At 64.3% G+C, this 56,475-nt stretch carries 55 protein-coding genes and 1 pseudogene; 34 read left to right on the top strand and 22 right to left on the bottom strand.

Features of this window, described 5'->3' with window-relative positions; translation table 11 throughout:
* Positions 1 to 26 precede the first annotated feature (26 nt).
* The 5 genes from F0A17_RS17415 (at position 27) to F0A17_RS17395 (ending at position 5,108) form a co-directional block, all read left to right on the top strand.
* Entirely contained in the window at positions 27 to 869 is an 843-nt protein-coding gene (locus F0A17_RS17415; RefSeq protein ID WP_149329633.1) for an ABC transporter substrate-binding protein, read from the top strand.
* 62 nt (positions 870 to 931) lie between these two features.
* A complete protein-coding gene (locus F0A17_RS20970; RefSeq protein WP_149329632.1) occupies positions 932 to 2,479 on the top strand; it encodes an amino acid ABC transporter permease/ATP-binding protein in 1,548 nt (515 codons plus the stop codon).
* 51 nt (positions 2,480 to 2,530) lie between these two features.
* Positions 2,531 to 3,202, top strand: coding sequence for a GntR family transcriptional regulator (locus F0A17_RS17405; RefSeq protein ID WP_187774728.1), 672 nt, complete (start codon positions 2,531 to 2,533; stop codon positions 3,200 to 3,202).
* Between the two features lie 92 nt (positions 3,203 to 3,294).
* Complete coding sequence (locus F0A17_RS17400; protein ID WP_149329630.1) at positions 3,295 to 4,167, top strand: urea carboxylase-associated family protein; 873 nt, start codon at positions 3,295 to 3,297, stop codon at positions 4,165 to 4,167.
* A gap of 26 nt (positions 4,168 to 4,193) precedes the next feature.
* Positions 4,194 to 5,108 (top strand): DMT family transporter, encoded by a 915-nt coding sequence (locus F0A17_RS17395; protein ID WP_149329629.1) that lies wholly within the window; start codon positions 4,194 to 4,196, stop codon positions 5,106 to 5,108.
* Here F0A17_RS17395 and F0A17_RS17390 read toward each other — a convergent pair whose 3' ends face one another.
* Complete coding sequence (locus F0A17_RS17390; protein WP_149329628.1) at positions 5,109 to 6,371, bottom strand: amino acid deaminase; 1,263 nt, start codon at positions 6,369 to 6,371, stop codon at positions 5,109 to 5,111.
* A 117-nt stretch (positions 6,372 to 6,488) separates the two neighbouring features.
* Here F0A17_RS17390 and F0A17_RS17385 point away from each other — a divergent pair, with 117 nt between their 5' ends.
* A complete protein-coding gene (locus F0A17_RS17385) occupies positions 6,489 to 7,280 on the top strand; it encodes an enoyl-CoA hydratase (protein WP_149329627.1) in 792 nt (263 codons plus the stop codon).
* 119 nt (positions 7,281 to 7,399) lie between these two features.
* Entirely contained in the window at positions 7,400 to 8,245 is an 846-nt protein-coding gene (locus F0A17_RS17380) for an IclR family transcriptional regulator (protein ID WP_149329626.1), read from the top strand.
* 174 nt (positions 8,246 to 8,419) lie between these two features.
* Here the strand turns inward: F0A17_RS17380 and F0A17_RS17375 are convergent, their stop codons facing one another.
* From F0A17_RS17375 to F0A17_RS17360, 4 genes are read right to left on the bottom strand one after another with little or no spacing between them, the layout of a single operon-like run.
* A complete protein-coding gene (locus F0A17_RS17375) occupies positions 8,420 to 8,929 on the bottom strand; it encodes a MarR family winged helix-turn-helix transcriptional regulator (RefSeq protein WP_149329625.1) in 510 nt (169 codons plus the stop codon).
* Between the two features lie 21 nt (positions 8,930 to 8,950).
* Entirely contained in the window at positions 8,951 to 10,246 is a 1,296-nt protein-coding gene (locus tag F0A17_RS17370) for a TRAP transporter large permease (RefSeq protein ID WP_149329624.1), read from the bottom strand.
* Positions 10,243 to 10,794, bottom strand: a complete 552-nt coding sequence (locus tag F0A17_RS17365) for a TRAP transporter small permease (protein WP_149329623.1) — start codon at positions 10,792 to 10,794, stop codon at positions 10,243 to 10,245. The genes F0A17_RS17370 and F0A17_RS17365 overlap by 4 nt, the downstream gene beginning before the upstream one ends.
* Positions 10,795 to 10,811: 17 nt before the next feature.
* Positions 10,812 to 11,867, bottom strand: coding sequence for a TRAP transporter substrate-binding protein (locus tag F0A17_RS17360; protein ID WP_149329622.1), 1,056 nt, complete (start codon positions 11,865 to 11,867; stop codon positions 10,812 to 10,814).
* 385 nt (positions 11,868 to 12,252) lie between these two features.
* Here F0A17_RS17360 and F0A17_RS17355 point away from each other — a divergent pair, with 385 nt between their 5' ends.
* The 10 genes from F0A17_RS17355 to F0A17_RS17310 all read left to right on the top strand — a co-directional run bounded on the left by F0A17_RS17355 (position 12,253) and on the right by F0A17_RS17310 (position 22,994).
* Positions 12,253 to 13,221: an MBL fold metallo-hydrolase gene (locus tag F0A17_RS17355; protein ID WP_149329621.1), complete on the top strand. Its 969-nt coding sequence runs from the start codon at positions 12,253 to 12,255 to the stop codon at positions 13,219 to 13,221.
* Between the two features lie 93 nt (positions 13,222 to 13,314).
* Positions 13,315 to 15,027 carry an FAD-dependent oxidoreductase gene (locus F0A17_RS17350; RefSeq protein ID WP_149329620.1) on the top strand — a complete coding sequence of 571 codons (1,713 nt, stop codon included), beginning with the start codon at positions 13,315 to 13,317 and terminating at the stop codon, positions 15,025 to 15,027.
* Complete coding sequence (locus F0A17_RS17345; RefSeq protein WP_149329619.1) at positions 15,014 to 15,244, top strand: DUF2783 domain-containing protein; 231 nt, start codon at positions 15,014 to 15,016, stop codon at positions 15,242 to 15,244. Before F0A17_RS17350 ends, F0A17_RS17345 begins: the two co-directional genes overlap by 14 nt.
* Positions 15,245 to 15,259: 15 nt before the next feature.
* A complete protein-coding gene (gene hmgA / locus F0A17_RS17340) occupies positions 15,260 to 16,567 on the top strand; it encodes a homogentisate 1,2-dioxygenase (RefSeq protein ID WP_149329865.1) in 1,308 nt (435 codons plus the stop codon).
* A 72-nt stretch (positions 16,568 to 16,639) separates the two neighbouring features.
* Positions 16,640 to 17,659 (top strand): fumarylacetoacetate hydrolase family protein, encoded by a 1,020-nt coding sequence (locus tag F0A17_RS17335; protein ID WP_149329618.1) that lies wholly within the window; start codon positions 16,640 to 16,642, stop codon positions 17,657 to 17,659.
* 19 nt (positions 17,660 to 17,678) lie between these two features.
* Positions 17,679 to 18,323, top strand: coding sequence for a maleylacetoacetate isomerase (gene maiA, locus F0A17_RS17330; RefSeq protein WP_149329617.1), 645 nt, complete (start codon positions 17,679 to 17,681; stop codon positions 18,321 to 18,323).
* Between the two features lie 314 nt (positions 18,324 to 18,637).
* The gene (locus F0A17_RS17325; RefSeq protein ID WP_149329616.1) at positions 18,638 to 19,423 is read left to right on the top strand and encodes a hypothetical protein; all 786 of its coding nucleotides are present in this window, start codon (positions 18,638 to 18,640) and stop codon (positions 19,421 to 19,423) included.
* Positions 19,424 to 19,493: 70 nt separating this feature from the next.
* On the top strand, positions 19,494 to 20,273 hold the full coding sequence (locus F0A17_RS17320; protein ID WP_149329615.1) for a hypothetical protein: 780 nt from the start codon (positions 19,494 to 19,496) through the stop codon (positions 20,271 to 20,273).
* 298 nt (positions 20,274 to 20,571) lie between these two features.
* Entirely contained in the window at positions 20,572 to 21,786 is a 1,215-nt protein-coding gene (locus F0A17_RS17315) for a multidrug effflux MFS transporter (protein WP_149329614.1), read from the top strand.
* Between the two features lie 2 nt (positions 21,787 to 21,788).
* Positions 21,789 to 22,994, top strand: a complete 1,206-nt coding sequence (locus F0A17_RS17310; protein ID WP_149329613.1) for an MFS transporter — start codon at positions 21,789 to 21,791, stop codon at positions 22,992 to 22,994.
* Here F0A17_RS17310 and F0A17_RS17305 read toward each other — a convergent pair.
* Entirely contained in the window at positions 22,989 to 23,384 is a 396-nt protein-coding gene (locus tag F0A17_RS17305; protein WP_187774727.1) for a SpoIIAA family protein, read from the bottom strand. The two genes, F0A17_RS17310 and F0A17_RS17305, sit on opposite strands and share 6 nt — an antisense overlap.
* An 86-nt stretch (positions 23,385 to 23,470) precedes the next feature.
* Positions 23,471 to 23,635, bottom strand: coding sequence for a DUF1127 domain-containing protein (locus F0A17_RS17300; protein ID WP_149329611.1), 165 nt, complete (start codon positions 23,633 to 23,635; stop codon positions 23,471 to 23,473).
* 170 nt (positions 23,636 to 23,805) lie between these two features.
* Between F0A17_RS17300 and F0A17_RS17295 the strand changes: the two genes are divergently transcribed.
* Positions 23,806 to 25,248 carry an aminotransferase-like domain-containing protein gene (locus F0A17_RS17295; RefSeq protein ID WP_149329610.1) on the top strand — a complete coding sequence of 481 codons (1,443 nt, stop codon included), beginning with the start codon at positions 23,806 to 23,808 and terminating at the stop codon, positions 25,246 to 25,248.
* Positions 25,190 to 25,408 (top strand): MerR family transcriptional regulator, encoded by a 219-nt coding sequence (locus F0A17_RS17290; RefSeq protein ID WP_149329609.1) that lies wholly within the window; start codon positions 25,190 to 25,192, stop codon positions 25,406 to 25,408. The genes F0A17_RS17295 and F0A17_RS17290 overlap by 59 nt, the downstream gene beginning before the upstream one ends.
* Before the next feature lie 9 nt (positions 25,409 to 25,417).
* Here the strand turns inward: F0A17_RS17290 and F0A17_RS17285 are convergent, their stop codons facing one another.
* Both F0A17_RS17285 and F0A17_RS17280 read right to left on the bottom strand, forming a co-directional pair.
* Positions 25,418 to 25,621: a DUF2783 domain-containing protein gene (locus tag F0A17_RS17285; protein ID WP_149329608.1), complete on the bottom strand. Its 204-nt coding sequence runs from the start codon at positions 25,619 to 25,621 to the stop codon at positions 25,418 to 25,420.
* Position 25,622: 1 nt separating this feature from the next.
* A complete protein-coding gene (locus tag F0A17_RS17280; RefSeq protein WP_149329607.1) occupies positions 25,623 to 27,302 on the bottom strand; it encodes an FAD-dependent monooxygenase in 1,680 nt (559 codons plus the stop codon).
* 107 nt (positions 27,303 to 27,409) lie between these two features.
* On the opposite strand from F0A17_RS17280, the gene F0A17_RS17275 reads away from it, so the two are divergent.
* Positions 27,410 to 28,189, top strand: a complete 780-nt coding sequence (locus tag F0A17_RS17275; protein ID WP_149329606.1) for a helix-turn-helix transcriptional regulator — start codon at positions 27,410 to 27,412, stop codon at positions 28,187 to 28,189.
* A 153-nt stretch (positions 28,190 to 28,342) separates the two neighbouring features.
* Here the strand turns inward: F0A17_RS17275 and nhaC are convergent, their stop codons facing one another.
* From nhaC to amaB, 3 genes are all read right to left on the bottom strand, one after another.
* On the bottom strand, positions 28,343 to 29,869 hold the full coding sequence (nhaC, locus tag F0A17_RS17270) for a Na+/H+ antiporter NhaC (protein ID WP_149329605.1): 1,527 nt from the start codon (positions 29,867 to 29,869) through the stop codon (positions 28,343 to 28,345).
* A 97-nt stretch (positions 29,870 to 29,966) separates the two neighbouring features.
* Positions 29,967 to 31,247, bottom strand: coding sequence for an L-pipecolate oxidase (gene amaA / locus F0A17_RS17265; RefSeq protein WP_149329604.1), 1,281 nt, complete (start codon positions 31,245 to 31,247; stop codon positions 29,967 to 29,969).
* Between the two features lie 43 nt (positions 31,248 to 31,290).
* Positions 31,291 to 32,784, bottom strand: coding sequence for an L-piperidine-6-carboxylate dehydrogenase (gene amaB / locus F0A17_RS17260; RefSeq protein ID WP_149329603.1), 1,494 nt, complete (start codon positions 32,782 to 32,784; stop codon positions 31,291 to 31,293).
* Between the two features lie 117 nt (positions 32,785 to 32,901).
* Between amaB and gcvA the strand changes: the two genes are divergently transcribed.
* From gcvA to hglS, 3 genes are all read left to right on the top strand, one after another.
* Positions 32,902 to 33,870, top strand: a complete 969-nt coding sequence (gcvA, locus tag F0A17_RS17255) for a transcriptional regulator GcvA (RefSeq protein WP_149329602.1) — start codon at positions 32,902 to 32,904, stop codon at positions 33,868 to 33,870.
* Positions 33,871 to 33,948: 78 nt separating this feature from the next.
* On the top strand, positions 33,949 to 35,202 hold the full coding sequence (locus F0A17_RS17250) for a 2-aminoadipate transaminase (protein WP_149329601.1): 1,254 nt from the start codon (positions 33,949 to 33,951) through the stop codon (positions 35,200 to 35,202).
* A gap of 101 nt (positions 35,203 to 35,303) precedes the next feature.
* The gene (hglS, locus tag F0A17_RS17245) at positions 35,304 to 36,665 is read left to right on the top strand and encodes a 2-oxoadipate dioxygenase/decarboxylase HglS (protein WP_149329600.1); all 1,362 of its coding nucleotides are present in this window, start codon (positions 35,304 to 35,306) and stop codon (positions 36,663 to 36,665) included.
* A gap of 117 nt (positions 36,666 to 36,782) precedes the next feature.
* On the opposite strand, the gene F0A17_RS17240 is transcribed toward hglS, so the two are convergent.
* The 3 genes from F0A17_RS17240 to F0A17_RS17230 form a co-directional block, all read right to left on the bottom strand.
* Positions 36,783 to 37,217, bottom strand: coding sequence for a hypothetical protein (locus F0A17_RS17240; protein ID WP_149329599.1), 435 nt, complete (start codon positions 37,215 to 37,217; stop codon positions 36,783 to 36,785).
* Between the two features lie 163 nt (positions 37,218 to 37,380).
* Positions 37,381 to 38,436 (bottom strand): TRAP transporter substrate-binding protein, encoded by a 1,056-nt coding sequence (locus F0A17_RS17235; RefSeq protein ID WP_149329864.1) that lies wholly within the window; start codon positions 38,434 to 38,436, stop codon positions 37,381 to 37,383.
* Positions 38,437 to 38,505: 69 nt separating this feature from the next.
* Positions 38,506 to 40,845, bottom strand: a complete 2,340-nt coding sequence (locus F0A17_RS17230) for a cytochrome P450/oxidoreductase (RefSeq protein ID WP_149329598.1) — start codon at positions 40,843 to 40,845, stop codon at positions 38,506 to 38,508.
* Positions 40,846 to 41,044: 199 nt separating this feature from the next.
* On the opposite strand from F0A17_RS17230, the gene F0A17_RS17225 reads away from it, so the two are divergent.
* From F0A17_RS17225 to F0A17_RS17205, 5 genes are all read left to right on the top strand, one after another.
* Complete coding sequence (locus F0A17_RS17225; protein ID WP_149329597.1) at positions 41,045 to 41,722, top strand: IclR family transcriptional regulator; 678 nt, start codon at positions 41,045 to 41,047, stop codon at positions 41,720 to 41,722.
* Positions 41,723 to 41,743: 21 nt separating this feature from the next.
* Positions 41,744 to 42,838 (top strand): aspartate carbamoyltransferase, encoded by a 1,095-nt coding sequence (locus F0A17_RS17220; protein WP_228716949.1) that lies wholly within the window; start codon positions 41,744 to 41,746, stop codon positions 42,836 to 42,838.
* 168 nt (positions 42,839 to 43,006) lie between these two features.
* Positions 43,007 to 43,654: a hypothetical protein gene (locus F0A17_RS17215; protein ID WP_149329595.1), complete on the top strand. Its 648-nt coding sequence runs from the start codon at positions 43,007 to 43,009 to the stop codon at positions 43,652 to 43,654.
* 242 nt (positions 43,655 to 43,896) lie between these two features.
* Positions 43,897 to 44,652 carry an ABC transporter ATP-binding protein gene (locus F0A17_RS17210; protein WP_149329594.1) on the top strand — a complete coding sequence of 252 codons (756 nt, stop codon included), beginning with the start codon at positions 43,897 to 43,899 and terminating at the stop codon, positions 44,650 to 44,652.
* The gene (locus tag F0A17_RS17205) at positions 44,645 to 45,373 is read left to right on the top strand and encodes an ABC transporter ATP-binding protein (protein ID WP_149329593.1); all 729 of its coding nucleotides are present in this window, start codon (positions 44,645 to 44,647) and stop codon (positions 45,371 to 45,373) included. Before F0A17_RS17210 ends, F0A17_RS17205 begins: the two co-directional genes overlap by 8 nt.
* A gap of 8 nt (positions 45,374 to 45,381) precedes the next feature.
* Here the strand turns inward: F0A17_RS17205 and F0A17_RS17200 are convergent, their stop codons facing one another.
* Positions 45,382 to 46,227, bottom strand: a complete 846-nt coding sequence (locus F0A17_RS17200) for a helix-turn-helix transcriptional regulator (RefSeq protein ID WP_149329592.1) — start codon at positions 46,225 to 46,227, stop codon at positions 45,382 to 45,384.
* A 109-nt stretch (positions 46,228 to 46,336) separates the two neighbouring features.
* Here F0A17_RS17200 and F0A17_RS17195 point away from each other — a divergent pair, with 109 nt between their 5' ends.
* The 6 genes from F0A17_RS17195 to F0A17_RS17170 all read left to right on the top strand — a co-directional run bounded on the left by F0A17_RS17195 (position 46,337) and on the right by F0A17_RS17170 (position 52,098).
* On the top strand, positions 46,337 to 47,566 hold the full coding sequence (locus F0A17_RS17195; protein ID WP_149329591.1) for an ABC transporter substrate-binding protein: 1,230 nt from the start codon (positions 46,337 to 46,339) through the stop codon (positions 47,564 to 47,566).
* 71 nt (positions 47,567 to 47,637) lie between these two features.
* Complete coding sequence (locus tag F0A17_RS17190; protein ID WP_149329590.1) at positions 47,638 to 48,525, top strand: branched-chain amino acid ABC transporter permease; 888 nt, start codon at positions 47,638 to 47,640, stop codon at positions 48,523 to 48,525.
* A gap of 2 nt (positions 48,526 to 48,527) precedes the next feature.
* The gene (locus tag F0A17_RS17185) at positions 48,528 to 49,511 is read left to right on the top strand and encodes a branched-chain amino acid ABC transporter permease (RefSeq protein WP_149329589.1); all 984 of its coding nucleotides are present in this window, start codon (positions 48,528 to 48,530) and stop codon (positions 49,509 to 49,511) included.
* Between the two features lie 28 nt (positions 49,512 to 49,539).
* Positions 49,540 to 50,367, top strand: coding sequence for a phosphoenolpyruvate hydrolase family protein (locus F0A17_RS17180; protein WP_149329588.1), 828 nt, complete (start codon positions 49,540 to 49,542; stop codon positions 50,365 to 50,367).
* Between the two features lie 18 nt (positions 50,368 to 50,385).
* A complete protein-coding gene (locus F0A17_RS17175; protein WP_149329587.1) occupies positions 50,386 to 50,823 on the top strand; it encodes an SRPBCC family protein in 438 nt (145 codons plus the stop codon).
* A 54-nt stretch (positions 50,824 to 50,877) separates the two neighbouring features.
* A complete protein-coding gene (locus F0A17_RS17170) occupies positions 50,878 to 52,098 on the top strand; it encodes a Tm-1-like ATP-binding domain-containing protein (RefSeq protein ID WP_149329586.1) in 1,221 nt (406 codons plus the stop codon).
* Between the two features lie 21 nt (positions 52,099 to 52,119).
* Here the strand turns inward: F0A17_RS17170 and ruvX are convergent, their stop codons facing one another.
* The 6 genes and pseudogenes from ruvX to F0A17_RS17140 all read right to left on the bottom strand — a co-directional run.
* On the bottom strand, positions 52,120 to 52,575 hold the full coding sequence (gene ruvX, locus F0A17_RS17165) for a Holliday junction resolvase RuvX (protein WP_149329585.1): 456 nt from the start codon (positions 52,573 to 52,575) through the stop codon (positions 52,120 to 52,122).
* Positions 52,575 to 53,147, bottom strand: a complete 573-nt coding sequence (locus F0A17_RS17160; RefSeq protein ID WP_149329584.1) for a YqgE/AlgH family protein — start codon at positions 53,145 to 53,147, stop codon at positions 52,575 to 52,577. The genes ruvX and F0A17_RS17160 overlap by 1 nt, the downstream gene beginning before the upstream one ends.
* A gap of 22 nt (positions 53,148 to 53,169) precedes the next feature.
* Positions 53,170 to 54,069 (bottom strand): energy transducer TonB, encoded by a 900-nt coding sequence (locus F0A17_RS17155; RefSeq protein WP_149329583.1) that lies wholly within the window; start codon positions 54,067 to 54,069, stop codon positions 53,170 to 53,172.
* A gap of 36 nt (positions 54,070 to 54,105) precedes the next feature.
* A complete protein-coding gene (gene gshB, locus F0A17_RS17150; protein WP_149329582.1) occupies positions 54,106 to 55,083 on the bottom strand; it encodes a glutathione synthase in 978 nt (325 codons plus the stop codon).
* Between the two features lie 169 nt (positions 55,084 to 55,252).
* Positions 55,253 to 55,948, bottom strand: coding sequence for a CvfB family protein (locus F0A17_RS17145; RefSeq protein WP_228716956.1), 696 nt, complete (start codon positions 55,946 to 55,948; stop codon positions 55,253 to 55,255).
* A 144-nt stretch (positions 55,949 to 56,092) separates the two neighbouring features.
* Positions 56,093 to 56,475: pseudogene (locus F0A17_RS17140) on the bottom strand (aldehyde dehydrogenase (NADP(+))); the annotation flags it as partial.

Genomic DNA, 56,475 nt, shown 5'->3' with positions numbered 1-56,475 from the left:
GACAAACACGACAAAGGTGATTAATCATGCTTTATAAACAATCACTTAAATCAAAATTTTTCGCTGCCGGCATAGCACTGGCCGCCTGCCTTGTTCAACAATCATCTGCATTAGCTGCCGACACCATCGAACCCGATACCTTGCTTATCGGGTCTGACATGACCTACCCACCCTATATCTATCTGGAAGACGAGCAGCCAGCCGGCTTTGAAGTGGAGTTCATGAATGCTCTGTCCCGACATATGGGACTCGAGCCGGAATATGTGGATACTCGTTTCGCCCAGCTGATCGTGGGGCTGCGCTCGAATCGCTACGATGTCATTGCCTCTCTCCTCTACATCACCCCCGAACGCGCCGAGGTAATCGACTACGTGCCGCATACCCAAACCGGCTCCTCGATCCTCACCGCCAGCACTTTTGAGGACGACCCCAGCGAACCCGAGGAGCTCTGTGGCTTGCGTGTCAGCTCCATCCAAGGCGCCTCATGGATACCCAAGTTGGAGAAGGTCTCGGAGGAACATTGCGAGCCCAATGATCTCGGCGCAATCGATATCCGTGAATTCGCCACCGCACCGGAGGCGACCCAAGCCATTCTTTCCGGGTCCGTAGAGGCTCAGTTCGCCGATGCTGCCGTGGCACAGCTAGCCGTCGAGAATACCGAAGGCGCCCTCAAGATCACTTCTCAGGAGCTGATCTATCCCATTCCTGTGGGGCTAGGGGTAAACAGCAACAAGCCTGAGCTCAAGGAGGAGATTGCCACCGCCATCGAGCAAATGAAGGAAAGCGGTGAATATGACGAGATTCTGTCGAAGTACAACCTGAGTGCTCCCGATCAAGATGCCGTGGAAGCCGCACTCTCCGAAAGCTGAGTTGACACACGGCATCGCCCCGAAGCCTGCGGCTTCGGGGCGACATAATAAAGGGGCTGAGAATGAGCTTCGATTGGGAATATGCATTAAGCCTGTTTGGATATGCACCGCTATGGCGAGCCACCCTCGTCGTTATCGTACTGAGCCTGCTCTCCTGGACCATTGCCGCTTCGCTGGGCTTTCTGCTGGCTTTGGCCAAGTTGTCGTCCTATCCGATCCTTAAGCTGCCGGTAGCCGCCTATATCTGGTTCTTCAGAAGCTTGCCTCTACTTGTGCTGCTGATTTTCGTCTACAACCTTCCCCAGGTATTGCCCTGGACCAGCCCCTACCTTTCCAGTCCATTCTTCGCCGGGCTACTGGGCCTGGTGCTGAGCGAGACGGCCTACATGGCCGAGATTCATCGTGGAGGACTGCTGGCGGTACCTAATGGCCAACGCGAAGCCGGAAAGGCGCTAGGCATCAGTTATTCAGGGATTCAACAGCTGATAGTGATTCCCCAGGCGATTCGCGTTGCGCTCCCAACGCTTTCCAACCAGTTCATCACCATCGTCAAGCTGACTTCTCTTGTGTCAGTCATCTCCTTGGCGGAGATCCTGCTGGTCGGCCAGCGGCTGTATACGCAGAACTTCAAGGTTCTGGAGACCATGCTCATGGTCGCGCTCTTCTATGTACTGATCGTCACGGTGTTCGACAATCTGCTCAAACTGGGCGAGAGAAAGATGGACGTCACACGCCGAAAGGGTTCCGCGGGCCAGGCCGAGCTACGGGCCTTCCGAGAAAGCCGCTCGACTCCGGACGCTCCAAAGCCAGGTCAGCTCAGCGAACCGCGTCGGACCATCGACGAGAATGCGGTTGTGGTTGCCGCCAGCGACATAAACAAGAGCTTCGATGAAGTCCAGGTACTTAAGAATGTCTCGCTGACCGTGAGCAGGGGCGAAACCGTCTCCATCATTGGCCCTTCGGGCTCCGGCAAGACGACGTTCATCCGTACTCTTAACGGTCTCGAAATCCCGGACTCAGGGCATATCACCCTCAACGGAGAGGTCTCGTTTCACAGGAGTCCAAACCAGCAGAGTGACAAGGGGCAATTACCAAGGGCCGATCAGATCAAGAACATCGGCATGGTTTTCCAGCAGTTCAATCTCTTTCCGCACAAGACGGTCCTGCAAAATGTGACGCTGGGGCCGCAATACCATGGCTTTGGCAGCGCGAAACAGCTAGAGCTGGAGGCCTTGGCTGTACTCGATAAGGTCGGTATGGCCGATCACGCCTACAAGTATCCGCACCAGCTCTCCGGCGGCCAGCAGCAGCGAGTGGCCATCGCCCGGGCATTGGCCATGAAACCTTCCATCATGCTATTCGACGAACCCACCTCGGCACTCGATCCCGAGCTGGTCGGCGAAGTCCTCAGAAACATCGAAGATCTCGCTCGCGAGGGCATGACCATGATTATCGTCACCCACGAGATGGCCTTCTCGCGGCGCATTTCCGATCGGGTGGTCTTCATGGAGGAAGGAGCCATCGTACACTCCGGCTCCCCGGTCGAAATCTTCGAGCACTGCGATGAGCCTCGCGTGACTCGGTTCCTGAAGGATTTCAAGATCAACTGACCAAGACTTGAGCGTGTCCGGCCAAACGTCGAAATGATGTGGAGCAATGGAGTGGAACTAAGCAATGACGCCCCCTTATCCGACCTGATTGCCCTCAGGTTGAAGAACGCCATCATTACCGGAGATATTGCGCCAGGCACGCCGCTGGTAGAGTCCGGGTTATGCAAGCAGTACCAGGCTTCGCGAAACACCATCCGCGAAGCGCTGCGCCAGCTGCGCTATGAAGGCTTGATCATCTATGCGCTGAACAAAGGAGCCCAGGTCAAGGTCCTGACGCTCTCCGATGTGCGTGACATCTACAAGATCAGGCATACCTTGGAACTCTCCGCCATCAAACACAGCCAGTACGTCAGTGAGCGCCATTTCGAAACTATCGACAACATACTCTGCGATGGCGAGAAGGCCGCCACGGAAAACCGCTGGAATTCGGTGGGCACCAGCAGCCTGTTCTTTCATCATGCCGTTGTGGGGCTGCTGGAGAGTGAGCGCTTGAGCAGCTACTTCAGCACCATTCTCGCCCAGTTGCGATTGATCTTCTCGATGTCCATCAACGAGAAACGGTTTCAGGTCGGCTGGCTCGAGAAGGATCGCAGTATCTACAGGCATCTCGTTGCGGGCCGGCAGGAGGAAGCCTCGGAGATGATGAAGCTATACCTGTATGAGTCTGAAGCCTACGTCAGCGACATCGTTCTGGCGCACCAGTCCGATAGGCGTAGAGGTTAAACGAGCCGTTTCTCGCGCCACAGCGGGCCTTTGCGTCAGGTCACTCTATTCGGCGCTGCGCTGCTCATCACAAGGACCAAGGAGTTTTCTATATGCCCAGCAACGTACCCGCCGCGTATCAGGCCAGCCGCGGCTCGATCCTGGACGTCGACAAGGCCTTCTACGACAGCCTGACCGAAGCCCACGCACCGCGCCAGCTAGTTGCCCAGCATACCGTGCCACTGCGTGACGGTCTGGCCTGGAGCGTCCCGGCGGGGCATGTCTTTCGCATCAAAATCATCGAGGGTTCCCAGGTCGGTGACTTCAACATGTGGAATTTGCACAACCCCCGAGAACGCATGTGGGCCTCACGCACCCGTCAGCTACAGCGGGCGCATGTCAGCACCTATGATAGGCTGTGGTCGACGCTTCCCTACCTGCGCCCCATGGCGACCATCATCGACGATACGCTGGCCGACTACGGCATGGATGAGCAAGGGGGGCGCGTTCATGACCTGCTTGGCACCCGCTGCGATCCGTATGTGAACCGTCTTCTGACGGGAGAGGACTTCGACTTCCACTGTCATTCCAACCTGGTTCGCGCTGTCGAGCCCTGGGGGTTGACCGAGTTGGATGTGCACGACGTGCTGAATATTTTCCAATGTACCGGTTTGAACGATGATGATCGGTACTTCATGAAGGCCTCTCCGGCACGCGAGGGCGATTACTTGGAATTTTTCGCCGAAATCGATCTGCTGTGCGCGCTGTCCTGCTGCCCCGGAGGCGATTTGTCAGTTGATTTGTGGGGCCCCGACGCAAGCGACCCTTTAGCCACATGCCATCCGTTAGGCGTGGAGGTCTTTGCGCTGGAGGAGGATCGTCTCGCAGGCTGGCAGCCGCCAGAGCCGGCGCCTTATCGAGGCCGTCATGGACGTCAGGCGCCATCCGTCGATTGGGCCGGGATCAAGCGTCAGCGTTGCGGCTGACTCCATTCATTACCAAGGAAGGGCATATGCCGACCGCTCCCGCCTATCTGATCGTGGTTCTGGTATGGGCCACGACGCCATTGGCCATCAAATGGAGCGCCGAAGCCGGCGCGCCGGTAGGCAGCGTGATGCTGCGCATGCTGATCGCCTTTCTGGCGGGGCTGGCGGTATTGCTGCTGATGCGTCGAGGCCTGCGCCGCGACGGCCGCGCGCTGAAGAGCTATGCGGCGGCGGTTCCCGGGGTCTTCGGCGCCATGGCGCTGAGCTATCACGCCTCGATGACGCTGCCTTCGGGCATGATGTCGGTGATTTTCGGCATGGCCCCGCTGATATCGGGGCTGATCTTGCAGTCGATGCCTGGCGCCGTGAAGCTCAAACGCTGGCACTGGATCGGCTGCCTGCTGGGGGTGGTGGGCCTCGGCGTGGTGTTCGCCGACAGCCTGGTACTAGGCAACGACCAGTTGCCGGCGCTACTGATGATGCTGCTTGCCGTGACCTTGTTCAGCGGCAGCGGCATCGCCGTCCAGCGCGCCGCCGCCGGACTCGGGCCACTGGAGCAGACCCTGGGCGCCCTCGGCCTGAGCCTGCCGTGTTTCTTCGTGCTGTGGTTGGCCAGCGGCGAGCCGCTGACGGTGCCGCTGAGCCCGCGCGGACTGTGGGCGGTCCTCTACCTGGCGCTGTTCGGTTCGCTGCTTGGCTTTCTCTGCTATTACCTGATTCTGTCGCGCCTTCCCGCCGCCACCGTGGCACTGGTCACGCTGATCACGCCGGTGCTCGCCCTGGGCCTGGGCATGACGCTCAACCAGGAGCAGCCCTCCTCATCGATGCTGGTCGGCGCGATACTGATTCTGGTGGCGCTCGGCGCTTATCTCTTCGGAGACCGCCTGGCCCGGCTCAAGGCCGCCCGCGAGCGAACGACCGAGCTCGAGCGGCACTCCTAGTCAGAAGCAAGTCTCCAGCACCTCGACCACTTCGAGTCGCTCGTTCACGCGACACAGGCGCCGCCACTTGTCCAAGGTCAGGCAGGGATGGGAGGCGCCGAAGGCGACGATATCACCCACCCGCACCCTGGCGCGCCCCACCTCGGGTTCCTCCTCTCGAGGGAGTTCGATGAAGGCGTGCTGATCCATCAGCCTGGTCACTCGCCAGCCTGCCACCGACAGAGGGCGCAGCCGCTCGTCCCCTTCGCGATAACGCCGCAGCGGCTCGGGCAATAAGTCGTGGCCGATGTCGCGCTTGCCCAGGCCGACGATGGCGAGCCCCGGCTCAGGCAGCGATACCACCTGGGCGAAGACTTCCAGCGCCGGTTCGAGGCCACGCGTCAGTGCCGGCTGCCGCTCCAACACCTCGCGCTGTGCCTGGCGGTAGATGCCGTGGTCGTGTACGACGTAGCAACCGGGGCGCAGCACCGGCACGAACCGGGAGCCCAGCCGCGCCTCGTGGAACACTCCGGCCATCAGGTCGTACCAGGCCGAGCCGGAAGCAGTGATCAGCGGTTCGGGGCTCTCGATCAGGGCATCGCGCTCCAGCGCCTGGGCGGCTTCCACCAACTGCCAGGCATAGGCGCGCACAGCCCGCTCCGGCTCGTCCGCATGTACCACCCCTTCGTAGCCCTCGAGGCCGGAAAGCACCAGCGCCCGCTCGCCGTCGATCCGCTCGGCCAGCGCCAGCACCTCGTCGCTATCGCGACAGCCACAGCGCCCGCCGGGCATGCCCAGTTCGATCAATACCTTCAGGCGCAGGTCGCGGGCGGTGAAGTAGCGTGCCAGTTGGTCGACGTTCGCGGCGCTGTCGACCACGCAGTAGAAGTCGGCGCCGCCCTCGATCAACTCGGCCACGATCGCCATGTTGGCTTCGCCGACGAGCTGGTTGGCCATCAGCATCCGTGTGATGCCGTGGGCGAAGGCAGCACGGCACTGGGGCGCCGTGGCCAACGTGATGCCCCAGGCACCGGCGGCGAGCTGGCGGTGGAAGAGCTGCGGGCTCATGGTGGTCTTGCCATGCGGGGCTAACCGGGCACCGTGAGCATCGCAGAAAGCCTGCATCCAGGCCAGGTTGTGCGCCAGCGCCGCTTCGTGAATCACGGCCGCGGGCAGGCTGACGTCGGCCAGCAGACGGTTGCCGGTCTGCGGCACACCCTTGTGCGGACTCTCGGCTGACGCTGGCGTGGGAGTGGGAGTGGGAGTGGGAGTGGAATCGTTCATGCTTCGCTCTCGCAGGGGGAGGGCCCGCTTCCTTCGCATCGCCTTTGGTCGCATGGCTGACGAATAAGGCCTTCAACGAGCTAGGCTGGAGGCGGGCAGTTTCTACAGGATACGACAATGAACACAATCGTCGATGAGCGCGCGGTCCTTCGGCACGATGCGGATGGCACCGCCACGCTGACGCTGAACCGGCCGCGCCAGTTCAACGCGCTATCGGAGGAGATGCTCGAGGCGCTGGCGGGCGAGTTCGACCGGCTCGCTGAAGACGCGTCGGTGCGCTGCGTGGTGATCGCCGCCGAGGGGCGCGCCTTCTGTGCCGGCCACGATCTCAAGCAGATGCGCGCCAACTCCGACAAGGCGTACTATCAGGCGCTGTTCGCTCGCTGCGGCGAGGTCATGCAGCGTATCGTCAATCTGCCGGTCCCGGTGATCGCTCGCGTGCAGGGGCTGGCCACCGCCGCGGGTTGCCAGCTAGTGGCCACCTGCGATCTGGCAGTGGCGGCACGTTCGGCGCGCTTCGCGGTATCGGGCATCAACGTCGGGCTGTTCTGCTCCACCCCGGCGGTGGCGCTATCACGCAGCGTGGGTCGCAAGCGCGCGCTGGAAATGCTCTTTACCGGCGAATTCATCAATGCCGACCAGGCGCTCGAATGGGGGCTGGTCAACCGCGTGGCCGACGACACGGCGCTTGACGAGGCACTGGGGGAACTGACCTCGAGCATCTGCGCCAAGAGCGCCGTGGCGTTGCGCATCGGCAAGGCGATGTTCCAGCGGCAACTGCAGATGCCGCTGAGCGAGGCCTACGACTTCGCCGGCGAAGCGATGGCCTGCAATATGCTGGCCGAAGACGTGGCCGAAGGCATCGACGCCTTCATCGAGAAGCGTCACCCCCACTGGCGGCACCGCTGAATACGCCTCGGCTAACGTGGAACGCATTTCCGCAGCCGCGACAAATGGCCCCTGAACGGGTATCCTGTCGGCGGCTTCCACGCGAGGCCAGCCAGGTCGATAAGCAAAAGGTGACGCAGGTGAGTGAAGTCAAACGCAGAACGGCGGGGCGCCCGCCAGGCCCCGGCAAGAGCGCCAGCGGCCACAGCCAGTCATTGGTACGCGGACTCAATCTGCTGGAGCGGCTGGCGGCGACGCCGGGCGGCCTGTCCTTGTCGGAACTGGCCGAGATGGTCGATCTGGCGCCTTCCACCACCCATCGCCTGCTGCAGGCGCTGCAGGGCCAAGGCTACATTACGCAGGACGCCGAGCTCGGGGTATGGAAGATTGACGTCAAGACGTTTCGCATCGGCAACAGCTTCCTCGAAGCGCGCGACTTCGTCGCCACCAGCCGCCCTTTCCTGCGCCGGTTGACCGCACAGACCGGTGAGACTGCCAACCTGGGCATTCGTGATGGTGCCACGGCGGTTTTCCTCGCCCAGAGTGAATCGCCGCAGATGATGCGCATGATTACCCGGCTCGGCTCGCGCGCGCCGCTGCATGCCTCGGGGGTGGGAAAGGCGTTGATGGCCTGGCTGCCCGACGACGAGTTCGACCGGGTGCTGGCCGAACGCGGCCTGGCGCGGGTCACCGAGAACACGCTTCACTCACCCGAGACGCTACGCGCCAACCTCGCCCAGGTGCGCCGTCAAGGCTTCGCCTGCGACCGCGAGGAGCATGCCATCGGCCTGCACTGCGTAGCCGCCTGTCTGCACGACGAGCACGGCACGCCGCTGGCGGCGATCTCCGTCTCCGGCCCTGTGGCGCGAATTCCCGAGTCGCGCCTGATGGAGCTGGGCGAACTGGTACGCGAAACCGCCGCCGAGATCACCACCCGCCTCGGCGGCCATGTGCCTGCCACCCCGGAGCCCGTAGCGGAAGCATGAATGATTCGGCGCTTGCCATCCTGACGCTGGCCCTCGGCACGTTCGGCCCAAGCTTCGCCGGCAAGCATTTCCGCTTCCAGCAGAGTGGGTATCAAGGATATCGCCAAGGAGTTCGAGTGGATGCGCCACAGCCTGCGCCCGGCCTTCGCGGCGGGCACTGCCGCGGCGAGGCGCTTAACCAATCCGCTCCAACTGCCGTTCGAGCTTGCGCATCACATTGAGCAGGTCGCGATATTCCCCAGCGGTAAGAGTCGCTACCAACCCCGCCTCCCAGGCCTGGGCTTCGGGAACGAGTTCAGCGAGCAGAGCCTGCCCCGCCGAGGTGAGATGCAAGTCGTGCAAACGCTGATCCCTGGGTGACGGCGTGCGGTGGATCAGACCGCGATCCTCCAGCGCCTGGATTGCCCGCGACACGCGGGCCTTGTCCATGTTGGTGTAGGTGCAGACCTTCTTGGCGGTCAGCTCGTCGCAGTGGCTGAGCCAGGCGAGCACCCGCCACTGCGCGATATTGAGCTGGTAACGCTCCTCGTAAAGCTGCGCCAGGGCCTGGCTGATGCGGTCGGCCAGACTGTTGAGCCGATAGGGCAGAAATTGGTTCAAATCCAGCTCGGGCTTCGCCGGCGGAGCATCCCGCTCGTCATCGCCACCGATGGCGAAGCCGGCCCGGCCCTCTTCCCTGTTCATCACGGCACTCCTCGGCTCGAATCAATACAGCAACTGCGGCAGGAACAGCACGATACTCGGGACCAGCAGTACCAGCAACGCACGCACCATGCCCGCCACCCAGAACGGCGTCACGCCGCGGAAGATCGTGCCCGTGGAGACGTCCGGCAGCACCGCCCGCAGCACGAACACGTTCATCCCCACCGGCGGCGTGATCAGGCTGATCTCGATCACGATCACCACCAGAATACCGAACCACACCAGGTCGTAGCCCAGCCCCGCCACCACCGGGAAGAATACCGGCACGGTGAGCAACAGCATCGACATGCTCTCGAACACGCAGCCCAGCAGTACGTAGATGGCGAGTATCACCAGGATCACCAGGAACGGTGCGATGTCGAGCCCGTTGACGAAGGCCAGCAGGTCGCTCGGCAGCCCCGCCCGATTGATGAAGTTGGCAAAGATCAACGCAGTGAGCACCACGGCGAACAGCATGGCGGTGGTGCGCACGGTGTCCATCAGCACGTTCATCAGGACCTGCACCGTCAGCGCACGCCGCAGCAGGGCGATCAGGAAGGCGCCCATGGCACCGATGCCCGCCGCCTCGGTGGGGGTGAACACGCCGAGATAGATACCGCCGATCACCAGCACGAATAGCGCCAGGGTGTCGCCCACGCTCTTCAGCGCCTTGATACGCTCGGGCCACTCGACCTTCTCACCGGCCGGGCCGGCGTCGGGGTCGCGCCACATCACCCATTTCACCGCCACCAGGTAGAGCACGATACCCAGCATGCCGGGAATGAAACCGGCGGCGAACAGCTCGCGTATGCTGGTCTCGGTGAGGATGCCGTAGATCACCAGCATCACGCTGGGCGGAATCAGGATGCCCAACGTGCCGCCAGCGGCGATGGAGGCCGAGGCCAGGGTGTCCTTGTAGCCGTACTTACGCATCTGCGGCATCGCCACCCGACCCATGGTGGCGGCGGTGGCAAGACTCGAGCCGCAGATGGCGCTGAAGCCGCCGCAAGCGACGATGGTGGCCATGGCCTGGCCGCCCTTGCGATGACCGAGAAAGCCATTGGAGGCACGAAACAGCGCATCGGACAGCCCAGCGTGCGACACCAGGTTGCCCATCAGGATGAACAGCGGGATCACCGATAGGCCATAATCCATGGCCGTGTCGATCACCCGCCGCGCGGCCATCGACTCGGCGGCGCTCCAGTTGCCGGTAAGAAAGTAGAAGCCCAGGAAACCGACGATCCCCATGGCGAAGGCCAGCGGTACCCGCAGAAACGCCAGCAGCAGCAGGGCGGCGAACCCGTAGAGTGCTTCGATCACTTATCACCTCCCGGGGCTTTCTCGGGACTGAGGGGACCGCCCCGTTCGACCATCCCGATGCCCTCGAGCAGGTAACGCACCGCACGCAGCAGGGTCAACAGGGCGGAAACGGCCAGCATGGCGGCCATCAGGTAGATCAGGTAGCCGACCGGGATGCGCAGGAATTCGGTCACGTCTCCCCATTCGAAGGCCCGCGCGCCCAGGGCCCAGACGCGGCTGGCCATCACCCACAATGCCGCGGTGACGATCAGATTGACCAGGACCTGGCGAATCCAGATCAGCCGCGAAGGGAAGATCGTGTCGAGCAGGTCCACGCTGACGTGCTCCTCGCGCCAGCACACCACCGGCAGCGATAGGAACACCACCGCCGCCAGCATCAGTTGGGTCAGCTCGACGGTGCCGAGAATCGGCGAGTTGAAGAAGAAACGGCCGGCGACGTCCGCCGTGGTCAGCAGCATCATGGCAAAGAGAGTGGCGCCCGCCACTCCCTCCAGCCCCAGCTGCATGACCCGACCGACACGCTGCCAACGGGTCGACAGGCTGGTCATGATTGGCTCCTGATGGGTTACTGCTGTACCACGCGAGACGCGATGCTCTCTTCCCCGGCCGCCACGCCGAGCTGGTCGCGGAAGAAGCTCAAGGCCTCGCGAGCGTCGAGGTCGCCGCGACTGACCTTGTCGGCCCATGCCTCGATCAGCTCGTCACTGACCTCGCGGAGCATGGCAATGTCGTCCTCGGAGGCCTGGGTGAAGGTATTGCCGAGCTCCTTGGCGAACTCGACACCACGCTCGTCCGACACATCCATCATGTAGCCGAACAGGCGTGACAGCTGTTCGCCCGACACCCTCTCGATGGCCTCGCGATCTTCCGCCGACACACGATCCCACACCATGGGACTCATGATGATGGCGAAGCTGCCGCGGTAGAAACCGCCATCCACCGTCAGCGTATTCGGCAGTACCTCGGCCACGCGGAAACTGCGAAGCCCCTCGAGGGTCAGCATGGCGCCGTCGATGACACCCTGGGAAGCGGCCTCGTAAACACCGGTGGGCGGCAGCGCCACGCCGGTCACGCCGATGGCATCCGCCAGTTCACTCATCAGGCCACCGCCCGTGCGCAGCCGCTTGCCTTCCAACTGATCAACGGTTTCGACCAGCTCGGCGGAGAAGATCTGACCCGGCCCGTGAACGCCGACAGCCATGACCTCCAAGCCGCGGTGCTCGTTGCCCTGGGCGAGATGCTCCTGGTAAGTCGTCCAGTAAGCGGACGACGCGGCTTCGGACGAAAACGCCTCGAAGGTGGGAAATTCCGGCAGCTTGGTCAGCTCGAAGCGACCCGGCATGTGGCCGTGAAAGATCCAACTGGCATCCGCGACCCCGTCGGCTACCAATGCCATCTGCGCGTTGGGCGGACCGAGGTCCTCGTTGACCTGTAGCGTTACCCGGCCCTCGGTCGCTTCCTCGATCCAGGCCTTCCAGGTGGGCCAGACAATGGTATTGATGCCGTGGTTCGGCCCACCCCAGCTGCTGACGTTGATGGTGGTCTCGGCCAAGACCGGCGTGCCGAAGCCAAGGCTCAGCGCCGCCACGGCGCCGATCATGAGGCGATTGGAGTTTGTCATTGCGTGCTCCTGGTCGTCGCGGGAGGCGTACTCGCGCCACGTGTGTCTATCTGCGTTGTTGTATTGCGACTGAGCGCTGGCCAGCAGTGAGGCCTGCGTACGACAGCCTGTTCTTATTCCCGCTGTCACCATGCCGCCAGTTACTCTCCCCTGCAACTAATTTGGCTTTCAGCGGCATTAGACTTAGGTCGCAAAAGCACGCAAAACACATGATCTAGGACAATATTTCGCCTTTCTTGCCGCACTTGCTTCGCGGGCTGGTACGTGGTCTGCTGGACATATAGTTTCATTAACAACTATGCTGGCAGCCATGCCCATCCCACACGGCCATGATCCGGCCTGCACGTCGCCCCGCCGCGGCGCCCCTGACGATATTGGAGGAACCATGAGCAAGACATTCGCCTCGCATGCCGATACCGAAGAGAAGCAGGTCAGCTTCACCCAGCTGGCGGAGGGCCTGTATGCCTATACGGCCGAGGGCGATCCCAATACCGGTGTCGTCATCGGCGACGACAGCGTCATGGTGATCGACACCCAGGCCACGCCGATCATGGCTCAGGACGTGATCCGCCGCATTCGCGAGGTGACCGACCTGCCGATCAAGCACGTGGTGTTGACCCATTACCACGCCGTACGCGTACTCGGCGCCTCGGCCTATGAGGCCGAGAACCTCTACGCCAGCCAGAACACCTTTGATCTGATCGTCGAGCGCGGCCAGCAGGACTACGAGTCCGAGGTCGGCCGCTTCCCGCGCCTGTTCAAGGGCGTCGACTCGGTGCCCGGCCTGACCTGGCCCAACATCGTGTTCCAGAAGGAGCTGACGGTGTTCATGGGCAAGCGTGAGGTGCGCATCCTTCATCTGGGTCGCGGCCACACCAAAGGCGATACCGTCGTCTGGCTGCCCGAGGAAAAGGTGATGTTTTCCGGCGATCTGGTCGAATACGGCGCCACCCCCTACACCGGCGACGCCTACCACGAGGACTGGCCGGCGACCCTCGACCGCCTGCAGGCCATGGCCCCGCAGAAACTGGTACCGGGCCGCGGCGAGGCGCTGCAGTCGCCCGAGCAGTGCCAGGAAGCGATCCAGGGCACCCGTGACTTCCTTGCCGACATGTACGAAAGCGTCAAGGCGGGCAAAGCCGCCGGCAAGTCGCTCTCCGAGTGCTACTCCGAAACCTACGCCAAGCTCAAGCCGAAGTACGGTCACTGGGTGATCTTCGACCACTGCCTGCCGTTCGACATCACCCGCTGCTTTGATGAGGCCGGCGGCGAATATCCCGACCCACGCATCTGGACCGCCGAGCGCGACACGCAGATGTGGCACTCGCTGCAGGAAGCCGTCGAGAACCAGTAAGCCGTCATCAACAAGCCTCGCCAGAGCCACGGCCTGGTGAGCGATGCCGGGGCAAGGCGAAACGAAGGTCCGTCAGTCCCGGCCGGAGGAAGCATGCCTACGACTTACAATAATCCCGTCTACCCGTATCGACGCCCGCCGGAACTCGACCACCATGTCGTACGCCACTGCCCCGTGGTGATCGTCGGTGCCGGCCCCACCGGCCTGGCCATGGCCATCGACCTGGCACAGCAGGGCGTCGAGAGCGTCGTGCTCGATGACAATAACACCGTCAGCGTCGGCTCACGGGCGATCTGCTTCGCCAAGCGCACATTGGAGATCCTCGACCGCCTGGGTTGCGCCCAACCGATGGTCGACAAGGGCGTGACCTGGCAGCGCGGCCGCGTCTTCTTCCAGGAGCGCGAGGTCTACCACTTCGATCTGCTGCCGGAGGAGGGCCACCGCATGCCGGCCTTTATCAACCTGCAGCAGTACTACTTCGAGGAGTACCTGGTTAACCGCGTCGACGCGCTCACCGACCGCATCGACTTGCGCTGGAAGCACAAGGTCACCGAGGTCATCAGCCAAGCCGAACGCAGCGAGGTACAGGTCAATACCGAGGATGGCGACTACCGCCTCACCTGCGACTACCTGCTGGTGGCCGACGGGGCCAACAGCAAGATCCGCGACATGCTGGGCCTGGAGAGCCGAGGCCAGGTCTTCCAGGACCGCTTCCTGATCGCCGACGTGATCATGAAGGCGAGTTTCCCCACCGAGCGCTGGTTCTGGTTCGACCCGCCCTTCCACCCCAATCAGTCGGTGCTGCTGCATCGCCAGCCGGACAACGTCTGGCGCATCGACTTCCAGTTGGGTTGGGATGCCGACCCGGAAGAGGAGAAGAAGGAGGCGAACATCCGCCCCCGGGTACAGGCGATGCTCGGCGAGGACGTGGAGTTCGAGCTCGAGTGGGCCAGCGTCTACACCTTCCGCTGTCGCAAGATGGATGATTATATTCACCACCGCGTGTTCTTCATGGGCGATGCGGCCCACCAAGTCTCGCCCTTCGGCGCCCGCGGCGCCAACGGCGCGCTGCAGAGTACCGAGAATCTGGCGTGGAAACTGGCTCGCGTGCTCAAGGGCCGCGCTCCCGAGGCGCTGCTGGCGACCTACAATGACGAGCGTCAGCACGGCGCCGCCGAGAACATCCTCAACTCGACCCGCGCCACCGACTTCATCTCGCCCAAGAGCCGCGTCAGCCGGCTGTTTCGCGACACCACCCTGGAGCTGGCCGAGCACTATCCTTTCGCCCGCCGCCTGGTCAATAGCGGCCGCCTGTCGATGCCGTGCCACTACGACGGTTCGCCGCTCAACGGCCACGAGACCGAGGGTCTGCCCCATGGGCTGCGCCCCGGCAGCCCGACCAAGGATGCTCCGGTACGGGTGGCGGGCCGCCCGGCTTGGCTGCTCAACCAATTGGGCAACCGTTTCGTGCTGCTGCTGGATGGGCGCGTCGACAGCGCCCGGGCCGAGGCGCTCAAGGCCGAGCTCGCGACGCTGCTCGCGCGTCGCGACGATCTCGCTCTGCTGATCGTCGGCCCCACGTCCCATGCGCTCGCCGAGCTGCCGCGCAGCACGCTGATCGAGGATGCCGAGGCGCTGGTAGGAGAACGCTACGGTCTCACCGGCGGCACCGCCTACCTGATTCGCCCCGACCAGCACGTCACCGCCCGCTGGCGCGAGGTATCGGCCGGTGCCGTCGATAAGGCGCTGGATCGCGCCCTGGGCCGTCACCTTGATGCCGAGGAGGTGCGCCATGCCACGGCTTGAACTGACCCCCAATTTCACCGACCCGGACGCCTTCTACGCCGCGCTGACCGAGGTGCATCGCGAGCGTAGCGAGGCCGAGAGCGAGCGCATCAACGCGCGGCTGATCCTGCTGCTGGCCAACCACATCGGCGATCAGCAGGTGCTCGAGGAGGCCTTGGCCATTGCCGGCCAAGCTGCCGGTGCGGCATCCCCAGACAAGCCAACAGACAACGAGTGAGAGGGATCCCCCATGATGAACGAGACATTGGCCTACCAGAGCGGTTTTCGCAATCACTTCGCCAGCGAGGCGCTGCCCGGCGCCCTACCGGTGGGTCAGAACTCGCCTCAAAAGTGCGCCTACGGTCTCTACGCCGAGCAGCTCACCGGCTCGGCCTTTACCGCACCACGCCACGAGAACCTGCGCAGCTGGCTCTACCGCATCCGTCCCTCGGTGGTGCAGAGTGCGTATCGCCCGCTGGGCGAGAACCGCGTGGCCACCTCGCCGCTGGCCAAGCCCGCCGCCGACCCCAACCAGATGCGCTGGGATCCGCTGCCGATTCCCGCCGAGCCCACCGACTTCATCGATGGGCTGCTGACCCTCGCCGTCAACGGCGACGCCGGTAGCCAAGCCGGCTGTGGCGTACACGTCTACGCCTTCAACCAGGACATGACCGAACGCTTCTTCTACGATGCCGACGGCGAGCTTCTGATCGTGCCGCAGCAGGGCAGCCTGCGCCTGCGCACCGAACTCGGCGAACTCGAGGTCAAGGGCGGCGAGATCGCCGTGATTCCCCGCGGGATGAAGTTCCAGGTGCGCCTGGCCCAAGGCAGTGACGCCGCCCGCGGCTACATCTGCGAGAACTACGGCAGCCCCCTGGAGCTGCCCGGCCTCGGCCCCATCGGCGCCAACGGCCTGGCCAACCCGCGTGACTTCGAGAGTCCGGTGGCCGCTTACGAGGATCTCTCCGGCGACTTCGAGCTGGTGGCCAAGTTCTCCGGACGCTTCTGGGCCACGAAGCTCGACCACTCGCCGCTGGACGTGGTGGCCTGGCACGGCAACTATGCCCCCTACAAGTACGACCTGGCGCGCTTCAATACCATCAACACGGTGAGCTTCGATCATCCCGACCCCTCGATCTTCACCGTGCTGACCTCGGCCTCCGATACGCCGGGAATGGCCAACATCGACTTCGTGATCTTCCCGCCGCGCTGGATGGTGGCGGAGAGCACCTTCCGCCCGCCCTACTTCCATCGCAATCTGATGAGCGAATTCATGGGTTTGATCCACGGCGAATACGACGCCAAGGCCGAGGGCTTTTTGCCCGGCGGCGCCAGCCTGCACAACTGCATGTCGCCCCACGGCCCCGACGCCGACACCTTCGAGAAGGCCTCGAACGCCGAGCTGACTCCACAGCGCCTGGATGCCACGCTGGCCTTCATGTTCGAGAGCCGCTACGTCTACCATCCCACCGAGGCAGCGCTGAATGCGGACTTCCGCCAGCGCGACTATGTCGATGTGTGGTCGACGCTGCGCTCGCATTTCGACTCGCAGCAGCCCTGACAGCCTGAGCGACGAATCGCTGAACCGGACGGGGCCGACGAGCCCCGCCCCTGACGAAAGGATTGAGACAAGATGAAACTCGCTACCCTGAAGAACGGCCGCGACGGCGAACTGCTCGTGGTTTCCCGCGACCTGGGTCAGGCCGTTTCCGCCAGCGACATTGCTGCCACCCTGCAGCAGGCGATCGAGAACTGGGACGCCGTGAGCCCCAAACTGGAAGCGCGCTACGCCGAGCTCAACGACGGTAGCGCCGAGGGCGCCTTCACGCTGGACCAGAGCAAACTGCACTCGCCGCTGCCGCGCAGTTTCCACTGGGCCGACGGCTCCGCCTACCTCAACCACGTCAAGCTGGTGCGCCAGGCGCGCGGCGCCGAGCTGCCCGAGAGCTTCTGGAACGACCCACTGATGTACCAGGGCGGCGGCGATCGCTTTCTCGCCCCCACCGAGGACATCGAGGCGGTCAGCGAGGAGCACGGCATCGACTTCGAGGGCGAGATCGCGGTGATCACGGACGATGTGCCCATGGCGGTGACCCCGGAGCAGGCCACCGGTCACATCAAGCTGCTCATGCTGGTCAACGACGTCAGCCTGCGCGGACTGATTCCTGGCGAACTGGCCAAGGGTTTCGGCTTTTTCCAGGCCAAGCCGGCCTCGAGCTTCTCGCCCATCTGTGTCACTCCCGACGAACTGGGTGACGCCTGGCAGGAGGGCAAGGTGCACCTGCCGTTGACGGTACACCTGAACGGCGAGAAGTTCGGCGAGCCGGAAGCCGGGCCGGACATGATCTTCAGCTTCCCGGAGTTGGTCGCCCACGCCGCACGCACCCGCTACCTGGGCGCCGGTGCCATCGTCGGCTCGGGCACCGTCTCCAACCCCGACGCCAACGGCGGCCCGGGCAAGCCGATCGCCGACGGCGGCGTGGGCTACAGCTGCCTGGCCGAAGTGCGCATGGTCGAGAAGATTCTCTACGACGAGGTCAAGACGCCTTTCATGCGCTTCGGCGACCGGGTGCGCATCGAGATGTTCGATCGACAGGGCAAGAGCATCTTCGGCGCCATCGACCAGCAGGTGGTGAAGTACCAGCCCAAGTGAACGGCCAGGGAGAGGCAACATGATCACGTTGTACGGCTATTTCCGCTCCTCGGCGGCATATCGGGTGCGCATCGCGCTCAACCTCAAGGGTCTGGCCTATGAGCAGGCCCCGGTGAACCTGGTCAAGGGTGAGCAGCGCTCTGAGGACAACCTTGCCCGCAATCCCCAAGGGCTAGTGCCGGTGCTCGTAACCGACGACAGCACGCAGCTGACCCAGTCGCTGGCGATCTGCGAGTACCTCGACGAGCACCACCCCGAGCCGCCACTGCTACCGGCCGACGCCGAGGGCCGCGCCCGGGTGCGCTCGTTGGCCCAGCTCATCGCTTGCGAGATCCACCCGCTCAATAACCTCAAGGTACTTAAGTACCTGGTGCGCGAACTGAAGGTGGACGACGATGCCAAGCTGGCCTGGTACCGTCATTGGATCGCCGAGGGCTTCAGCGCCCTTGAGGCGCGGCTCGCCAACGAGCCCGGCACCGGCACCTTCTGCCACGGCGATACCCCGACGCTGGCAGACATCTGCCTAGTGCCTCAGGTGTTCAACGCCGAACGCTTCGAGTGTGATCTCTCCGCCTACCCGACTCTACAGCGCATCACCAAGCGCTGCCGCGAGTTGGAAGCCTTCGCCAGGGCCGCCCCAGGCGAGCAGCCGGATGCAGGGTAGTTTCCCTTTTCGACAATAGCTCAATCGTCAGTAAACCGTTTTGCCTCCATCGTCCGATCGATGGGGGCGCTTTTCATTTAGAAATCAAAAATACTAGATTTTACCAATACGCAAACATTAGAGATTTACCGTCCATCGCTTAACTCTCTCGCCGCACATTGATATATAAAAAATAAAACAAAAAAGCACTTCCGACACTCCATTAATTACAAAGTTGGCAGCTAGCTTTACTGACATGGCCTGTTTCGTGACGTCGAAATTCGGCGCAGGCAAATGGCCTAGCTTAAATTTAAACAAATCTAAAGGAGTTAGACATGTTTAAAAAGCTGCTTATGACAACGGCAATTTCAACCGCGCTGGCCATGACGGGATCCGCCGTGGCCCAGCAATCGGATCAAGGTAGCCAGTGGAGCGACAACAACCGTTTCTCACAGCAAGGCCAAGACAATCGATGGCGCGACCAGGATCGCAACCGCTATGACCCGAGCGGGCAGAACCGGCAGTGGCAGGACCAGGACCGCAACCGCTACGACCCGAGCGGGCAGAACCAGCAGTGGCAGGACCAGGACCGCAACCGCTACGACCCGAGCGGGCAGAACCAGCAGTGGCAGGACCAGGACCGCAACCGCTACGACCAGGGCGGCATGGACCAGCGGTGGCGCGACCAGGATCGCAATCGCTACGACCAGGGCGGCATGGACCAACGATGGCGCGACCAGGATCACCGCCGCAGCGGGCAGAACCAGCGGTGGCAGGACCAGGACCGCAATCGCTACGACCAGGGCGACATGGACCAACGGTGGCGCGACCAGGACCGCCACCGCTACGACCCGAGCGGGCAGGACCAGCGGTGGCAGGACCAGGACCGCCACCGCTACGACCAGGGCGGCATGGACCAGCCGTGGCGCGACCAGGACCGCAACCGCTACGACCCGAGCGGGCAGAACCAGCAGTGGCAGGACCAGGACCGCAACCGCTACGACCCGAGCGGGCAGAACCAGCAGTGGCAGGACCAGGACCGCCACCGCTACGACCAGGGCGGCATGGACCAGCGGTGGCGCGACCAGGACCGCAATCGCTACGACCCATACGGCAATTAACCACCTGCATCGCCAGCCGTTCATCAACTGAGTTGTGACTCAACGCACACCCGAGTTCATCGGAGGAACCATGTTTAAAAGAATGCTAATTGTCACTGCGGTATCGACCGCGCTGGCCTCGACCAGCGCTTTGGCGCAACCGCAGGAGAGCCGTGACGGTTACCGTTACGATAACCAACCCCGTGGCAGTCAGCCGTGGAACGACAGTGACGGTCAGCAGCGAGGTGGGAGCTACGATTACGACAGGCAGCGACATCAAGGCGGCCCGTCATGGGACGACAGGGCGTCCCAACCATACCGGAGCGATAGCCAGAGGAGCTCGCAGCAGAACCCACCCTGGGACGATCAGACCCGCGAATCGTACAGGGACGACAGCTACGGTGATGATCGCAACCAGGGAAACCAGTGGGATGATCGCAACCGCCCCCAGTATCGCGGGGACCGCTATGACGGCGGCAGCCAGGGAAGCCAATGGGACAGTTCCAGTCGCGGTTCCGGCCCCCATGGCCGGCAGGACGACCAACAAGCCCACCACCTCTTCATGCAGGGCTATATGGAAGGCAAGATGGAGGGCTTGCAGGAAGGTGCCATTAGAGGCTATCGCCAAGGTTTCGTAGACGGGCTCCAAGAGGGTCAGAACGGCCAGAGCGATAGCCAGAGCGGCTCATCGATGCGCGATTCGCAGCGTTCCATGGACCGCAGCGACACCCGCGGTACAGCGAACCAGGGCAGCACGACGGAACGCGATAGTCGCAGCACGTCCGACACCGAGGCTTCCTCCCCTTCCGAAGAACCGACCACCACGCCGGATCTGGGTGAGGACGACGAGACAGACTCGGAATCGAACTGACAGAAGCGTGACCAGGAAAGGCCAGAGGCAGCGGCTACGCTTCTTCTGGCCTTCCTGTTCCCCCTACGGCTACGGCACGCACGCGTGTCTGCAATCCTTGGCGTCAATCGAAGCCATGCCTGTGATAGGGTTTCATTCGAGATCCACATGGCTGCGCAACCCAGCCTCGTTTCCGCTACAATAAGCAAGCTAACGACCGGCGGGCGTCCCTCCCTCCTGTTACCACGGTTTTCGACAAGCCGGGGTGCCAGGAAGAGACGCCCGCCGGTCGTTGATCCTCTTCTCCAGGAGAACCGATGTGCTGAGGCTGAAGTCCCCTGCCACGGTGGTGGCGCTGGCAGCGCTGACCGCGCTGGGCCCGCTAGCCACCGATATGTACTTGCCAGCGATGCCGGCGATGGCCAAGGCGCTCGATACCGGCCCCGACCAGGTACAGTTGACGCTTAGCCTGTACATGGCCGGCTTCGCCATGGCGCAGCTGTTCTGCGGTCCGATCTCCGATCGCTTCGGCCGCAGGCCGATCATGATCGCCGGCTTCGGCCTATTCCTGCTGGCAAGCCTGCTATGCGCCTTCGCTCCTAGCGTCGAATGGCTGTTGGCCGGCCGCTTCCTTCAGGCCCTGGGCGGTGCCGCCGGTCCGGTGCTGGGGCGTGCCGCGGTGCGCGATATCTACGGCCCCATCGAGGCCGGGCGTATGCTCTCCTACATGGCCAGCGTCACGGCACTGGCACCGGCGCTGGCACCCATCGTCGGCGCAGGGCTGCTGCTGTTTTTCGGCTGGGAATCGATTTTCCTGCTGCTGACGGTTTACGCCGCGGCGATGCTGCTGGTCCTCGCCTTTCTCATGCCGGAACCGCTGGCCCGGGAGAATCGCCAGTCGGTACACCCGGCCATCATCTTGCGCAACTATCGCATGCTGCTCGGACAGCGCGCCTTCATGGGCTACACGCTGGTCAATGCCAGCGGCTTTGCCGGTCTGTTCGCGTTTCTCTCCGGCTCCTCCTTCGTTCTCATCGAATTCATGGGCATGTCGCCCTTCGAGTACGGCATCGGCTTCACCCTGATCGTCGCCGGCTTCTTCAGCGGCACCCTGATCAGCGGCCGCTATAGCCATCGTCTGGGACGCGACCGCCTGCTACTGCTGGCCACGGCGATGTGCGCGCTGGCCGGTACCACGATGGCGGGCCTGGCGGCGATGGGTGTCTTCTCTCCCTGGGCGGTGATCGGCCCGCACATCCTGTTTTTGGTCGGTTTTGGCATCGTGATGCCACAGAGCATGTCCGGGGCGCTGGCGCCCAATCCGCAGTGTGCCGGTTCGGCTTCCTCGCTGTTCGGCTTTCTGCAGATGACCATTGCCGCCTTCGGCGGGGCGCTTGTCGGCCGCTTCCACGACGGCACTTCACTCACCATGGCCATGTCCATCGGTCTTGGCGGCGTGCTCTCCCTGGTGGCGTACCAGTTGCTGGTGCGACCGGCCAGCCAGGCGGCGGCCTCCACCCAGGCACGGCCGTAACGATGAGTCGTAGCGCCCCTCCCCGTCTCGTCATCCTGCTGCTGGCCCTGGCCGGCTTCGCCAGCATGGCCTCGATGCGCGTCACCGACGCCATGCTGCCGGCGCTGTCACAGGCCTTTGCCCGGCCGCTGGCCGACGTCGCCCAGAACATCACCCTGTTTGCCATCGCCTATGGCGTCCTGCAGCTCTGCTACGGCCCGTTGGGAGACCGCTTCGGCACCCTGAGAGTAATCGGCCTGGCCACCCTGGCCTGCGCCGTGGGCGCGCTGGGCTCGGCACTGGCCGATTCGCTGCCCGCGCTGTTGCTGTTTCGCACCCTGAACGGTGCCACGGCGGCGGCGATCATCCCGCTCTCCATGGCCTGGGTCGGCGACAACGTGCCCTACGAGCGGCGCCAGGTGGCACTGGCACACATGCTATCGGGCGCGGTGATGGGGCTTATCAGCGGCCAAGTGGCGGGCGGCTTCCTGGCCGATACGCTCGGCTGGCCGGCAGCATTCGGCCTGCTGACGCTGCTGTTCCTTGTCGCCGGCAGCCTGCTGCTGGTGACGCTTCGCCAACGTCCCGAACTATCTCCGGCCAAGGTGGCCCAGGGACGCATCGCATTTTTCTCACGGATTCGCGAGGTGTTGCTGATCGCTCGTGCGCGACGCATCCTGGCACTGGTGTTTCTCGAGGGCATCGCCGCCTTCGGTGCACTGGCTTTTGCCGCCAGTCATCTGTACGAGCGGCTGGGGGTCTCGCTGACCCAGGCCGGCCTGATGATCGCTCTGTTCGGGGTCGGCGGGCTGGTCTTCGCCGCCCTGGCGCGACCGCTGGTCGCCCGGCTGGGCGAATCGGGTCTGGCCGCGGGCGGTGGTGTACTGATGGGGCTCGGCTTCTGCCTGTTGGCATTGGCCACCCAGGCGCTAGCGGCCACTGCCGGTGCCTTCTGCGCCGGTCTCGGCTTCTACATGATGCATAGCACCCTGCAGATCAACGCCACCCAGATGGCGCCTGCCATGCGCGGCACCGCCATGGCGGTATTCGCCGGCTGTCTGTTCCTCGGCCAGTCGGTGGGCGTCAGCCTCGGTGGGCTGTTGCTGCGGTTGACTGGGAGTCTGTGGTTACTGGTCGGCACCGGATGCTGGCTGCTGGCGCTGGGGCTCGCCTTTGCCTGGCTGCTGCGCCAATGGCACGTCGAACAGCCCAACGCCGTACCGTCATAGCCCTTCGCTAATCAGATCGTCCCGGAAGCCGGCGACCCAGCGCATGGCCTCTTCCAGTTCGCCCGCATGAAAGACCCGCGCCTCGATCTGGGGAAACAGCTTGTCGGCCAGTTTGGTCGTCATCTCGATCCAACGCTTGTCGCCGATCACCGCGGCGCGCTTGAAGCGGTGATACTCGCCCAGCTTGCTCATGCCGTAGGCCAGGTCGCGCTGCAGCGCCTTTGCCGTCATGTGCTCGAACTGCGTCAGATCGGCCAGCACGCCGATCTGTTCGTTGTGCGCTAGCTTTGTTTCGATCGCGGGAATGATCACATCGTAATCTTCGCCACGCAGCGTTCCGGATAGACGAAACGCGGCCACGTACTCGGGGGCCGGCAGAATCTCGATCATCGTGTCTCCTTCATGCTGTCCGGTTGCGTCCTTGGTCTTCTTATACGGCAGCATGGACCGGCCTGGGTTCCCGTGCACGCCGGCTGTCAGCGCCAGAATGGCTTGCGCGCCTCGCGCTGGGCCGTGGGACGGTCGAGTCCGACGTCGTCGAGCAGGTGCTGGTCGAGGTCCACCAGCCTGCGCCGCGAATGATGGCGCTGACGCAAATACTGCCACCTGTCACGCAACCGCCTCCAAGAATGGAAAAGCATGGCCGTCACCTCTCTTCGCAGGGTACGAGATAAGATTACGGCGGTTCTTTTTATCGATACAGATTCAGATTTCCACTATATTACCGATACAGAGAGACGTCTTGGGGCTGCTGTCCTGGGCGAGCTTTCTTTAACTGTACCGCTATCATGAACGAACAGGTAAAATTGTCATGAAACGTTACGATCAGGTGGCCCAGGCCTTGGCCCAGCGCATCGAGCAAGGACAGTATCGCGTCGGCGACCGGCTGCCCTCGGTGCGTGCCGTATGCCGCGAGCTAGGTGTCAGCGTGTCCACGGCGCAGGAGGCCTATCGCCGCCTGGAAGAAGCGGGATTGGCGGAGGCGCGTCCACGTTCGGGCTACTACGCGCTGCCCGTCGCCCGCCCCGAGACGCTGCCCCGAGTCACGCGCCCCGCCCAGCGCCCTCTCGAGGTGTCACAGTGGGATCAGGTGCTGGAGTTGGTGGCGCCCTCCCCCGAAGAGGACGACCGGCTGATGCTAGGCCGCGGCGTACCCGATCTCGACGCCCCCAGCCTGCGCCCCCTGAAGCGCGAGCTGGCCACCCTGCACCGCAGGGTAGGCACCTATGGGCTCAATTACGACAGCCTGCAGGGCAGTCTGGCGCTCAGACGCCAGGTCGCCCGGCTGGCAACCGCTTCGGACTGCCTGCTGCACCCCGACGACGTTCTGATCACCACCGGCTGCCAGGAGGCGCTGTCGCTCGCCCTACGCACCCTGACCGAGCCCGGCGACGTGGTGGCCGTGGACTCGCCGAGCTTCTACGGCACCATGCAAATCCTCAAGGCAAACCGGCTCAAGGCGCTGGAGATTCCCACGGATCCGCGTACCGGCATCAGCCTGGAGGCACTGGAGCTGGCCCTGGAGCAGTGGCCGATCAAGGCCATCCAGCTCACGCCGACATGCAACAATCCACTCGGCTACACCATGCCTGAGGCGCGCAAACGCGAACTGGTGGCTTTGGCTCAACGCTTTGACGTGGCGATCATCGAAGACGACATCTACGGCGACCTGGCCTTCACCGCGTCTCGCCCACGCAGCGTCAAGAGCTTCGACGACGAGGGCCGGGTGCTGATGTGCAGCTCCTTCTCCAAGACGTTGATGCCGGGGCTGCGGGTCGGCTGGATGGCGCCGGGCCGTCATCGCGACCAGGTGCTGCACATGAAGTATGTCTCCACCGGCGCCTCGGCGACCCTGCCGCAACTGGCGGTAGCCGAGTTCGTCCGGCACGGCCACTACGAACGCCACCTGCGCGAGATGATCCGCCAGTATCGCCGTCACCGGGACATCATGCTGGGCTGGGTCGATCGCTATTTTCCAGCCGACACCGGAGTGAGCTACCCGCAGGGCGGTTTCCTGCTGTGGCTGGAGCTGCCGGGGGTGGACTGCGTGCGACTCAAGGATCGTCTGGCGGAAGAAGGGCTGCATATCGCCCCGGGCTCGCTATTCTCGGCGTCGGGCAAGTACCGGCACTGCCTGCGGCTCAATTATGCCGCCGCCATGACGCCAATCATCGAGGCGGCGCTAGAATGCGTGGGTGCCATCGCGGCCACGCTGCGAGAAACGCGGCCTGATCACGCCCCCACTCAGGCGTGAAAACGGTTACCGCGAATACACCGAGCAGACCCTGGCGGAGCTGCGCTTCGTGCGCCGAACCCGCGAACTGGCATTCCGCCTCGACGAAATTCGCGAGGCCGAGGCCAAGATGAGCATGATCGACGACCTGCTCGCGCGGCTGAAAGCCGCCTCGGCCTGAGCACTGTCGCTACGCTGAGGTTTCCTCGACGCCTTGGCGCGCCTCCTCGATGGCCGCCATCACCCGCTCGAGATCGCCCACGCGATGGGCCAGCGCCAGCGCCAACTGGGCCAGGAACAGGCGCTCCTGCGCCTCGGGCAGTGCGTCCAGGGTCTCGGCCAGGCGCTCGTAAGTCCGCTCCAGATCGGCGAAGGGAAGCGTCGTATCGGTCATTTCAGTTTCCTCCCAGGGCAGTGGCGAGTGCGGCTTCGAGGTCGCCAGGCTCGGGACGTTTCCAGCGCGCCGCCACGTGGCGGTCGGGGCGTATCAGGTAGGCGCTGCCGGGATCGGCGCCATAGGCGGCGAACAGGTTGCCGTTGCGATCCGCCAGTGTATTGTCGGAACCGGGTTGGCGCGCCACGGTTAGCACATCGATACGCTGTCCGGCGGCTTGCAGCGCGTTCAGGCACTCGGCCAGTGCCGGATCGATGCTTCCATCGTGGCTGAAGTGCAGCAGGGTGAAGCCGCTGCCCAAGTAGTCGAGCAAAAAGCCGTCCTCGCTCAGCCGGCGGTTGAACAGCGGCGCACCGGGCATCGGCCCGGCATTGAAGCCAGCCTCATCGGCCAGCGTCAGCGGGCTCTCGGCGTAGGTGTAGGGCGTGACCTGGCGCGGGTTGGCGAAACCGCTGGCGTAATCGTTGTGCAGCGCCAACGACAGGGCAGCGTCACGCATCAGCCGGTAGCCGCGGCTCGGCGGGGTCATGAAGCGGGTGCTCTTGCCGGCGTTGGCAAACACATCGAGGGTAGCGCCGCGCCGCTCGGGTGTGTAGCTGTCGAGCAGCCGCTCGGAGGCCTGCTCCTTCAACACCCAGGCGAGCTTCCAGCCGGCGTTGGCGGCATCGGCCAGGCCGTTGTTGAGGCCGCGCACGCCGAAGATCGGCACCAGATGGGCGCTGTCGCCGATGAACAGCACGCGGCCATGGCGGTAGTCGTCCAGCGCCAGAGTGTAGGCCTTGTAGAGGCTCCACCACTCCAGTTCCCAGTCGTCCCTTTCGCCCAGCACCTCACGCACGATCTGGCCCACCCTATCGCGTATGTTCCCTTCCTCCACCGCGGCTTCGGGATCCTCGTCGGGACTGAGCTGGTAGTCGATGCGCCAGATGTCATCGGGCTGCTTGTGCACGAGAATCGTCGAATCGGGCAACGCCGCGGAGTGGAAGAAAGCCCGGCGCTCGGTGGGAAAATCCGAATGCATGCGAATGTCGGCGATCACGTAGCGCCCTTCGTAGGCTTCGCCATGCAGCGCAAGCCCCAGCGCCTTGCGCACCATGCTGCGCGCGCCGTCGGCAGCCAGCAGATAGTCGCATTCGAGGCGGTAGTCGCCCTCCGGCGTGGCCACCTCGAGGGTCACGCCGTCCTCCTCCTGGCGTACCCCGGTTACCGCGCTTCGCCAGCGCAGCTCGATGCGCTCGCTCTCGGCAGCCTTGTCGATCAGAAACTTCTCGATGTATTGCTGCTGCAGGTTATACATCGGCAGGAAGCGCTCCTGCTGGGTGTGAGGCATCTCGAAGCGGTAAATCTCGCGGTCGCGAAAGTAGGTGCGGCCCCGGGTCCATCCCAGTCCCTTCTCCACGAAGGGACCATCGACGCCGAGCTGCTGCAGAATTTCGAGGCTATGGCGGGAAATGCAGATCGCCCGCGAGCCGTCGTTGACGGTGTCCTTGTCGTCGAGCACCACCGAGTCGACGCCATGGCGGGCCAGCTCCAGCGCGGCGGTGACGCCCACCGGGCCGGCACCGACGATGGCCACGCGGTGACGTGTCGGCCCGCCCTCCAGCTCGGCAGGACGAACGAAGGGGAAATGCGGATAATCGAAATAGAGCGAGTCGGTTTCGGCGCGTCCGGCGGGTCGCATGGGCGGCTCCTGTTGGCGTTGTCGTCTGCTGATAGCCTATCCCGAGGCAAGTACGACAGCTGTCCCGTAAAAGCCGGGACACCGCATCACACGAAATGGAGAAGGACATGAGCGAAGCCAAGGCGGCGGAGGACGATTGGCCGAGCCTGGTGCCGGCCATGGCGGAGTGCGTGGCGCGACTGGGCGAGCCGGGCTTCGACGAGGTCCTGCTCGCCCTGCTGCGCCAGGCGGTGGGCATCGAACAGTGCATGGTGTTTGCCTTCGATGGCCGCGACGACGTCGACTGCCTGCTGGCAGCCAACGAGCGAGCGCCACGGGTGGCCGGCCGTCTGGCCGAACTCTACACCGGCGGCCTGTTTCGTCAGGATCCCAACTACCAGCGCCTGCGCCGTCGGCTCGATGAAGGCAGCAATCTCGCCGCGGCGGAAATCACGCCGATGCAGGCCGAAGCCATGCCCGACGTCTACCGCAGCCACCTGTTCGCCTTTCCCGACCTGGTTGACAAGGTATCGCTGACCCTGCCCGGCCAGGAGAGCGTCTACTATCTCAACCTCTATCGTGGCAGCGAGGCCGGCCCATTCGACAACAACGACCTGACCCGCCTCGACGCCCTGGCCCCCCTGCTGGCCAGCCTGATGCGTCGCCACTACGGCCAGTCCCGACCGCTCTCGCAACGTCCCAGCATCGAAGAAGCCGCGGTGCTCGCCCCGCTGTCGGAGCGCGAGCGCCAGCTTTGCCTCTACCTGCTGCGCGGCCATACCCTCAAGACCGCCGCCGCCGAGCTCGACATCGCCCTTTCCACCGCCGAGACCTATCGCAAGCGCGCCTACGCCAAGCTCGGCGTGCCCTCCAAGGCGCGGCTGGTGGCGCTGTGTCGGCGGCGGTGACCGATCGAACTCGCGACGATGCCCCGCGCTACGGCGAATATATCTTGTCCTCCCCATTGTCGTCCGGCCAGCCAGAAGGGGCGCCTCATCTGGCCAATCTCAACTCAGCTAATACCCAAGCTAGAATAAAGCGCCCCACCCGCCATGCTGCTCTCAAACCAAGCGGGCCGAAGTTCCCACTGCGGCACTCGCAGCAGCCCCTAAATCCTCCGTTGTGGCAACGGCTTCATTCTGTTCTTTCCAGAGCGCACGCTCGGCATCCGTCGCCTTGGGGGAGAAAATGCCAAGCTGTGAATAGAGAATGCCGATAATGGGCGATATCCAGCAAGCGAAGGCAAGTGGGATATATAGCAGGTTTTCAACATTACCCTCTGCTATGCCCAGGCCCAGCACACTGATAACAAAGGCCCCACCAGCATTCCATGGCACCAGGGGAGACATCAGCGTACCCCCCTCTTCAATAGCACGGGACAGGTTCAGCGTTGAATAACCCAGGCCGCGATAGGTCGGGGCGTACATACGACCAGGCAAAGCAATAGAGAGGTAGGGGTCGCCTGCGACCAAGTTGGTGGAGAAAGAAGTCAACATGGCAGAAGTCTGAACTCCTTTAAAACTCTTCACCTTGGACATGATCGCCTGAATAATCGTCTCCAGGCAACGTGTTTTCTCCAACGCACCGCCAAACCCCAAGGCAATAAGAATCAAAGAGATAGTCCACATCATAGACTGAATGCCACCGCGGTTGAGCAGGCTATCCATCGCCTCGACACCGGTTTCGATGCTATAACCGTAGTTAGCATAGGTCACCACTTCATGCAGGCCGACGCCTTGAACCATCATTGCCGTCGCCCCACCCGCAAGCACGCCGGCAAAAAGAGAGGGGATCGGCGGCATGCGCTTAACAGCTAGAATGATGACCAGCAATGCTGGCAGTAACAACCAGGGGGAAATAGTAAAATTATCGTTCAGCGCCGTGGTTATGGAATGGATTCGCTCAAAGGAGGCTGTCTGGTCATCGATCATGCTGAAGCCGGCAACCAGGTAGATCGCCAGCGCAATCAGCATCGCGGGAATGGTCGTTGGCAGCAAATTCTTGATGTGCGAAAAAATATCGGTTCCGGTAACTGCTGGTGCAAGATTGGTCGTATCTGAAAGCGGCGACACCTTATCACCGAAGAAGGCTCCAGAAACCACAGCCCCTGCCGTCCAGTACATGGGGATATCGAAACCGGCACCGATACCCATCAATGCAAGGCCGACGGTCCCGACAGTCCCCCAGGAGGTGCCCAGGGAAACCGAGACTACCGAACAGAGAATCATGGCAGCGGCGAGGAAAAACGCTGGGGATAACAGGGTCAGCCCATAGTAAATCAGGCTCGGCACCGTCCCACTAGCGATCCATACTCCAACAATCATTCCTACGCATATCAGTACGGACACTGATGGCAGTGACACATGAATGACGTGAAAGACACCTTCCTCGATCCGCTTCCATTTAAAGCCAAGCTTCACACCCACCAGAGAGGTAATAGCCAGACCGACAGCCAATGGAATGTGCGGAGTAAAATCACCGAAATAAAAAATTTGTACACCAATAGCCGCTAGCGTTAACAGCACAGGTGTAAGTGCCAGCGCAAGGCTTGGCTTTTGAAGCTCCACGGATGCTTTGTTTTCTCTCATTTTGTTATCCTTCCTACTTGGCTGTTATGTTTGTTCAACGCCCCTTATTCTTGGATCTCTCGGGCATGATCTTCGGTAGAAGGGAAAGCTTGATTTCTCAGATCAGCACGCGAAGACATTGCCCCGCATGGTAAAGCGTAAATCCTCCTTCATAGACAGAGCTCCAAAGTGGTTTCGCCGGAATAGGCTTGGAAGACCGAATCGGCAGCGGTAGCTGGGAGTCGTCATCTTGGGTCAGGTATCGAGCAAAACCCTTGCCGACTACCGTACCTGTGGTGATGCCGCGTCCATTATAGCCGGTAGCAGCCAGAATGCCGGGAGCAGGCTCGAAAAGCCGCAACGTATGGTCTGGTGTAAAGGCGATTTTTCCCGTCCAGTGACACTCCCAATCCACCTTGCCTAGTTGGGGAAAGTAATGTCGTTGAATGCGATCGGCCCAGCAACGCAGGTAGGCAGCTGGCCGTCCTTCACCACGCCCGAGACTGCCCAGAATCAGGCGGCCTTCTGCATCACGACGCATGCTGCTAAGCACCAGGCGCGTATCCCAGGCGCCTTGCCGCTCAGGCAAGATGTCACCGGCAAGCGCATCAGGCAGCGGCGCCGAGGCCACCTGGAAGAAGCAGCCGGGAAAGAAGTGGCGGCGAACCTGGTTCCAGTCTTCCTCTGAATAGGCATTGGTCGCGAGCACCACCTGTGAAGCCACTACACTGCCTTGTGGCGTGGTAACACGCCAGGCGTCGCCCTCACGCGCAATACCCAGCGCAGGGCTCTGCGTGAAAAGGCTTGCCCCCGCAGCGACTGCCGCCCTGGCCATTCCCCGCGTATAGGCTGCCGGATTGAGAGTACCCGCCCGCCGATCCAGCAGTGCTCGACGAATCTGCCTTGTCCCCACCTTCCGCCAGCATGCCTCCTCTTCCAGCAATTCCACAGGCGCCCCGCGCTGTTGGAATTGCTCGACACGCCGAGAGAGTTCTTGCTCGCCCTTGGCATTGTGGGCGAGATGCAGCGTACCGGTGCGAGTCGCCTGACACTCGATGCCATGGCGCTCGATCAGTGCGAACACCTCACTTGGGGCCTCACTCAGGATAGCGTTGGCACGCTCACCGTCCCGCTCCCCGAGCGCTTTACAAATGTCGTCTGGCGGAATCCATAACCCTGCGTTGACGAGGCCGACATTCCGTCCCGAGCCGCCGCTGGGGATCTCTCCTGCCTCAATCAGGGCTACCGATGTTCCCGCCTCTGCAAGATGCAGTGCTGTACTAAGCCCTGTAATGCCGGCACCTACCACGATGACATCGGCAGACTGGCGTCCTTCGAGGGCTGGCAGCTCCAGACAGGGCTCCGGCGACGTCTCGTGCCACAGGCACTGCGCTTTCATGACCCCTCCTCAAACGGCGCGCCTGCTCGGCGCGCCGTTGCTGTCAATCAAACTGAATACCTTGTGCGAGAGGCAGCTCACGAGAGTAATTGACGGTATTGGTCTGACGGCGCATGTAGCTCTTCCATACGTCCGAGCCGGATTCACGACCGCCGCCGGTGTCTTTCTCGCCGCCGAAGGCACCGCCGATCTCGGCACCGCTGGGGCCGATGTTGACGTTGGCGATCCCGCAGTCACTGCCCTGATCGGAGACGAAGGCCTCGGCTTCACGCACGTCCGTGGTGAAGACGCAGGAGGAGAGACCCTGAGGCACGTCGTTGTTCATCGCCAGCGCCTCGTCGAAGTCGCGATAACTCATGACGTACAGGATCGGGGCGAACGTCTCGTGCCTGACCAGGTCGTCCTGACGCTCCACCTCGACGATGGCCGGTGACACGAAATAGCCGTTGGGGTAGATATCGGCCAGCTGGCGCTCGCCGCCGAAGACCTTCGCCCCTTGCTGGCGGGCGCGCTCCAGCGCCGATTGCATCTGTTCAAAGGCCTGGGCATCGATCAGCGGACCGACCAGATGTCCCTCCATGGGATCGCCGATGCGGATACCCGCATAGGCCTTCTTGAGCCGTTCGAGGACTTCCTCGCGAATGGATTCGTGGACGATCAGGCGACGCAGCGTGGTGCAGCGCTGCCCCGCGGTACCGGCGGCGGAGAACAGGATGGCGCGCACGGCCATGTCCAGATCGGCGCTGGGCGCCAGGATCATGGCGTTGTTGCCGCCGAGTTCGAGAATGCTGCGCCCGAAGCGAGCGGCCACACGCGGCGCGACCTCGCGGCCCATGCGGGTGCTGCCGGTGGCGCTGATGAGCGGGACGCGGGGGTCGTCCACCAGCCGCTCGCCCGCGTCACGAACACCGATGATGACCTGGCTCAGGTCCCGTGGGGCGTCGTCGCCGAACGCCTCTATGGCGCGTTCCAGCAAAGCCTGGCAGGCCAGCGCGCTGAGCGGCGTCTTCTCGGAGGGTTTCCACAGCAGGCTGTTGCCGCATACCAGCGCCAGGGCGGCGTTCCACGCCCAGGGCGCCACCGGGAAATTGAACGCGGTGATCAGACCGACCGGACCCAGCGGATGCCAGCTCTCGCGCATGTGGTGGCCGGGGCGCTCGGAGGCAATGGTCAGGCCGTAGAGCTGACGCGATTGACCTACGGCCAGGTCGCAGATGTCGATCATCTCCTGCACTTCACCCAGCCCTTCCTGAAGGATCTTGCCGCACTCCAGGGTTACGAGGGTACCAAGGTCCTGCTTGTGCCGGCGCAGCTGCTCGCCGAACAGACGGACCAGCTCACCGCGGCGCGGCGCGGGCACACGGCTCCATTGCTTGAAGGCCTTCTCGGCGCGGTCGATGCGCGCGGCCACCGCCTCGACGCCCTCGAGGGTCACGCGCCCGATCTCGCCGCCGTCGGTGGGCGAGGTGACGACATAGTCGCCCTGGCGGTACTGGGCTTCGGTCACGCCGAGGCGCTGCATCACGGTATCGATCATGCTTCCTCCACTGTTTCTTGTCAGTATGGGTAACGTCCAGTATTGCCGCGGCGGTTGACCCGCCTCAAACGACGTTTTATACGGAGGTCATTCCTTTTTTTCTGATAGGAGGCTGAGATGAGCCGCCGCCACTTGCCGACCCTCACCGCCATGCAGTGCTTCGAGGCGTCCGCCCGCCACCTCAGCTTCACTCGAGCCGCCGCTGAGCTGAGCCTGACGCAAAGCGCCGTCAGCAAGCAGGTCGCCCAGCTCGAGTCGATCCTGGAGCACCCGCTCTTTCGCCGCGTGCGCAAGCGACTACAGGTCACGCCTGAGGGATCGCTCTACCTGTCCGAGGTGCGCAAGATCCTCGCGCAGGTCGAGATGTCGACGCGCTACATGCAGTCCTACGGCGGCCAGAGCGAAGTACTCCATGTCACCACGCTGCCGACCTTTGGCGCCCGCTGGCTGATCCCGCGACTCAACGGCTTTCGCTTTCGCCATCCCAATGTCTACCTGAACATCAGCAACCGGGTGGAGCCGTTCGATCTCGAAGAAGATCACGTCGACGTCGCCTTCTTCTTCGGTCACGGTGCCTGGCCGAAGGCGGAGTGCATCAAGCTGCTCGACGAGGAGATGGTGCCGGTCTGTGCGCCTGGCGTAATGCCGGAAGGGGGCATTGCCGACCCCCTGGCTCTGACGCGCCTGGTGCTGCTGCAGAGCGCAACCCGCCCGGAAGCCTGGCATGACTGGTTTGCCGCCCAGGGAACTTACACCGAGCACAGCTATCACGGCCCGCGATTCGATACGTTCTACATGTCGCTCCAGGCCGCCCGGGCAGGCTGCGGCGTGGCCCTGGTTCCGCGCTTCCTGGCCGAGGAGGAGCTTCAGGCGGGCCAGTTGATCATCCCATGGGCCTTCTCCCTGACCAGCCGAGATGCCTATTACCTGGCCTATTCCGAGCACAAGGGCGAAGTGGGCAAGGTCAAGGGCTTCATCGAATGGATCCTTGAGCGACTCGGCGAATCGTCCGGCACCGAGGGAAGCGGAGCGCGCACCGATACGTTGTCGGCTGCCGACACTTACCGGAATTTTTGGAATGGTTGACTCGCTTTTTTTCGTTTGATGGGTTTTCGCCGGCTCTGTTCAGATGCTCCTCATTCCGGCATCGAACAGGAACGCGACATGGATCTTTCACACGTGAGTGGCTCGCTGGGCATCGTTCACCCCATCTGCATCGAACGCGGCCGCAACGCCGAGGTCTGGGATGACCGGGGCAGGCACTATGTCGACTTCGTCGGCGGCATCGGCGTGCTCAACCTGGGTCACGGTCACCCGAGCGTGATCGAGGCGGTCAAGGGGCAAGTCGAAAGGCTGATGCACTCCGCCTTCAACGCCGTGCCGCATCGCGGTTACCTGGAAGTGGCCAAGGCGTTGGATGCCTTCGTACCGGTCTCGTACCCGCTGGCCTGCATGCTGACCAACAGCGGGGCCGAGGCCACCGAGAACGCCCTCAAAGTGGCACGCGCCGCAACCGGCCGCCAGACAGTCATCGCTTTCGACGACGGCTTTCACGGACGCACACTCGCCGCACTCAACCTCAACGGCAAGGTGAAGCCCTACAAGGACCGCCTGGGCGCTCTCCCGGGGCCGGTGCATCACGTCCCCTTTCCTAGCCGCGACAGCGACATTGACGCCGACCAGGCCATGGCGGCCCTGGCGCGTCTGTTCGAGGTCGAGACGCCCGCCGACGAAGTGGCCTGCATCATCGTCGAGCCCGTTCAGGGAGAAGGCGGCTTCCGCCTGCTCTGTGCCGACTTCGCCGCGCGTCTCCGGGCCCTGTGCGATCGACACGGCATCGTATTGATCTTCGATGAGATACAATCCGGCTTCGGTCGTACCGGTCGCCGTTTCGCCTTTTCGCATCTCGAAGTCGAGCCCGACCTGCTGCTGATGGGAAAGAGCATGGCGGCCGGCCTGCCGCTGGCGGCGGTCGCCGGCAGGGCGGAACTCATGAATGCCGTGCCCAAGGGCGGCCTGGGCGGCACCTACTCGGGCAATGCGGTGGCTTGCGCCGCGGCGCGGGTGGTCATGGACACGATGAGCGAGGACAATTTGCGCCACTGGGCCGGGCGCCAGGAAGCGCTGCTGCTCGAGACCCACCGTCGCTGGCGGGATTCGGGGCGTTTCCCGATGCTGGGAAAGATGACCGGCATCGGCGCCATGCGCGGCATACTCTTCGAGGACACCGCCAATGCCAGCGGCAGCGAGCACCTGGCCGCCCTGTTGCGTGCCGGGAGGGAGGCGGGCGTGCTGCTGATGCCCAGCGGTCGCCGGCGCAACGTGTTGCGCCTGCTGCCCCCGCTGACGACGGAACTCGAGGTATTGAAGGAAGGATTGGATCGGCTCGAGCGAGCCCTTGGCACGCTGCCCCCCTGATCGCATCGTTGCCAGGCGCCGAGCTTCCTCATCACGCGCGAGCCACGAGTGGCGAACGCCCGAGCCCCATACATTGACAGCCCCCCAAGGAGGCACGATTCATGAATCGCCAGACGTTCGTTTCGCCGAACGAGATACGCGATCGTTTTTCCAAGGCCATGTCGGCCATGTACCAGGCCGAGGTGCCGCAGTACGAAACCCTGCTTGAGCTGGTCGAGCAGGTAAATCGGGAGACTCTCGAGCGTGACCCGGCGCTCGCCGAACGACTCGCCATTCACGGCGAGCTGGATCGTCTCGGCGTCGAGCGGCATGGCGCCATCCGCGTCGGTAACGCCGCGGAGCTGGCCATGCTGCGCCGCCTCTTCGCCGTGATGGGCATGCATCCGGTGGGGTACTACGACCTCTCCGAGGCTGGGGTGCCGGTTCACTCCACGGCCTTCCGCCCCGTTGATGACGAGGCTTTGGCCCGCAATCCCTTTCGGGTCTTCACTTCATTGCTGCGGCTGGAGCTGATCGAGAGCGACACGCTTCGCGAGCGGGCCGCGGGGATACTCGCCGAGCGCGATATCTTCACCGACGGCGCACGTGAGCTGATCGCCGCGAGCGAATCGCAAGGCGGCCTCACCAGCGACCAGGCCGAGCGCTTCGTGAGCGAGGCGCTGGAGACCTTCCGTTGGCACCGCGACGCCACGGTGGATCTGGACACCTATGAGGCGCTGCATGCCGAGCACCGTCTGATCGCCGATGTCGTCTGCTTCCGTGGGCCCCATATCAATCACCTGACGCCGCGGACGCTGGACATCGACGAGGTGCAACGCCGCATGCCTCAGGCGGGGATGAGCCCCAAGGCGGTCATCGAAGGACCGCCGCGTCGCCGCTGTCCGATTCTCCTGCGCCAGACCAGCTTCAAGGCGCTGGAGGAGTCGATCCTGTTCGCCGGCGAACGCCAGGGAACCCACACCGCCCGCTTCGGTGAAATCGAGCAGCGTGGAGCGGCCCTGACCCCGGCGGGGCGCGAGCTCTACGACCAACTGCTCAAGGCGTCGCGCCGACGTACCGCCGAGCTGGACAACGCCGAGCATCAGCGTGTCCTGACCGAGGTGTTCCGCGACTTCCCTGACGACGAAGCCGAGCTGCGCCGTCGCGGTCTGGCGTTCTTCGAATACACCTTGACCGATGCCGGTCGTGCAGCCGGCAGGGTCGCCGAGCGCGACATTGAAGCCCTCGTCGAGCGCGGTCTGGTCGAGGCGCGGCCGATTACCTACGAGGACTTCCTTCCGGTAAGCGCAGCGGGCATCTTCCAGTCGAACCTCGGCGACGGCCGGAGCGAAGCCTACGCCGGCAACGCCAACCGCGACGCCTTCGAAACGGCGCTGGGCGGCAGCGTGATCGATGAACTGGCCCTCTATGCCAAGCGCGAGCAGGCGTCCCGGACAGCGGTACTCGACGCCTTGAAGAGCTAGGGGCGACGCCGGCGAAACCATCATCGGCGTAAGCCCAGAACGCCGGCTTCGACCGGCGTTCGAGTACGCTGACGGCAACTGCGCTCATCGTGACGATGCTGGACGCCGCGTTTCGTCTCAGCAGGCAAGCTGCTCGCGCGCCAGCGCTTCGGCGTTGGGGCAGAAGCCGCGACACTCATCCGCCTCAATGCCGTGGCGCAGGGCGCGCCAGCAGCGGCCCACGGCCGGACAGCGATTGCAGGTCGCCCGAAGCTCGGCATCAGCGTGCGCCTCAAACAGGCTCGCCTCGGTCATGCCGAGGCGTTGCGCCATTACGGGCATCAGGGTCTCGGCGGGCATGAAAGCGGGATAGCCGCCTTCTCCCAACCGATGGGCGACGGCTTGTTCGAAGACCGCTTCCAGCGGCGCCTCAAGGTCACGGAGCAGCTCGTCGAAGAGGTGAGGGGATTCACGCGCCATGTCGCGAACCAGCTGCGGCATGGAGGCCCGGTAACAGCGCTCGCTGAGGCGCTCCCACCAGGTACGGCGTGAATGGGTCGAGGCGTGGATCACGGCAGCGGCTCCTTGACTTGGCTTTGCTTCAGTATCGCGGCCTGGCCGTGGGCGGGCATTGATCCGGGTCAAATTAGTTGCGTTTGCAACAAAAAACTCGACGCGCTCCCAACGCAAGCGAGCGCGGCCAGGCCGCGCTCGCAGGTCGTTCAAGCAGGGTCGATCAGGCTTCGGGGTCGATCACCTCGTCGGATGAGAGCCCCTCTTCGCCCTCGGCGACATCGAGCTGCTCGAAGAAGTAGGCGTGTGCCGCCTCACCGTCGACGCCCTTCTGCTCCGCCGCGGCCTTCCAGGTATCGGGCAAGTCGGCTGCCATCTGCTGGAAGCGCTCGACTTCCTCGGCGGGCAGGTCGATAAAGGTGTTGCCTTGCTGCTCGGCAAACTCGATGCCGCGCACGTCGACCACGTCCATCATGTAGCCGAACAGACGCGAGAGGCGCTCGCCCGACACCTCCTCGATTGCCGCCCGGTCCTCCTCGGGAAGCGACGCCCAGGTATCCGGATTGATCACCAGCGAGAAACTGCCGCGGTAGAACCCGCCCGGCATCTGCACCGTATAAGGCAGCACCTCGGCCAGGCGGAAGCTCTTGAGCCCTTCCAGCGTGAGCATGGCCCCGTCGATGACGCCTTGCGTCGCGGCCTCGTAGGTACTGGCCGGCGGCAGCGCCACGCCGGTGAGCGCCAGCGCCTGGGAGATATCGGACATCACTCCGCCACCGATGCGCACGCGCTTGCCATCGAGATCCTCGAGGCTGTCGATCGACTCGTCGAGAAACAGCGACCCGGGGCCGTGCACGCCCACGCCGATCACTTCGACGCCACGATGCTCGCCGGCATCGGCAAAGTACGCGTTATGGGTGCGCCAGTAGGCGACCGAGGCGGCCTCGGAAGAAAAATTCTCGAAGGTGGGCAGTTCGGGCAGCTTGGTCAGCTCGAAGCGTCCCGGCATCAGGCCATGGAACAGCCAGGTGACATCGGCCACGCCGTCGGCGATCAGCTCCATCTGGGCGTTGGGCGGCCCCATGTCGTGTACCACGTTGACGGTAACCCGCCCGTCGGTGGCCTCTTCCACCCATTTGCCCCAGGTCGGCCAGACGATGGTGTTGACACCGTGGTTGGGGCCCGCCCAGGTGCTGATCGTCAGCTCGGTGGCCGCGGCCCCCTGGAAGGCGCCGAAGGAGAGCGCGGCAAGCGTGGTCAGTGTCGCGAACTTGTGCATTTTCATTGTCGTTCCTCATGAGTCCCGGTTGTCAGGGTTGGCGTACGTCTTTCTCGTTGTGGTGGGTGATCAGAGGGCTAGCACCAGCTTCTTGCCCTTGGCCCGCGAGCAACAGCTCATCAGCCGATCCTGGCCGGCGCGCTCGGCGGCGGTGAGCACCTTGTCGCGATGATCGATCTCGCCTTCGATCACCTCGACCTGGCAGGAGCCGCACAGGCCCTCCTCACAGTCGCTGGGCACATCGACGCCGGCGGCACGCAGGGTCTGCAGCAGGGTGCGATCCGCGGCCACCTCGACCACGAGCTCGGAGTCGGCGAGCTCCACCTCGAAAGCGTGCTCTCTGCTTGGATCCAGCAATGCGCCCTCGGCGCTGAAGTGCTCCACATGCAGGCTGCCCTCCGGCCAGTGGGCGGTGCCGGCCTCGAGCGCCGCGAGCAGGCGCTCCGGGCCGCAGGCGTAGAGCAGCGTGCCTTCGCTCGGCTCGGCGAGCAGTTCGGCCAGATCGAGCCGGCGCCCCTCGTCCTTGGGGTAGAGGCGAAGCGCCTCGCCATGATCGCGCTCCAGGCGCTCGACGAACGCCATGCTGCGGCGCGAACGCCCCGCATAGTGGAGTTCAAAGGACTTGCCCAGCCGTCTGAGGCGATCGGCCATGGCAATGATCGGGGTGATGCCGATGCCGCCGGCGACCAGCACATGATGCCCTGCCGATTCATCGAGACGGAAGTGGTTCTTGGGGCCGCGCACGCGCAGCTCGATGCCCTCTCGCACCGCCTCGTGCACCCAGCGCGAGCCGCCGCGACCCGCTTCCTCGCGCAGCACGGCGATGCGCCAGTCACCGGAATCCGCCGGCCCGCACAGCGAGTACTTGCGCGCCTCGCCGGTGGGCAGCACCACGTCGAGGTGCGAGCCCGGCGTCCAGGCGGGCAGCGCGCGCCCGGCAGGGTCGGTCAGGGTCACGCCGAGCACGCCTTCGGCCTCGGGTCGGGCCTCAGCGACCGTGACGCGGCGCACGATGGCACGCGCCTCCGGCGCGCCCACCGGAAAGTCGCGCTGCGCGGTGCGCACCGACGGGTCTCGCCGCTCGGGGTTGCTCGCCGGGTCCCAGCGCACCCATACCGCTTCCGGACCACGAAAGGAGGTATTGGGCAGGAAGGTGAACGCCTGCTCCTCGAGTTCGAGATGCGGCAGACGGCGGGTGAACTCCTCGAGGAAGATGCGCATCTCCATGCGCCCCAGGTTCTTGCCCATGCACTGGTGGCTGCCATAACCGAAGGTCAGGTGATCGACGGCGTTGTCGCGATAGATGTCGAGTTCATCGGGATTTTCGAAGTGGCTCGGATCGTGATTGGCCGAAGCGGTGACCATCAGGATCTTGCCGCCTTCGGGTAGAGTGACGCCGCCCACCTCGACATCGCGTGTGGCGATGCGTCGCCATGCCACCACCGAGCCGGAGTGGCGCAGGCACTCCTCGGCCGCCGCTGGGATCAATTCGGGGTTCTCGCACAGCTCGGCCCATACCGCCGGGCGCGAAAGCAGCTGGCGAAAGGCGTTGGCGGTGGCCAGCGCGGTGGTTTCGTGAGCGGCGACGATGATCGCCATCATCATCGAGTGCAGGTAGTTGTCGGTGACCACGTCCGGCTTTTGCCGGTTCTTCTCGATCATGTCGTACATCCAGCCGTGGCCATGAGGCTGGGCCTGCATCTTTGCCAGCACCTGACCGGAGTACTGCCAGAACTTGCCCACCCCCTCGGCCACCTCGACCTGCTGTTCGGGCGAGGGGCGCCCCCAGGTATTGAGGGTATGGGCCACCGAGAAGCGGCGCAGTTGCTCCATGTCCTCCTCGGGCACGCCGAGGAAGTGGAGCGCGACGGTGAGCGGCACTTCCCAGAACATCTCGGCGACCAGGTCGGCGCGGCCACGGTCGATGATGGCATCGAGCTTATCGCGCACCAGGCGGCGCACCATCGGCGCGTGGGCTTCCAGCGCCTCGGGGGTGAAAGCATCGAGCAGCTCGCGACGCCGGGCCATGTGAGCCGGCTCATCCTCGTTCACCAGGGTGCGGTTCATGCCGTAGTCGTAACGCTTGAGCACCGCCAGCGCCTCGTCGCTGGGCGGTGTGATCTTTTCCAGCGCAATCGACGGCGAGAAGGTGAGGTTGTCGCGAAAGATCGCCTTGATGTCGTCGTAGCGGCTCACCACCCAGTAACCCAGCTTGGGGCTGTAGAACACCGGCTCCTGCTCGCGCGACCAGCGCAACGCCTCGGCGGGATCGAGCTGGTAGGGCGCGTCGAAGGGATCGAAGGTAGCGGCCTCGCTCGATACGGGGCAGCCGGTGGGCGAGCTCGCCGCGCGCCCGGCGGTGTGGAAGGGGCAGCCGCCGGCCCGGGTACGGTGGGATACGGATGTCATGGGGCTTCTCCCTCTGCGAGTCGTCGCACTTGACGTGGCGGATAATGGTCAGGTGCATTATGCTTTTACTTTTATCGCACAAATCATTTCGTTTAAAGAAACATAATGCCGAACATAGGCGGATTCACACGGGACGTCAATCCCGTGCGCCTGCGCTACCATGCGGGCTACCGTCACCGACCCGAGGCAAGACGTCACGATGTCCACCACCCTGCAGACTCTCGATCGCGGCCTGCGCGCCCTGGAGCTCGTCGCCGAGCATGCCGAGGGCATGACTATCGCCGAGCTCGCCGAGCGGCTCGACGTCCATCGCGCCATCGCCTACCGCATCGTCACTACCTTGGAGCAGCATGGCCTGATCACACGCACCTCCGATGGGCCCGTGCGCCTGGGCGCCGGCATTTCGCTGCTCGCCTCGCGCTTCGAGCCGCAGCTGCGGGCGGTGGCCCAGCCGCTGCTGCAGGCGCTGGCCAAGGCGACCCGGGCCACCGCTTTCGTCTCGGTGGCCCAAGGCGAGGAGTGCGTGGTGATCCTGGTAGCCGAGCCCGACGAGGGGCTGCTGCGGGTCGGCTATCGTGTCGGCAGCCGTCATCCGCTGTCCCTGGGGGCGGCGGGCATCGCCATCCTTGCCGGGCGCCCCGCGCGGGACGACGACAGCGACGAGGTGCGCCAGGCCCGCGCCGACGGCTACAGCCTGACCCGCGGCCAACTGCAGCGCGGCGCGGTGGGCGTGGCCAGCCCCGTGATCACGCCGCCATTGCGCGCTGGGGTGGAGGCCTGCGTGGGCGTGGTGGCGATGGACGACCTCGATACCGAGCGGGCGATTCACGAAGTGAAGGCTCATGCACAGCGCCTGGCTGAACTGATAGGACGCTGAGTGCCGGCACGACCGCGCCCCGTGAAGCGCACAGCCGGGAGCGTTACACTACGGCCATCCTTCGCTGCCACCTCGAGGCTTTCGATGAGTCCCCACCTGCTCTCCGTCGATTCTTTGTCCCGCGATAGCGTCGATCACCTGCTGCGCGTCGCCGCCCGCATGGAACCCATCGCAAGCCGCCGCCAGGTCACCCGGGTACTGGAGGGTGCCGTGCTCGGCAATCTGTTCTTCGAAGCCAGCACCCGCACCCGGGTCAGCTTCAACGCCGCCTTCTGCCGCCTGGGTGGCAGCGTGTGCGACACCACCGGCTTCACCTTCTCGTCGATGGCCAAGGGCGAGTCGCTCTACGACACCAGCCGCGTGATGAGCGGCTATTGCGATGCCATCGTCATGCGCCATCCCGAGCAGGGCTCGGTGGCGGAGTTCGCCGCCGCGACCCACGTGCCGGTAATCAACGGCGGCGACGGCCCCGGCGAGCACCCCAGCCAAGCGCTGCTCGACCTCTATACCATCGACAAGGAATTCACCCGCCTGGGCAAGTCGCTCGCCGGCGCCCACATCCTGCTCACTGGAGATCTCAAGTACGGACGTACCGTGCATTCGCTGATCAAGCTGCTGTCGCTCTATGACCCGATGCGCCTGACATTGGTCGCCCCGCCGGGGCTGGAGATGCCGAGTCACCTGATCGATCTGGTCGCCTCGCGGGGGCATCGAGTGGAGCTGCGCGACAGCCTGGCCAGCGATTTCTCGGATCTCGACGTGGTCTACACCACGCGCATTCAGAAGGAGCGCTTTACCGAGGAGATGAGCGAGAACTTCGCCGGCCTGTCGCAGGACTTCACCGTCGACCGCACCTTTCTCGACGCGCGCTGCAGCGACACCACCATCGTCATGCATCCCCTGCCGCGGGACAGCCGTCCCGGCGCCAACGACCTCAACGTCGATCTCAACGGCGATCCGCGCCTGGCGATCTTTCGCCAGACCGACAACGGCATCCCGGTGCGCATGGCGATCTTCGCCACCCTGCTGCGGGTCGATGACCAGATCGAGCGGGACCTGCGTCCGGTGCGCTGGTTCGTACCCGAGCGGGTCGGGGTGGACGACGCGCATTTCTGACGATGCAACCAACGCTTGTCGTCGCTATGCTGATGACGTCGATGAGCTGCGAAGCGGTCACGGCAGCCGACAGGCTGTTCCCCGACGACGGCTCGCCCCGAGCCGGGATTCTCGAATACAACAAGTGCGTTGCCGAACGCGGCAACCGGTAGAAAGGAGAGATGACGCATGACCCTGCATCGAGCGTACATACTGCTGGCGGTGTTCTACAGCGCACTGGTGGCGATCGGCGCCATCGCCCTGCTGATGGGCGGTGGTCCGCTGTGGGGCCTGATCCTGGTCGGCCTGGGTGCCATGGTCGCCGCCGGCCTATGGGGGCATACCCTGGGCAGGCCCATCATGAATCCGAGGATCTGGCGCCCCTTGGCGGGTATCCTCGCGGCCGGGTTCGTGCTGCAAGTGTTCGCCGTGTTCTCGCTGCACCCCACCGGCACCGAGCTGACCTGGCTACTGACCGGCGCCATCTTCTCGGTGATGCCGGCCATCCTGCTGTTCCAGTACGGCGAGCGCGATCAGGAGATCTGGGCCACGCCCGAGGAGCGCGAAGGCGGCAAGATGCTCGGCGAACTGCTGGACAAGCAGCGCGAGCTGGTGCTGGAGAAGCAGGAGGCCGATCGCCAGGCCACGGTCAAGCTGACCAAGGCGGGCAGCACCTACCGTGCCAGCGTGGTGCGCGGTCGCGGCACCCAGGTGGAGCGCTTCGAGGAGAGTTTTTCCTGCCCCGCCACGCTGGCCTTTTTCGTCATCAAGTACACCTGCATCTCGGTGAACGACATCGCCGCCCAGTATGCCGAGGATCGGGTGTTGACCACCTGAACGTACTGATACACGCGGCTGGATCCGCCAGCCGGACCCTCGCCGGGTCCGGCCGGTCTGCACGCGCCCCCAGTCTTGCAGCCGCTCCGCAGGTGTATTTCGGATAGCCACACGTGCCCTGCGGCCATGGCGCCGCTTCCCGCTCGCGTCAACACTGAAGCCGACGGAAGTCGTCGGCTCATCCGCCTCGCTCCGTCACCCCTAGGCCAGACCGACAGACAATAACAACGGCGGAGTACACGATGGCAGAGGCAATCATCGAAACCCGGGGCCTCACCAAGAACTTCCGGGGCTTCACGGCGGTCAACGACATCTCCATCCGGATCGAGCCCGGTACCATTCATGCTCTGATCGGCGCCAACGGAGCGGGCAAGACCACCTGCTTCAACCTGCTGACGAAATTCCTCGAACCCAGCGCCGGCAGCATTCTCTACAAAGGGCGCGACATCACTCGCCTCAAGCCGGACCAGATAGCCAGGCTGGGCATGGTCCGCTCGTTTCAGATATCCGCCGTGTTCGGCCACCTCAGTGCGCTGGAGAACGTCAAGCTGGCGCTGCAGCGCCAGCGCGGCGAGTCCTACGACTTCTGGGCCTCGCATCACCGGCTCGATCATCATCGCGAGCGGGCCATGGCGCTGCTGACCGACGTTGGCCTGGAGCCATGGGCCGACATAGCTGCCGCCGAATTGCCCTATGGGCGCAAGCGTGCCCTGGAGCTCGCCACTACCTTGGCGCTCGACCCCGAGGTGATGTTACTCGACGAGCCGCTGGCCGGCATGGGCACGGAGGACGTAGGCAGAACTGCCGAGCTGATCCGCCGCGTGGCAGAGGGGCGCTCGGTGCTGATGGTGGAACACAACCTGGGCGTGGTGGCCGAACTCTGCGACCGCATCACCGTACTGGCTCGCGGCGAGGTGCTGGTTGAGGGCGACTACGCCACCGTGTCGTGCGACGCGCGCGTGATCGAATCCTACATCGGAGGGGCCCGCCATGACTGATGCCGCCGCGAAGCAGGCCCTCGAGCCCATGCTTGCCATCCGCGACCTGCACGCCTGGTACGGCGAAAGCCACGTGCTGCACGGCATCGACCTGGAGGTACCGCCAGGGCAGGTGGTCACCCTGCTGGGCCGCAACGGCGCAGGGAAATCCACCACGCTGAAGTCGATCATGGGCATTGTCCCGCGGCGCCGTGGCAGCATTCGGCTTGCCCGCACCGAAACCATCGGCCTGCGTCCTTTCCACGTCGCCCGCCATGGCGTTGCCTTCTGCCCGGAGGACCGTGGCATCTACGCCACGCTAGATGTCAAGGAGCACCTCGAGCTGCCGACACGGATCGACGACAACGGCCTGAGCACCGAGCAGGTGCTCGATCTGTTTCCTCACCTGCGCGAGAGGCTTAGCAGCCCCGGGACCAAGCTTTCCGGAGGGGAGCAGCAGATGCTGGCCATCGGACGCACCCTGCGTACCGGGGCCAGGCTGCTATTGCTCGATGAACCTACCGAGGGGCTGGCGCCCAGCATCGTCGAGCATATCGGCGACACCATCCGCCACCTCAAGAAACGGGGCTATACCCTCCTGCTGGTGGAACAGAACCTGCACTTCGCCATGAGCGTGGCCGATCACTTCTACCTCATCGATCACGGTCAGGTGGTGGCACGCTATGACCGCAAGGGCATCGAGCAGGACGCCGATGCCCTGCTGGCACGCCTGGGCGTCTAGCATCGCGATCAGACGCGGGAATGCAGGCGGAAGTGGGAGGGCGAGACGCCGTTCATGCGCTTGAAGGTCTTGGAGAAGGCAAAGGGGCTGCGATAGCCCACCCGCTCGGCGATCTCCTCGATCGGCAAATCGCTGGTCGCCAGTAAGTGAGTCGCGTGCTGCATGCGCAGCTGAGTGAGCTGCTGCATGGGGCTGCGACCGAACACCTTGCGGCTGATCCGCCGCAGGTGCTCGGTGCTGACGTGGGCGATCTCGGCCATCTCCTCGATGGTCCAGTGCCGCTCCAGGGTCGGCATCACCGCATCGAAGACCGCCACGATACGCGCATCGCGCCGCCAGGGATCGGCGAAGCGTGAGATGTAGCGTTCGATGGTGTCAACCCACATCACGCAGCTGGCCGGGTCCCCCTCGCCGTGGAACACTTCACTGTAGAGACCCAGGATGGCGTGCTTCATCGGTTCGGGGTCGAAGTGCTGCATGATCGGGGCGATGGTTCCCACCACCGAACGCGGCGCGCTGGGCAGATAGCGCAGCCAGCAGTACTGCCAGCGCTTTTCGGGCACGGCATGGAAGGCATGCAACCCGTGGGCCGGGGCGAAGGACATCATGTTGCGGCGCATGGTGCACCAGCGACCGTCGAGCAGCATGCGGCCTTCGCCGCCCAGCGAACCGTGGATATAGGCGCCGCTCAGGCGGGTACGCACGATGCGGTAGGGCACCGCGGCATCGCCGAAGCCCACATGGGAGATGTGCCGCTGCTCGAGTGCCGTGCAATCCTCGGCGCGCACGATCCACTGACGGGTGTCATCGCCGACGATGTGGGTTTCGGATAGCTGTTCGTGCTCTGCAGCCATGGCGCACTCGCCCGTATTGGCCCTAACTGTAAAAGGCCGTAAGAAAACAAACCGTTCGAATCAGAGCAAATTACAACAACAGCGCCCTATGAGAACAGGAGAAAAAACAATGCCAGCCACGAACTCCTTGAAAACCTTGGTGGTGTCCTCCACCGTGCTGGGCCTGGGGGGGCTTTCCCACGCCATGGCCAGCGAAGGCTATACCGACGATGTAGTGCGAATCGGCGTGCTCACCGACATGTCCGGCATCTACACCGATCTCTCCGGTGAAGCAGCGTTGGAAGCCGTACGGATGGCCGTCGAGGATTTTGGCGGCGAGGTCAACGGCGTCCCCATCGAGGTCATCCACGGCGACCACCGCAACCGCGCCGACACTGGCGCCAGCCGTGCCCGCGAGTGGTACGACAGCGAAGGCGTGGATATGATCAACGATCTATCCAATTCCGGAGTCGCCCTGGCCGTGGCGGCCGTGGCCGACGAGCAAAAGCGCCACGCCATCGTCAATTCGTCATCCAATATCGGGCTCACCAACGACTATTGCTCGCCTTATGTGACCCACTATACCTACGATGCGCATTCGCTGGCGCACGGCACCGGCAAGTCGATCGTCGAGGACGGTGGCGATACCTGGTTCTTCCTCACCGTGGACTTCGCCTTCGGCATCGGGCTCGAGGAACAGGTCTCCGAGGTGGTACGCGAAGCCGGGGGCCAGGTCGTCGGTGCCGCTCGCCACCCGCTGGATACTACCGATTTCTCCTCCTACGCCTTGCAGGCCCAGGCCTCCGGCGCGGAGATCATCGGCATCGCTTCCACCGGCGCCGACGCTATCAACGCCATCAACGCCTTGGCCGAGTTCGGCGTGACACCCGAGCAGCGCCCGGCCGCGCTGCTGCTATGGTATGACGACATCGTCAGCCTGGGACTGGAGACCGCCCAGGGCTTGATGTTGACCAACGCCTTCTACTGGGATGCCAACGACGAGACCCGCGAGTTCTCTCAGCGTTTCTACGAGCGCACCGGACGCATGCCCAACATGGCCCACGCCGGCAATTACTCCTCCACCATGCATTACCTGAATGCCATCGAGGCCGCCGGTAGCGATGATCCCGATGCGGTATCCGAGACGATGCGCGAGCTGGAGATCAACGACTTCTTCGCCTCGGGTGGCTACATCCGGCCCAACGGCCGAATGGTTCACGACCAGTACCTGTGGGAAGTGAAAGCCCCCGCCGAGTCCGAGTACGACTACGACTTCCTGCGTCTGGTGACCACCATTCCCGGCGAGGAAGCCTTCCAGCCGCTGGAGGAGAGTACCTGCCACCTGCTCGACAACGATTGATGCCCTCTCTGTGCCCGGCGACGGCCGGGCATTGGGCCTTCTCTCTCCGTTAGCTTCGCGAGCAAGTGATCATGGATATATTTGGCATCCCCATTCAGGCCCTGCTGGGGCAACTCATGCTGGGCATCGTCAACGGTTCCTTCTATGCCGTGCTGAGCCTGGGCCTGGCGATCATCTTCGGCGTGCTCAAGATCGTCAATTTCGCCCATGGCGCCTTCTTCATGCTGGGCGCCTTCACCGCCTTTCTGCTGGCTCAGTACATGGGCGCCGGCTACTGGTTGACGCTGGCTGTCGCCCCGCTGGCCGTGGCCCTGTTCGGCATGCTGTTCGAATTCCTGTTCCTGCGCCGGCTCTACGGACTCGACCCGATCTACGGCCTGCTGCTGACCTTCAGCCTGGTATTGGTACTGGAGGGGGGCTTTCGCGTCGCCTTCGGCTCCTCCGGTCAGCCTTTTGCCACACCCGAGCTACTGCGCGGCACGCTCAACCTGGGGTTCATGGTCCTGCCGCTTTATCGCGGCTTCGTGATCGTTTCGGCGCTACTGCTGTGCCTGGCAACCTGGTTCATCATCGAGCGCACGCCACTAGGCGCCAGCTTGCGCGCCGCCACCGAACGCTCGGAGCTGACCCAGGCCTTCGGCATCAACGTACCGCGCCTGGTCACCCTGACTTATGGCGTGGGCGTGGGCCTGGCGGCCTTCGCCGGGGTACTCGCCGCCCCCATCTTCCACGTCAACCCCTCCATGGGTTCCAGCCTGGTCATCATCATTTTCGCCGTGGTGGTGATCGGCGGGCTGGGTTCGATCATGGGTGCCATCGTCACCGGCCTGGGGCTGGGCGTGGTGGAAGGCCTCACCCGGGTGTTCTACTCCGAATTCTCGTCGACCATCGTCTTCCTGGTCATGGTGCTGGTGCTGCTGCTGCGCCCGGCCGGGCTGTTCGGCCGCGAGGAGGGCTGATCATGAGATCCTTGCCCTCCACCCTGATCGCCTTGGGTCTGCTGGCGTTGCTGGCGGTTCCCTTCTTTCCGCAACTGGTCTACTCCGTGTTCGTGATGAAGACGCTGTGCTTCGTGCTCTTCGCCTGCGCCTTCAATCTGCTGCTGGGGCATACCGGAATCCTCTCCTTCGGCCACGCCGCCTTCTTCGGGACCGGTGCCTACGTGACAGGCCTGTTGATCAAGACCTACGGCATTCCCACCGAGCTGGGAATCCTCGCCGGAGGCCTGGTGGCCGCCATGCTGGGTACCCTAGTGGGCGCCCTGGCGATTCGTCGCAGCGGCATCTACCTGGCCATGATCACCCTGGCCTTGTCGCAGCTGGTCTACTTCTTCTTTCTCCAGGCACCCTTCACCGGCGCCGAGGACGGCCTGCAGCGCATTCCACGGGGCACCTTCCTAGGCCTGATCGACCTTGGCAACAACACGGCGCTCTACTACGTGGTGGTCGGCATCGTCGGTACCGGCCTGTGGCTGATCTGGCGTACCGTCAATTCCCCTTTCGGCCACGTGCTGCGCGCCATCCGTGAACATGAGCCTCGCGCCATCTCGCTGGGTTATCCCGTGGCCCGCTACAAGGTGCTGGTGTTTACTCTCTCGGCCGGGCTGTCGGGTATCGCCGGCTCGCTCAAGGCGATTATCTTCCAGCTGGCGGCCCTTCACGACGTGCACTGGCACACCTCCGGCGACGTTATCTTGATGACCCTGCTGGGCGGCATGAGCACGGTTTTCGGCCCGGCCGTGGGGGCCGCACTCGTCTCCTCGCTGAACCACTACCTGGACCCCTTCGGCGCCTGGGTCACGGTGATCACCGGCCTGGTGTTCATGACCTGTGTGCTCACCTTCCGCCAGGGCGTGGTGGGCCAACTCAGCCAGGCGCTCCGTTCACGACGTTCCTCGACTCCTGCGGCCAAGGTCGACTCTCGCCCCCGCACCCATCACCAATGAACCATCGTCAAATGACAAGGAGAACGGTATGCCCCCCTTCAACCGCCAGGACCTGATGGCTCGCTTCCAAGACATGATCGCTCGCGGCCAGCCGATCATCGGCGGCGGCGCCGGCACCGGCATCTCGGCCAAGTGTGAGGAAGCCGGCGGTATCGACCTGATCGTGATCTACAACTCCGGTCGTTATCGCATGGCCGGCCGTGCCTCTTCCGCCGGCCTGCTGGCCTACGGCAATGCCAACCAGATCGTGCAGGAGATGGCGCTGGAGGTGCTGCCGGTGGTCAAGCGCACTCCGGTGCTCGCCGGGGTCAACGGCACGGACCCCTTCGTGATCATGCCCAAGCTGCTGCGCGAGCTTAAGGCGCTGGGTTTCTCGGGGGTGCAGAACTTCCCCACCGTGGGGCTGATCGACGGCACCTTCCGCATCAGTCTGGAGGAAACCGGCATCACCTACGGCAGCGAGGTCGACATGATTCGCCAGGCCCACGAGATGGACATGCTCACCACGCCCTACGTGTTCTCCGCCGACGAGGCCGTGGCCATGGCGGAGGCCGGCGCCGACATCGTCGTGGCGCACATGGGGGTCACCGTGGGCGGCACCATCGGCGCCGAATCCGCCAAGAGCCTGGACGAATCGGTACGCCTGATCGACGAATGGGCCGAGGCAGCCCGGCGCGTGCGCAGGGACGTGATCATCCTGTGCCATGGGGGCCCCATCGCCACGCCCGACGACGCCGCCTACGTGATGCGCGAGAGCGAGCACTGCAACGGCTTCTATGGCGCCTCGAGCATGGAGCGCCTGCCAACGGAGATCGCCCTGACCGAACAGATTCGCCGCTTCAAGGCCATTGCCTAAGAACAAGGAGACGCCACCATGACCCGGGTCTACGTCAGCGCCATCATGCCCATCACCCTCGAGCAGGCCTGGAGCGTGCTGCGCGATTTCAACGGCTTGCCGGACTACCATCCGTTCTTCGCCAGGAGCGAGATCGAGGCGGGCAAGCCTGCCGACCAGATCGGCTGCGTGCGCCACTTCCACGATTACGACGGCAACTTCATCCGCGAGGAGCTGCTCACGCTCTCGGATCGTGAGCACCGCTGCTGTTACCGCATCCTCGAGGCCCCGGCCCTTCCGGTGCAGGGCTACGTGGCCGAGATGTGCCTCAAGCCCGTTACCACCACCGGCCAGTGCTTCGGCGAATGGTGGGCGGAATTCGAGGTGGCGGATGCCGATCGCGAGGACGCGGTGCAGCGCGTCTCCGATACCTTCCGGCTCGCCTTCGACGGGGCTGTCGAACGCTGCCAGGGCTGACGCCTCAGATCGATAACAATCAGGCCGGCGCGACGATGCCGACCAGGAGGCACCATGGGACACAAAGCCTTCATCATTGGCACCTGTGATACCAAGGCCGTGGAGCTATGCTATCTGCGCGACCTGCTGCTGGCCGCAGGGGCCGAGGCCTTGATCATCGACGTCGGCACCGGTGGCGACCCTGCGCCCGCGGCCGATATTCCCGCTCGCCAGGTGGCCGCCTATCATCCCCAGGGCGCCGGGGCGGTCTTCGTCAACGACCGGGGTCGCGCCGTGGCGCAGATGGCCGAGGCGCTGCGTCGGCTCCTCGCGGAACGCGACGACGTGGCCGGCGTCATCGGCATCGGCGGTTCCGGCGGCACGGCGCTGATCGCCCCCGCCATGCGCGATCTGGACATCGGCGTGCCCAAGGTGATGGTCTCGACCATCGCCTCGGGCAATGTCGCGCCCTACGTCGGGCCCAGCGATATCGCCATGGTTTACTCGGTGACCGACGTGGCGGGGCTCAATCGTATCTCGCGCCGCGTGCTGGGCAATGCCGCCCATGCCCTGCTCGGCATGCTCCAGGGCCGGATACCCGAGGTCGCCGAAGATAAGCCGGCCATCGGCCTGAGCATGTTCGGCGTCACTACGCCATGCGTGAATCGAATAACCGATGCGCTGTCGCCGGCGTATGACTGCTTGGTCTTCCATGCCACCGGCACCGGCGGGCGCTCGATGGAAAAATTGGCCGCGAGCGGTATGCTGAAGGGGCTACTGGATATCACCACCACCGAGGTCTGCGACCTGCTGATGGGCGGCATCTTCAGCGCCGGCGACACGCGGCTTGACGTGTTGGCGCAGGTCGACTTGCCTTATGTGGGCTCTTGCGGGGCGCTCGATATGGTCAACTTCGCCGGCCCCGAGACGCTTCCCGAGCGCTATCGACACCGGCTCCTCTACGAGCACAACCCGCAGATCACCCTGATGCGCACGACTGCCGAGGAGAACGCTCGGATGGGGCGCTGGATCGGCGAGAAGCTCAATCGCTGCCGGGGGCCGCTGCGCTTCCTGCTGCCCGAGGGCGGGGTCTCGGCCCTCGATGCTCCCGGCCAGCTCTTCCATGACCCCGAAGCCGACGCCGCGCTGTTCGCGGCGCTGGAGGCCACGGTACGACAGAGCGCCGAGCGCCGCCTGATCCGCTGCCCCTGGCATATCAACGATCCGGAATTCACCGCTCTGGCCGTCACCGAGTTTCAGGGGCTGATGCGCGAGCCGTCAACGCCACCAGGATGAGGCGATGGGGACCGGCCACTGTCATCGGCGCGGCGGCAGGCCTTCGCGGCGGGCAAACCAGCTCTCCAGGATCAGCACCGCCGCGATGCCGTCGACGCCATCGTCGCGGTAGCTTTTGTCAGAACGCAGCAGGCCCTTTTCGCGGGCGATGGCCTTGGCCTCACGCGTTGAGCCGCGCTCGTCGACCATCTCGCAGGGCTTGCCGTAGCGGCCGTAGAGGCGCTTGCCGAACTTGCGCGCCCGCGTACTCATCTCCGACTCGGTGCCGTCCATGTTGAGCGGCAGGCCCACCACGAACAGGTCCGGCTGCCACTCCTCGACCAGCCGCGTGACGACGTTCCAGTCGGGGATGCCGTCGCGGGCCGGCAACCACTCGAGCTGGCGGGCGCTGGCGAGCAACTCGTTGCCCACCGCCACGCCGATGCGGCGGGTACCGAAATCGAAGGCCAGAATCAGGCGTGCTCCTGCTTCGGCCATCAAGAATGGCCCGCTTCCCGCGACATCAGGTTGAGGTCCACGCCCAGGATGCCGGCCGCCGCACCGAGACGCTGCTCAGGCGGCACCTTGAATAGGATATCGCCATCCCCCTCGACGGTGAGCCAGGCGTTGTCCTTGAGTTCCTGCTCGAGCTGACCGGCCTCCCAGCCGGCGCAACCGAGGCACACCAGGAATTCCTCCGGGCCGCGCCCGGCGGCCAGCGCCAGCAGGATATCCATGGAGGTGGTCAGGGCGATGTCGTCGTCCACCTGGATGCTCGAATCCCAGGGCTCGCTCGAGCCCCGGTGCAGGATGAAGCCGCGATCCTTGTGGGTCGGGCCGCCATAATAGACCGGCGCATTGCGGTGCGGGCTGTCATCCCCCTCGAGTTCGAGCTGCTCGAACAATGCGTCCAGGCTGATGTCCAGCGGCCGGTTGACGATCACGCCCATGGTGCCGTTCTCATCGTGGTCGCAGAGATAGCTGAGGCTGCCGGCGAAGTTGGGATCTTCCAGGTGCGGCATCGCCAACAGAAAGTGATGTCTCAAGCCTAGGTTTTGCACGGATTCCATGGGACTCCCGGGCGGCAGTGGCTTAACGCACGCCGAAATGATTGCCTTGTCCGAATCGCCAGACGCGGTTGATGGAGAGGCTGTCCAGCTCCCCCATGGCGCTGTCGAAGGGCCGGTAGGGCCCCGCGCCGTGTACGGTATCGAGTGCCGCCTGGTCGAGTTCGCGATGTCCTGAGGATTGTACCACCTCCGCCTGGCGGAGCTGACCATCGCGCCCGATCACGACCCGAATGCGCAGCTCGCCGTGCAGGTGGCTCGGCGCCGGGTGCACGCGGTTGCCGTAGTCCTCGACGCGCCGGGTCCAGTCGTCGACGTAGCGCGCCTCCGCCGCACGCTGGGCAGCGGGGCGGGCTTCACCGTCGGCCGGTTCCGCCAGGTCGGGATCGATGCCCTGCTCGCGCACGCTGCGGGTGGCCTGGGCCAGCAGGTCGCGCCCCGAGGCCGACGTCGGAGCCACCGTCGGGGCCGATGGCGGCTCTTGCGCCTGGGGTGCGCTTTCGCGCGGCTTGGCCGGCGGCGTTGCCTCGCTGTCCCGCTCGGCCTCGATAGCCGCTTCTTCGACAGGGACAGGCTCGGGCTCGGCGGAAGTGGTCGGGTCCACGGCGCTCTCCGGCGCCTCGAGCACCGGCAGCTCGTCCAGCAGCGCGGCACGCTGCTCGGCGGGTGCCTCCTCGGACTGCTCACCGGCCGCCTGCTGATCCGCCTCGGCGATCGCCTCGACGTCCTCGGGCGGCTCGGCGGGGCGCGTCACCAGCACCACTTCCAGACTCGTGCGCTCGGCCGGCGCCGGGGCGAACCGCCAGGTCGACACCATGCCGATCAGCACCAAGTGCAGCAGCAGCGCGACCGACAGCGCCAGCCAGCATCGATAGGGTCGCGTAACCGGGGCGTAGTGGATGGAGTCGCTGATCGAGGCCACCATGGAAGGCCAGTCACCCTCCTCTTTTGTTCCTCGACGTCAGGCGCGCTGGGCCAGCCGGCGTACGATGGCGTCCATCAGCAAGCCGGCGATATCGGTGCCGCGCTGATCGTCGATCTCGCGTACGCAGGTGGGGCTGGTCACGTTGATTTCGGTGATGAAATCGCCGATCACGTCGAGCCCGACGAACATCAGCCCCTTCTCGCGGATCATCGGCTGCACCTGCTCGATCAGCCAATGGTCGCGGGCGGTCAGCTCGCGGCTGATGCCGGTACCGCCAGCGGCCAGGTTGCCGCGGGTCTCGCCAGCCATGGGCACCCTTGCCAGGCCGAAGGGCACCGGCTCGCCGTCCACCAGCAGGATGCGGGTGTCGCCGTCCTTGATCTCGGGAATGTAGCGCTGGGCCATGATCTGGCGCTGGCCGCGTTCGGTCAGCATCTCGATGATGGCGCCCAAGTTCCGGCCTTCGGACTGCACGTGGAAGATCCCGCTGCCGCCCATGCCGTCCAGCGGCTTGAAGATCACGTCCTGGTGCTCGGCATGGAAAGCCCGCAGCACCGCTTCGTTGCACGAAACCACCGTCGGCGTACAGCACTGCGGGAACTGCTGGGCGAAGAGCTTCTCGTTGCACTCCAGCAACGCCCGCGTGGGATTGACCACCAGTACGCCCTCGCGTTCCGCAAAGCCCAGCAGATGAACGGCATTGAGGAAATGCGCATCGACCGGCGGGTCCTTGCGCATCAGGATCACGTCGAGGTCGGCCAGTGGCCGCTGTTCCGGCGCGCCCAGCGAGTACCAGTCGTCGGGGTTGCGAAACGCGGTCAGGCCTCGCATGCGCGCATGGGCGCGACCGTCGCGCAGGAAGAGGTCCTCCTGCTCCATGTAGTGCAGCGACCAGCCACGCTCCTGGGCCGCCCACAGCATGGCCAGGGTGGTGTCCTTCTTGTAGGTGAGACGGGAGATGGCATCCATCACCACGCCCACCCGCAGGGGTCGTTCGCTCGTCTGTTGGCTCATCGGCACCGTTTCCAGGTTGGCACGGGAATGAAGCGCAGTATGACGCAGGGCCACGAGCAACACCAAGACGCAACGCTTGGCGCTGGTAACGAGCGGACCGCCGCCTGCAGGTTGGCGAGCCGGTAGGGGAAGAAGCGCGCCAGCTCGAGCCTGTGTCCGGCGTTGCCCGTCACGCTTGTGGATCCAGACTCGTGACGCCCGGGACCAGGCGAATGCCGTGTGCCTCGATGACGATCCGTCGCTGCTTGTAGAGCCGTCCTATCGCCTGTTTGAAAGCGTTCTTGCTCACCCCCAACCGCGTTTTGATCTCCGAGGCCTCGCTGTTGTCGGAAAGCGGCAGGTAACCGCCGCTCTCGCGCAACGCCTTGAGCACCTGCTCGCCCACCACGTCGAGGCGTGCCGGCCCCGGCGGCAACAGCGAGAGGTCGAGCCGGCCGTCGTTGCGCACCCGCTTCACGTAGCCCTTCGCGCGCTGACCGCGACGCAGCGGGCGAGTGGCATCGTCCCGATAGAGCAACCCCCAGTAGCGATGATCGACCACCGCCTTGTAGCCGAGGTCGGTGACATCGGCGATCACCAGCGTCACTTCGTCACCCGGCGCCAGCCCCGTCGCTTCGTCCTGGATGAAGCGATCGAGCTTCTGCGAGGCTACCGGCCGTCCCTGCTGGTCCTCGTAGAGGCGCACCAGCACCCGCTTGCCAGGGGTGGGCCGGAAGCGCTGCTCGCCGAAGGGCAGCAGCACGTCGCTGGGATGGCCCCAATCGAGAAAGGCGCCGGTCTCGTTGACCGTGACCACTTCGAGGTAAGCCACTTCGCCCACCTGGGTCTTGGGGGCGCGCGGCTGTCGCTCGCGTTGCCCCCCCATTGAAGGCCGGGTGGGATTCGGGCGACCCTGGCGACGATCGTGAGGAGAAGAGGCCATGAACAGCTCCGCAGATGTGTGGGGCCATTATGGCAAAAAGGCGGCCCGAAGGCCGCCAAAGGTTCCAGAACATTGACGGGCTTGGTACTACACCTCGCGCTTGCCGTCGACCAACCGCGAGACTTGCCACGGATTGCTGTCCTTGAGCGGCTCGGGCAGCAGCCCCTGCGGCAGCGCCTGGTAGCACACCGGGCGCAGGAAGCGGAAGATCGCCGCGCTGCCCACCGAGGTGGTGCGCGAGTCGGAAGTCGCCGGGTAGGGGCCGCCGTGGACCATGGCGTGGCACACCTCGACCCCGGTCGGCCAGCCGTTGGCCAGTATCCGGCCCGCCTTGCGCTCGAGAATCGGCAGCAGCGCTTTCGCTGCGTCCAGGTCGCCGTCGTCCATCTGCAGGGTGGCGGTGAGCTGGCCTTCAAGCTGTGAGGCGACCTGGCGCACCTCGTCCTGGTCGGCGCACTCGATCACCAGCG

The sequence above is a fragment of the Billgrantia pellis genome, assembly GCF_008297955.1.
GTDB classification, from domain to species: Bacteria; Pseudomonadota; Gammaproteobacteria; order Pseudomonadales; family Halomonadaceae; genus Halomonas; species Halomonas pellis.
The sequence above is the reverse complement of the archived record's forward strand: the minus strand, read 5'-3'. Positions and strand labels throughout refer to the sequence as shown.

Coding starts and splice junctions, on each gene's coding strand:
- F0A17_RS17310 (WP_149329613.1), top strand. CDS start 21,789: ATGAGTCGTAGCGCCCCTCCCCGTCTCGTCATCCTGCTGCTGGCCCTG.
- F0A17_RS17275 (WP_149329606.1), top strand. CDS start 27,410: ATGAGCGAAGCCAAGGCGGCGGAGGACGATTGGCCGAGCCTGGTGCCG.
- maiA (WP_149329617.1), top strand. CDS start 17,679: ATGATCACGTTGTACGGCTATTTCCGCTCCTCGGCGGCATATCGGGTG.
- F0A17_RS17195 (WP_149329591.1), top strand. CDS start 46,337: ATGCCAGCCACGAACTCCTTGAAAACCTTGGTGGTGTCCTCCACCGTG.
- F0A17_RS17355 (WP_149329621.1), top strand. CDS start 12,253: ATGAGCAAGACATTCGCCTCGCATGCCGATACCGAAGAGAAGCAGGTC.
- F0A17_RS17170 (WP_149329586.1), top strand. CDS start 50,878: ATGGGACACAAAGCCTTCATCATTGGCACCTGTGATACCAAGGCCGTG.
- F0A17_RS17365 (WP_149329623.1), bottom strand. CDS start 10,794: ATGACCAGCCTGTCGACCCGTTGGCAGCGTGTCGGTCGGGTCATGCAG.
- amaA (WP_149329604.1), bottom strand. CDS start 31,247: ATGAAAGCGCAGTGCCTGTGGCACGAGACGTCGCCGGAGCCCTGTCTG.
- F0A17_RS17145 (WP_228716956.1), bottom strand. CDS start 55,948: ATGGGGGGGCAACGCGAGCGACAGCCGCGCGCCCCCAAGACCCAGGTG.
- F0A17_RS17320 (WP_149329615.1), top strand. CDS start 19,494: ATGTTTAAAAGAATGCTAATTGTCACTGCGGTATCGACCGCGCTGGCC.
- F0A17_RS17335 (WP_149329618.1), top strand. CDS start 16,640: ATGAAACTCGCTACCCTGAAGAACGGCCGCGACGGCGAACTGCTCGTG.
- gshB (WP_149329582.1), bottom strand. CDS start 55,083: ATGAGCCAACAGACGAGCGAACGACCCCTGCGGGTGGGCGTGGTGATG.
- F0A17_RS17395 (WP_149329629.1), top strand. CDS start 4,194: ATGCCGACCGCTCCCGCCTATCTGATCGTGGTTCTGGTATGGGCCACG.
- hglS (WP_149329600.1), top strand. CDS start 35,304: ATGAATCGCCAGACGTTCGTTTCGCCGAACGAGATACGCGATCGTTTT.
- hmgA (WP_149329865.1), top strand. CDS start 15,260: ATGAACGAGACATTGGCCTACCAGAGCGGTTTTCGCAATCACTTCGCC.
- F0A17_RS17190 (WP_149329590.1), top strand. CDS start 47,638: ATGGATATATTTGGCATCCCCATTCAGGCCCTGCTGGGGCAACTCATG.
- F0A17_RS17205 (WP_149329593.1), top strand. CDS start 44,645: ATGACTGATGCCGCCGCGAAGCAGGCCCTCGAGCCCATGCTTGCCATC.
- F0A17_RS17350 (WP_149329620.1), top strand. CDS start 13,315: ATGCCTACGACTTACAATAATCCCGTCTACCCGTATCGACGCCCGCCG.
- F0A17_RS17155 (WP_149329583.1), bottom strand. CDS start 54,069: ATGGTGGCCTCGATCAGCGACTCCATCCACTACGCCCCGGTTACGCGA.
- F0A17_RS17215 (WP_149329595.1), top strand. CDS start 43,007: ATGACCCTGCATCGAGCGTACATACTGCTGGCGGTGTTCTACAGCGCA.
- F0A17_RS17415 (WP_149329633.1), top strand. CDS start 27: ATGCTTTATAAACAATCACTTAAATCAAAATTTTTCGCTGCCGGCATA.
- gcvA (WP_149329602.1), top strand. CDS start 32,902: ATGAGCCGCCGCCACTTGCCGACCCTCACCGCCATGCAGTGCTTCGAG.
- F0A17_RS20970 (WP_149329632.1), top strand. CDS start 932: ATGAGCTTCGATTGGGAATATGCATTAAGCCTGTTTGGATATGCACCG.
- F0A17_RS17385 (WP_149329627.1), top strand. CDS start 6,489: ATGAACACAATCGTCGATGAGCGCGCGGTCCTTCGGCACGATGCGGAT.
- F0A17_RS17180 (WP_149329588.1), top strand. CDS start 49,540: ATGCCCCCCTTCAACCGCCAGGACCTGATGGCTCGCTTCCAAGACATG.
- F0A17_RS17250 (WP_149329601.1), top strand. CDS start 33,949: ATGGATCTTTCACACGTGAGTGGCTCGCTGGGCATCGTTCACCCCATC.
- F0A17_RS17185 (WP_149329589.1), top strand. CDS start 48,528: ATGAGATCCTTGCCCTCCACCCTGATCGCCTTGGGTCTGCTGGCGTTG.
- F0A17_RS17375 (WP_149329625.1), bottom strand. CDS start 8,929: ATGAACAGGGAAGAGGGCCGGGCCGGCTTCGCCATCGGTGGCGATGAC.
- F0A17_RS17345 (WP_149329619.1), top strand. CDS start 15,014: ATGCCACGGCTTGAACTGACCCCCAATTTCACCGACCCGGACGCCTTC.
- F0A17_RS17285 (WP_149329608.1), bottom strand. CDS start 25,621: ATGACCGATACGACGCTTCCCTTCGCCGATCTGGAGCGGACTTACGAG.
- F0A17_RS17280 (WP_149329607.1), bottom strand. CDS start 27,302: ATGCGACCCGCCGGACGCGCCGAAACCGACTCGCTCTATTTCGATTAT.
- F0A17_RS17325 (WP_149329616.1), top strand. CDS start 18,638: ATGTTTAAAAAGCTGCTTATGACAACGGCAATTTCAACCGCGCTGGCC.
- F0A17_RS17390 (WP_149329628.1), bottom strand. CDS start 6,371: ATGAACGATTCCACTCCCACTCCCACTCCCACTCCCACGCCAGCGTCA.
- F0A17_RS17225 (WP_149329597.1), top strand. CDS start 41,045: ATGTCCACCACCCTGCAGACTCTCGATCGCGGCCTGCGCGCCCTGGAG.
- F0A17_RS17200 (WP_149329592.1), bottom strand. CDS start 46,227: ATGGCTGCAGAGCACGAACAGCTATCCGAAACCCACATCGTCGGCGAT.
- amaB (WP_149329603.1), bottom strand. CDS start 32,784: ATGATCGATACCGTGATGCAGCGCCTCGGCGTGACCGAAGCCCAGTAC.
- nhaC (WP_149329605.1), bottom strand. CDS start 29,869: ATGAGAGAAAACAAAGCATCCGTGGAGCTTCAAAAGCCAAGCCTTGCG.
- F0A17_RS17305 (WP_187774727.1), bottom strand. CDS start 23,384: ATGATCGAGATTCTGCCGGCCCCCGAGTACGTGGCCGCGTTTCGTCTA.
- F0A17_RS17400 (WP_149329630.1), top strand. CDS start 3,295: ATGCCCAGCAACGTACCCGCCGCGTATCAGGCCAGCCGCGGCTCGATC.
- F0A17_RS17300 (WP_149329611.1), bottom strand. CDS start 23,635: ATGCTTTTCCATTCTTGGAGGCGGTTGCGTGACAGGTGGCAGTATTTG.
- ruvX (WP_149329585.1), bottom strand. CDS start 52,575: ATGGCCGAAGCAGGAGCACGCCTGATTCTGGCCTTCGATTTCGGTACC.
- F0A17_RS17210 (WP_149329594.1), top strand. CDS start 43,897: ATGGCAGAGGCAATCATCGAAACCCGGGGCCTCACCAAGAACTTCCGG.
- F0A17_RS17295 (WP_149329610.1), top strand. CDS start 23,806: ATGAAACGTTACGATCAGGTGGCCCAGGCCTTGGCCCAGCGCATCGAG.
- F0A17_RS17360 (WP_149329622.1), bottom strand. CDS start 11,867: ATGACAAACTCCAATCGCCTCATGATCGGCGCCGTGGCGGCGCTGAGC.
- F0A17_RS17230 (WP_149329598.1), bottom strand. CDS start 40,845: ATGACATCCGTATCCCACCGTACCCGGGCCGGCGGCTGCCCCTTCCAC.
- F0A17_RS17175 (WP_149329587.1), top strand. CDS start 50,386: ATGACCCGGGTCTACGTCAGCGCCATCATGCCCATCACCCTCGAGCAG.
- F0A17_RS17235 (WP_149329864.1), bottom strand. CDS start 38,436: ATGCACAAGTTCGCGACACTGACCACGCTTGCCGCGCTCTCCTTCGGC.
- F0A17_RS17160 (WP_149329584.1), bottom strand. CDS start 53,147: ATGGAATCCGTGCAAAACCTAGGCTTGAGACATCACTTTCTGTTGGCG.